The organism is Campylobacter sp. IFREMER_LSEM_CL1846, from assembly GCF_025772105.1.
GTDB lineage: Bacteria > Campylobacterota > Campylobacteria > Campylobacterales > Campylobacteraceae > Campylobacter_D > Campylobacter_D lari_D.
The window spans coordinates 1-57076 of sequence record NZ_JAKMRM010000005.1 but is presented as its reverse complement, the minus strand read 5'-3'; the positions used below and the strand labels follow the sequence as shown (position 1 = coordinate 57076).

Genomic DNA, 57076 nt, shown 5'->3' with positions numbered 1-57076 from the left:
ATCATGAGGTAGATCAAGGACAAATGAGACAAAAAGAACAAGAATGGATTGAATATTTTAAACTACCAAAAAGCCTGATAGTAAGAGTGCAAGAGGAGTAAATATTTAAAAAATTTTTAGCTTATGTGTGAGTTATATACCTATAATGAAAATACATTTATACTAAATATTTTAGGAAAAATTTGATATTTGTTTATCTAATTTGACAAAGAGTAGTACTAATTTTGATTTTGTCCAAACAAAGTAAAAGCAATATTTAAGGTGATAAAATCAATACGGAGCCTATGATAAAGCTCCTTATTCTACCGGAGCAATTGAAATTTTTATAAGTTTTGATAAGGGTTAAAGCCTTTTTAGAAGAAAATTTAAAACTTGCTTATTTGATCTTAAACAATTTTAATCGTCAAATTTTTGTCTTAAAATAGTCCCATTATCATCAATATAAAGTTTCATTTGATTATTAAGTTCTATTTTGTAATATGAAATTTTTCTTTCTATTTCAATAATCGCTGCATTTGGATAGGTATTTTTAATGGTATTTTGTATTGCTAAAGGCAAAATAGCATAATTTAAAGATCTGAAATTTTCAGCTTCTTTAAATTCTCCATTGAGTGAAAACTCAATTTCACTTCCATCACTTAAATAAATTTCGTAAGAATATCCATCTTGTTCTACTAGACCAATCTCTGCATTAAAGTAATCTTTAATAAATTGTTTGATATTTACCGGCAAAGAATCAGGTGCTATGACTATACCAGCATTAAGAGTATTTAAACTAATCAAAAAAGCTAAAGCTAGTTTTTTCATTTTTAACCTTATTGTATTTTTGACGATATTGTATCTTATTAATGTGAATTTTATGTGTAAGCTAGAATTTAAATAGCTTTTTGTTATAATTATCAAAAATACAAAGTAGGGCAATGGTAGCTTCATTTTTAATCGCTTTTAATGTTATTGTATTTATTTTTGTAAATTATCTTTATTTTGGTTCTTTAAATTTAGATACTATTTTGGGTTTAAATTTATTTTTTTTTCAAGGATTTTACTGGCAAATTTTAAGCTCAATATTTATGCATGGAAATTGGCCTCATTTGATTTTAAATATGATAGTGCTTTTTCAATTTGGTTCTATGCTTGAAAAATACTTAAAAAGTTTTAAATTTGCTCTGCTTTATTTAATCGGTGGAATTCTTTGCTCTTTGCTTAGTGCTTTTTATGTGTATTTAAGTTTTGATGGTAGTTTTGTAAATGTAGTGGGTGCAAGTGGTGCTATATGCGTTTTAATGGGATATTATGCATATTTGGATAAAACCGCCACCAAAGGACTTATCGTGGCTATATTGTTAATGAGTTTCGTACCTATTTTTATGGGTGTTAATATAGCTTGGTATGCACATATTTTTGGCTTTATATGTGGATATGCTTTGGGTAAATTTAAGGTTATAAGATGAAATATATCTATTTTATTCGTCATGCTAAAGCTCAAAAAGAAAATTACGATCAAGATTTACAACGAGAACTTAGTTCTAGTGGAAAAGATGATTTAAAAACTATGATTTATAGGATTAAGGATTTAGAATTTAAAGCCCAAAGCATTATCTCAAGTCCTGCTAAGCGCTGTATAAAAACAGCACAAAAACTCTGTAAAAGCTTTTCTTTAAAAGAAAAAGATATCAAGATAGAAAAAAGCTTTTATGATGGTAATTTAAAGGATGTGTTAAATTTTATAAAAGAATCAAAAGAGAGTAGGGTAGTGCTAATTATGCACAATCCTTTATTGCAAGAACTTTGTGAGTATCTAGCTCATATAGACTTAGAAAACTTTCCAACTTCTGCTATTTTATGTATGCAATTTGATATAAAAGAATTTAAAGATATAAAAGAACACAGCGGGGAAGTTGTGTTTTTTGATTATCCTAAAAGTCAAGAAAATAACTAATCTACATTTTTAAACTTCAAATTTATTTAAGCAAAAATATAAACTAAAATTTAGTTGAAATGAAAAATATACATCTTTAGTCTTTTATAGCTGCATAAAATAACTTATAATATTTTTCAAAAAATTATACTTATTTTTTTATGGATAAATTATTTTCATCCAAAAAATAAAATGCTTTAAAATACTATATTATAGGTATTTTTAAATATATTTTATTTATGTATAAACAGATAAATATAAAAGTTTGAAAATTATAGTTTTCAATACAAAATATATATAATTTCAATATTTTACTATTTATCATATAATTTTACATATATATTAAGTTTAAATTAAAATATTTTTATAGACTAAAAAAGTTAAAATGATGAGTAAAAAAAGAAATTAATACAAAAGTTTAACTTGTGTGGAGTTTTTGATTTTATTTGGATTTTTGAATTAATCTTGAAAGTTGTTTGCTAAAAGTTTAGCACTATTTTCATTTTTGCTAAGTTTTTTCATATTTTCTCTAAATTCGTAAAGTCTTTTTTCTTGTGCAAAGTCGTTATTTAAAGTATTATCTTGTTTTGAAATATTGTTTTGTTTTACTTGCTTTTGCGCGGTTTTTTTCTTAAAAAACATATCATCACCCTATTTTGTTTTTATAATTATAGCTTGATATTTTTTAAGTAAGATTTTTTTATAATTTTTATATTAATTTTAAAAGGAAAAAAATTGAAAACCATAGGTTTAATAGGCGGAATGAGTTATGAAAGCACACTTAGTTATTATGAAATAATCAATAAATTTACAAATGAAAAATTAGGAAAATTACATAGTGCCAAGATAGTTTTAACTAGCGTTGATTTTGAAGAAATAGAAGAATGTCAACGAAAGAATGATTGGCAAAAAGCAAGTGAAATTTTAACCCAACATGCCCTACTTTTGCAAAAAAGTGGAGTTGATTTTATATTAATTTGCACTAATACTATGCATAAATGTTATGAAAATATACAAAAAAACATTCAAATTCCTATCTTACATATAGCCAAAGCTATGCTTTTAGAACTTCAAGAGCAAAATATCGATAAAGTATTGTTATTGGGGACAAAATACACTATGCAAGAAGATTTTTATAAACAACTTTTAATTAACTCAAAGATTGAAGTTTTTATTCCCAAAAATGATGATATTTTAAAGCTTAATGACATTATTTTTAATGAACTTTGCAAAGGTATTATAAATGAAAAATCAAAAAGATATTTATGTGATTTGATTGCTCAATTTCCGGAGGTTCAAGGAGTGATTTTGGGTTGTACTGAACTTGGTTTGATTATAAAAGAAAGCTCTAAAAAGCTATTTGATAGTGCATATATTCATGCAAAAATGGCTACTTTGAAAGCTTTGGAGAATGAGTGATGAAATATCCTCTAGATTGTGAAGAAAATTTTGAAAAGTCATTTTTATTTTGGCTTTGTAGATATGTGAAATTTAAACTAAATTCTTTATCAAATAAAGAATTAAAAGACCCCCAAGCTTTAGCTGTAGTAAATTTAGCTTTAAGTAAGGGTGTTAAAAATATACAAGAGCTTGATGCTTATGTAAAAAAAGCAAGAAATGCAGGACTTAGCGGTGTAAATACATATTTTAATCCTTTGAAAAAACTTTATGAGTATTTGTTATTTTATAAGCTTTATTCACTAAAACAAATCGATGAAGAGCTTTTAGTAGAAATTTTAGCAAGTATTAGTGCTTCTTTGTCTGATGCGAGTAAGAAAAACTACCGCATAGCTGTGATTAATTTTTTTGCATTTTTAGATAAACAAAATGAAGAAGATCAAAAGGCACACATTTTTGATATTAATCTTAAAAATTGGGCAGGTGTAAGTGGTTCTAAGGGAGTTAAGCTACCTGAGTATATGAGTGAAGATGAAGTGAGTAAATTTTTAGATGCTATTGACAATACAGATTTTAAAAGTAATACCATACGCAATCGCTTGATTATTAAAATCATCATTTTTACAGGAATTAGGGTTAGTGAAGCTATTAATATAAAATTAAAAGATATTAGTGAAGAAAATGATCTTTATATTATACGCATTAGAGCTAAAGGTAATAAATACCGCGTTGTGATGATTAAAAAAGAGCTTATAGAACATCTTTTAAAAGATGTAAAGGTAAATTATCTTTCTTATGATGGACTTTTATTTGTCAATCGCAATGGCAAAGCCCTAACCCAAGCTTATGTTTCGCGTATAGTAGAACAAATTTTATTTAAAGCAGGAATTCGCAAGCAAAAAAATGGAGCCCATATGCTAAGACATACCTTTGCTACCCTGCTTTATAAAAAACAAAAAGATTTAGTTTTAGTCCAAGAAGCACTAGGGCATGCGAGTTTAAATACTTCAAGAATTTATACGCACTTTGATAATGAAAAGCTAAAATTAGCTGCAGAGGTAGCCAAAAAACTTCACGATAGAACCTAGATAGTTTTATCTAGTATTTTTTAATCACTTATTCTTAGTGTTTTTTGGCATTTAAAAACACACTAAGAATGATCAAAGCAAAAGCAAAAAGATCAATCACGCTATAAATAGTTCCTAAAAATAAAAAACTCATAAAAGCAGCAGCCACAGGTTCTATACAAGCTATCATACTAGCTTTAAAAGCTCCTATTAATTCAACTCCTTTTAAATATAAACAAAAAGCCCCTATTGTGCCTATAAATACAATCCCACTCATAGCCAAAAAGGAATTTAAAGAAAAATCATGTTTTGGGATATTTCCTTGTAACAATACAAAAAGCAAAAAAGAAGCAAATAAACTAGCTAAACCCATGATTAAAAATAAGCCATATTTTGCTATGATAAGCCTAGCACTCAAAGAATAAAACGCTACTCCAAGAGCTCCAAAAAAAGCCCAAATAACACCTCTTATATCAAGTTTTAATGTATTAATATCCCCATTTGTTATAAGTAAAAATAAGGCAAAAAGTATTAAAAACAAAGCGATTAGCTCTATTTTTTTAGGAAAAATTTTATTTTTAAAACACATAAAAAGCATTATGATTAATGGTGCGTTGTATTGTATCATTGTGGCAGTTCCTGCATCGGTATAATAAATAGCTTTAAAATAACCATATTGAGTTATCAATAAACCAAAGATAGAAAAAATTAAAAGAGAGCTAAGTTCTTGTTTTTGCTTTAGTAGTTTTAGTTTGAAATTTTTTACACCCAAAATTATTAAAATAACGCCGGTAAAAAGCAAACGATAAAAACTTACCCATTCAGCAGAATAATGATTTTTAAACAAATACTCAGCCAAAACCCCACTTATGGCCCAAAATATCCCACCAAGTATGACTAGAAAAACTCCAAAAAACACCTTTAATCTTATTAATTTATATAATATTTGTAGTAAAATATTATTATATCATTATGTATATATTTTAAGGAAAATTAATGACTTATTTAGAGATTGATGGTGTTGAAAAGTTAAATGGAGAAGTGATAATAAGTGGTGCAAAAAATGCAGCACTTCCTTTGATAGCTTCAAGTATTTTAGCTAAAAATGAAGTGCAAATTTCAAATTTACCAAATGTAGCAGATATTTGTACCCTACTTTCTTTGCTTGAAAATTTAGGGGCAAATTATACTTTTAAAGACAATTTTGCAAAAATAAATACAAAACACCTAAATAAAACCATAGCAAAATACGACATCGTGCGTAAAATGCGTGCCTCTATACTTACCTTAGGGCCTTTACTAGCTAGATTTGGAAATTGTGAAGTTTCTTTACCGGGAGGTTGTGCTATAGGCCAACGCCCTATTGATTTACACCTTTTAGCTTTAGAAAAAATGGGAGCTAATATTGAGATTAAACAAGGCTATGTAGTAGCTAGTGGAGGGCTTAGGGGTGCTGATGTGATGTTTGATAAAATCACTGTTACAGGCAGTGAAAATATCATTATGGCAGCAGCCCTAGCTCATGGTAAAACTAGACTTTTAAATGTTGCTAAAGAGCCTGAAGTAGTGCAACTTTGTGAGGTTTTAGCTAGAGCCGGGCTTGATATACAAGGCATAGGATCTTCTGAACTTGAAATTTATGGCACAAGTGGAGAACTTTTAGAATTTAAACCTTTTGAAATTATTCCTGATCGTATTGAAGCAGGAACTTATCTGTGTGCAGGAGCTATCACTAACTCAAAAATCACTCTAAAAAAAGTCAATGCAAGCCATCTTAGTGCAGTTTTGGCAAAGCTAGAGCAAATGGGTTTTAGCTTTGATATTAATGAAGATAGTATTGGTATAAATCCTGCTAAAGAAATCAAACCGGTTGAAATTTTAACTAGCGAATATCCAGGTTTTCCAACGGATATGCAAGCACAATTTATGGCTTTAGCTTTAAAAGCAAATGGTACAAGTATTATTGATGAGAGATTATTTGAAAATCGTTTTATGCATGTAAGTGAGCTTTTAAGAATGGGAGCTGATATAAGATTAAACGGGCATATTGCTACTATAAATGGCACTAAAGAGCTTTTGGGGACTGATGTTATGGCTACTGATTTGCGTGCGTCTTCTGCTTTGATTTTAGCGGCTTTAGCAGCTAAAGGAACTAGTAAAATTCATAGAATTTATCATCTTGATAGAGGATATGAAAATTTAGAAGAAAAATTTAAAAAACTAGGTGCAAGTATAAGAAGGCTTGAAGAATGAGAGATATTTTTGCAACTTTAAATTTTTTAAAAGAACAAATCAAAGCAAAAAATGAATTTCAAAAAGTAAATTTGACGCAAGCTTTGGGGTGTATTTTATATGAAGATGTTTTTGTGAAAAAAAACCTACCCGCTTTTGATAATTCTGCCCTAGATGGTTATGCACTAAATTATGCACATAAGAATGAATTGCTAAAAATAAAAGGAAGCATTTTAGCAGGCGATAAAAATGATTATATTTTAGAAAAAAATGAATGCTATAAAATTATGACAGGAGCTAAAATTCCTCAAAATGCAAATACTATTTTAATGTTTGAAGAAGCTTTGCTTGAAGATGAAAAGCTCAATGCCAAAAACGCTAAAGAAAACAATGCCATCCGTTTTAAAGGCGAGGAAGCAAAGCTTGGAGAGCTTTTGTTTAAAAAGGGACAAAAAATCACTTCAGGTATGATAGCTATGCTTGCTGCTCAAGGAATTTATGAGTTAAATGTCGTTAAAAAATTGCGTGTTGGGATTTTTTCAAGTGGAGATGAGCTTGTAGAACCTTGGGAAAATGCTGATGAATACAGCATATATAATGCAAATGCTTTTGGAATTTATGCTATTTTGCAAGATTATGCTGATGTTGAGTATTTAGGACTTATAAAAGATGATTTAAATGCATATAAAAAGCTTTTAGAAAATAAAGAATTTGATATGCTTATAAGCAGTGGTGGAGCTAGCGTGGGTGAGGCTGATTTTATCAAACAAGCTTTGCTTGAGTGTGATTTTAACCCTATTTTTGAAAAAGTAAATGCTAAACTTTGCAAGCATGTAAAACTTTTTAGCAAAAGCGATACGCTTTTTCTAGCCCTACCAGGAAATCCTTTAGCCTCTTTAGTTTCAACGCATATTTTTGCAAAAAATATACTCAATTTACTTTATGGTAAAGAACTTTTGGAAATTGATAAAGCAAGATTGACTAAAGATTTAAATTTCAAAGGTCAAAGAAATGATTTTGCTTTTGGAAAATTAGTCGATGGGTATTTTAAACCAAGTGAAGCTAAATTTGGCTCAGGTATGCTAAAACCTTTATGTGAAAACACGCATATTTTAATCACGCAAATTGATGATACAAAATTAGTAAAAGATCAAGAAGTTAAAGTTTTAAAAATTTAATAGGGTATTGCACTACCCTATTTTGAATGATTAACTTCTTGCTTTATCTAAAGTTTTAAAAAGATTGTTTAAGATATTTTCTTCATTTTTTTGGTATTTGCTTTGGCGTAATTTCTCCCAAGCATATACGCTATAATCTTTAGAAATTGAACCTATATTTAAATCTGTATTACTAAAAGCATTGTTGCTATCTTTTTTATACTCTTTTTCCTCTTTGTCTTTAAGTGCATTAAGTGTAGCTTGAAATTCATCTGAAGATGTGTTTTTTTCTTTGATTTTTGTCATATTGTTTAAGGCTAGCGGACTATTTTTATCATTTACTTGCATGAGTTGCTCCTTTTAAAATTTAATAATCACAAGCAAAAAACATTCCTTAATTTTAAAAACTTGACAATAAAATAAAGTTTTGATAAAATCACACTCTACTTTCAAAATGCGGGAATAGCTCAGGGGTAGAGCACAACCTTGCCAAGGTTGGGGTCGCGAGTTCGAATCTCGTTTCCCGCTCCACTTCTTTTAACTAAAATCAAACTTTTTTGATGTATTATATAATTAATATATTTTATATAAGAGGTTGCTGTATTGTTTTTTAAACAAATCATTCTAGTTTTATTTTTCTATACTTTAAGTTTTGCTTCGAATTTTGATGAAGTAAAATTAGCTTTGATTAAAGAATTTAAAATAAATTATCCGCAGTTAGAAATCATTTCTTTGGATCTTAACACTCAATCAAGTTTGCCTGCTGATTTTAATCAATATATTTTTTTAAAGCTAGGTAATCATAATTTTGATAGAGCCGATGGTTTTATAAAGGCTGAATTTAAAACTCCAGAGCAGTTTAAAAAAAATATATTTTTTAAGTATTTTTTAAAGGCAAAATTAGAAGTTTTGCAAACTACGCGTCCTATTTCGCGTAATGAAAATTTAAGTCCTGCTAGTTTTAAAATTTTAAAAATTCCTTTTGATAAAGCCCCTCAAGGTGTATTAAAAAAAGATGAAATCACAAATTTAATAGCCAAAAGCAATATAAGAGAAAATATGATTTTAAAATATAATATGTTTAAAACCAAAACCCTTATACAAAGAAATGATTCTGTTTATGGTATCATCAAAGATGGGGATTTAAGTATGATGATAGAATTAAAAGCCTTGCAAAGTGGGAATTTAAACCAAAGAATTCGCCTTAAAAATAAAGATGGAAAAGTCGTGCATGGTAAAGTTATTAGTAAAAATTATGTGGAGCTAAAATGAGAAAAATTTTAGTAGGTATTAGTGGAGCTAGTTCTTGCGAGCTTGGCTTTTTATTATTAAAACATTTAAAAGAAAAAGGACAAATTTATGCTATCGTGAGTAAAAATGCAAAAATAAGCTTTATAAAAGAAAATTCCCTTTTGCAAAATATAGACTTTTTGCAACACATAAAAGATAAATTTGAGCTTGAACATGTAAATTTTTTAGATAATGAAGACATTAGTCAATGCGTAGCAAGCGGATCTTTTGGCATAGAAACGACTTTTATCACACCTTGCTCGATTAATACTTTAGCAAAAGTTGCTTGCGGTATAAATGATACTTTACTTACAAGAGCTGCAGGAGTGGCTTTAAAAGAACGCAAAAAGCTCATACTTGGAGTAAGAGAAATGCCCTATTCTACTTTAAATTTAGAACAAATGGCTAAACTTTCTAGTTATGGAGTTATCATCGCTCCTCCTGTAATGGCAAGTTATGCTAAGATTGATAATTTAGAAAAATTATATGAATTTATCATAGGAAAATGGCTTGATTTAGCAAATATCGAGCATAATTTATACCAAAGGTGGCAATGATGGCTAGTTGTGTGTATCCAGGAACATTTGATCCTATCACTAATGGACATTTAGATGTTATCATTAGAGCTAGCAAGATGTTTGAAGAGGTGGTAGTTGCTATAGCTAAAAGTGAAAGCAAAAAGCCTATGTTTGGCTTGGAACATAGAGAAAAAATGGTAAAAATTGCTACAAAAGACTTAAAAAATGTTAAAATTACAACTTTTGATAACTTACTAGTAGATCTTGCTAAAAATTTGCAAATAAATATCATTATAAGAGGCTTAAGAGCGGTGAGTGATTTTGAGTATGAATTACAACTTGGCTATGCAAATCACATGCTTTGGGAAGATTTTGAAACTATATATCTTATGCCAAATTTAAAAAATTCTTTTATTTCAAGCTCCATAGTAAGATCAATTTGTGCCCATAATGGTGATGTGAGCAAGCTTGTGCCAAAAGAAATTATACCTTTATTAAAGGAGAGAGATTGTATATAGCTTTTGAAGGGGTTGATTGTGTGGGTAAAAGCACACAGATAGAACTTTTAAAAAAATATTTTCATAATGCATTTTTTACTAAAGAACCAGGTGGAAGTGAGCTTGGAGTGCATTTGAGAAAAATTTTATTAGAAAGCAAAATACATTTTTCTAAAAAGGCTGAGCTTTTGCTTTTTTTAGCAGATAGAGCAAATTTAATCGACATGCATTTAGCACAAAATAAAAACAAACTTATCATTTCAGATCGTAGTTTTATTTCTAATATGGCTTATGCAAGATGTGATTTTGATCAAAATATTTTATTTGAGTTAAATTCTTTCGCCACAGGTGGACTTTTTCCACAAAAGGTTGTGTTTTTGCATGGCTCTAAAGAGCTTATCGCACAAAGACTTTCTAAAAAAGATCTAGATAGTATTGAAAAAAGAGGGGTTGAATATTTTTTAAATATACAAAATGCCCTAGAAGAAACTTTAGAGTTTTTAAAAATTAAGATAGATATAAAAATTTTAAAATTAGATGCTTCTTTGAGTATTGAAATTTTACATGAAAAGATTAAGGAATTTATAGATGATTAATGCTTTAAAAGGAATGAAAGATTTACAAGATGATCAAGCTACTCTTTATGAAAAAGTGGTAAAAACTTGTGAAGAAGTAGCTAAAAACTATGGTTTTACTTTTATTAATTGTCCGCATTTAGAACTTACTAAGCTTTTTAAAAGAAGTGTTGGAGAAAGCTCTGATATAGTTGGCAAAGAAATGTATGAATTTGTTGATAAAGCAGGCAATGAAGTGTGTTTAAGGCCTGAAGGGACAGCTGGGGTGGTAAGATCATACATAGAAGCTAAAATGGACAAGGCTCAAAGTGTTAAAAGATGGTTTTACCATGGCTCTATGTTTCGCTATGAAAGGCCACAAAAAGGAAGATTGCGTGAATTTCATCAATTTGGAGTAGAAAGCTTTGGTGTAGCAAGTGTATATGAGGATGCGAGTATTATTTTAATGCTAAATGAAATTTTTAAACGCTTAGAAATTCATACAAGCTTGAAAATTAATTCTTTAGGCTGTAAAGAATGTATGGGTGTATATAAAGAAAAACTCATAGCTTTTTTAAATTCTAAAGAAGGTTTTTGCGAAGATTGCTTAAGAAGAAAAGACTTAAATCCTATTAGAGTGCTTGATTGCAAAAATGATCATTGTCAAAGTTTAATCGAAAATGCACCAAAACTAAGTGAAAATTTATGCTCATGTTGTAAGAAAGATTATGAAAAATTGCAAAAACTTTTAAAAGAAAATGATGTTGAATTTGAATGTGATGAAAAATTAGTGCGTGGGCTTGATTATTATTCTAAAAGTGCATTTGAGTTTGTTAGCGATGAAATCGGTGCAAAAGCTGCCGTAGCAGGTGGTGGAAGATATGATAGATTGATTGAATATTTAGATGGTAAAAGTGGCTATGGTGTGGGTTTTGCTATGGGTATAGAAAGGATTATGGCTATTTTAGAGCAAAAACAAAGCGTAAAACCAAGAGAAGGAATTTATCTTTGTGCTATGGATGAAGCTTATATAGATACTATTTTTAAATTAGCAAATACTTTAAGAAAAAAACATAAGGTATATTTAAGCTATGAAGCAAAAAAACTTGCAAAGCATTTAAACCAAGCAGATAATGCTAATGCTGAAATCTTTTTGTGTATAGGCGAAGATGAAATGCAAAAAGAAGAGATTTTTTATAAAAATTTAGATAGTAAAGAAAATAAAAATATAAAATTAGCAAATTTGGAGAATGAGTTATGATTGATTATGGTATTAATATTTGGGGTGCAAATAATTTTATCATTGAAAATGGCAAAGTATGTGTAAATCATGGTAAAAAACCTGCCATTATAGATATAGTAAATACTTTGCGCGATGATGGTTATAAGGGGCCATTGTTGCTTCGTTTTCCTCATTTAATCCATAAGCAAATTGAGCAAATTTATAATAAATTTGCTAAAGCAAAAAAAGAATTTAACTATAAAGGTTCTTTTAACGCTGTATATCCTTTAAAAGTCAATCAATATCCAGGTTTTGTAAAAAATTTAGTTAATCTAGGTAAAGAATACAACTATGGCTTAGAGGCAGGAAGTAAGGCCGAGCTTTTACTAGCTATGGCTTATAATAATGAAAGTGCTCCTATAACAGTTAATGGCTTTAAAGATAAAGAACTCATAAATATGGGCTTTATAGCGTGTGAAATGGGTCATAATATCACTTTAACTATGGAAGGACTTAATGAGCTTGAAGCGATGATTGAAATTGCTAAAAATCGTTTTAAGCCAAAGCCAAATATAGGTTTAAGAGTGCGTTTGCATTCAGCTGGAATAGGAATTTGGGCAAAAAGTGGTGGTATAAATTCAAAATTTGGTTTAACATCCACTGAGCTTATTGAAGCGGTAAATCTTTTAAAAGCTAATAAACTTTTAGAGCAATTTACTATGATACATTTTCATTTAGGCTCACAAATTACTGAAATTCATCCTTTGAAAAAAGCTCTAAATGAAGCGGGTAATATCTACACCGAGCTTAGAAAAATGGGGGCAAAAAATTTAAAAGCTATTAATCTTGGTGGAGGTTTAGCGGTAGAATACTCTCAGTTTAAAAACGAAACAAGCAGAAATTACACCTTAAGTGAGTATGCAAACGATGTTGTGTTTATTTTAAAAGGTATTGCAGAACAAAAAAAAGATTTAGAACCTGATATTTTTATAGAAAGTGGGCGTTTTGTAGCAGCTAATCATGCTGTTTTAGTAGCGCCTGTTTTAGAGCTTTTTTCTCAAGAATACACAGAAAGCAAGCTTTTATTAAAAGATAAAAACCCAAAACTTATTGATGAACTTTATGATTTGTATAAAAACATTAAAGCTTCTAATGCGCTTGAGTATTTACATGATAGCATTGATCATATGGAGAGTATTTTAACCTTGTTTGATTTGGGTTATGTGGATTTGCAAGATCGCTCTAATAGTGAAATTTTAGTACATTTGATTATGAGAAAAGCTATTTCTTTGGTGGGTGATCAAGCTGATTTATCGAGTTTGCAAAATGAAGTGCAAGAAAAATATTTAGTGAATTTTTCAGTATTTCAGTCTTTACCTGATTTTTGGGGTTTAGAGCAAAATTTCCCTATCATGCCACTTGATAGACTCAATAAAAAGCCAACTAGAAGTGCAAGTATATGGGATATAACTTGTGATAGCGATGGGGAAATTTCTTATTCCAAAGATAATCCTTTGTTTTTACATGATATTGATGTAGAAGCTGAAGATTATTTTTTAGGATTTTTCCTAGTGGGAGCTTATCAAGAAGTGCTTGGTATGAAGCATAATCTTTTTACACATCCAACCGAAGCTTGTATAAGTATTAATGAAAAGGGTTTTGAAGTAGAAAGCGTGCTAGAGGCTCAATCTATTTTAGATACCTTAGAAGATCTTGATTATGATGTGCATGCAATTATGGACAATATTAATGAAAAAATTTATGCTTCAAAACTTGTAAATGAAAATCAAAAAAAACATATTTTGGGTGAAATTTATTTATTCTTAAATGATAATGGATATTTAAAAAGCATAGGTTCTAAATGAGTATTTTTAAACTAATCAAAGAAGATTTTTCTATGCCAAAACAAAAAGATCCTGCATATAGATCTTGGGTGGAATTAGTTTTTAACTATCCTGGTGTTTGGGCTGTGGTAAATTATCGTTTTGCACATTTTTTTTATATCAAAAATTATAAACGCATAGCAAGAATGATTAGTGGAATTTCTCAGTTTTTAACAGGAGTTGATTTGCATCCTGGAGCTACGCTAGGTAGAAGGATATTCATAGATCATGCAATAGGTGTGGTAGTAGGTGAAACAGCTATAATTGGTAATGATGTGATTATCTATCAAGGAGTAACCTTAGGTGGTACAAGTTTAGATAAAAATACCAAAAGACATCCTACTATAGAAGATGGTGTGATCATAGGCTCTGGGGCTAAAATTTTAGGTAATATTACCATAGGTAAAAATGCAAAAATAGGTTCAAATGCAGTTGTATTAAAAGATGTTGGGGCAAATTTAACAGCTATTGGTATACCTGCTTATATTAAAGAATTTCAAATAAGCCAAAAAGAGAGAATTCAAAAACTAGAGGAAAGAATTAAATTTTTAGAAGAAAAACTAAATAAAGAGGACAAATGATAGCAATTACAGGTGGAGGCACAGGAGGACATTTAGCTATAGCTAGATGTTTATTGCAAAGTGCAAGAAAACGAGGCATAGAATGCATTTACATAGGAAGTGAAAATGGCCAAGATAGACTTTGGTTTGAAAATGAAAATGGTTTTTATAAAAAATATTTTCTAAGCTCTCAAGGCGTTGTTAATAAAAAAGGCTTAGCTAAAGTTCAATCATTTTTACATATTTTAGAACTTGCAAGAAAAACAAAACAAATTTTAAAAGAACATAATATTAAAGCAGTTTTTAGTGTGGGTGGATATAGCAGTGCCCCAGGCGCTTTTGGTGCTTTAATGGCAAATATCCCACTTTTAATCCATGAGCAAAATTCAAAAATAGGAAGTTTAAATTCACTTTTAAAGCCTTTTTCTAAAGCTTTTTTTACTGCTTTTGATGATCAAATTAACAAAGCAAATACTTTCTTTTGTCCTTATCCTATTAGCGAGATTTTTTCTCAAAAAGCAAGAGTGAGAAAAGAATTAAAAAATATTATTTTTCTTGGCGGCTCTCAAGGGGCTAAATTTATTAATGACCTTGCTTTAGAAAATGCTTTATACTTTAAAGAAAAAGACATAAATATCATTCATCAATGTGGTAAGAATGATTATGAAAGATGTAAAAAAGCTTATGAGGATTTAAATGTCAAAGTAGAGCTTTTTGACTTTGATAAAAACATTATAGATAAAATTTCTAAAGCAGATTTAGCTATATCAAGATCAGGTGCAAGTAGTCTTTTTGAGCTTAGTGCAAATTTACTTCCTTGTATTTTTATTCCTTATCCATATGCGGCTAAAAATCATCAATATTTTAATGCTTTGTATTTAAAAGAGCGTAATTTATGTGAAATTTTAACCCAAGAAGAAAAACATCAATTTTTAAATTTAGTAGAAAATTTCTCATTAGAAGAAAAATCTTTAGCCTTGCAAGGATTAAAAAGCGAAAATGGCGCAGATTTTATGATAGAAAAAGCAAAACAAATGGGGTTTATTTAAATAAAATACTCCCCAAACGCACCATATTTGAACCACATTTTATAGCTAGTTCAAAATCCCCACTCATACCCATGGAGCAAATTTTTGCCCCGTGTTTTTGTAAAATTTCATAGATTTTAAAAGTTTGCTCAAAGCTTTCTTGAACTTTTTCCTCATCCATAGAGCCTATACACATAATGCCTGTAAGGTTTAAATTTTTACACTCTTCTTGTATTTGTAAATACTCTTCTATGGCCTTATTTTGCTCTATGCCACTTTTAGAACTTTCATTGGCAGTATTAATTTCTAATAAAGTATCTAATTTATAATCAAGTCTTTTATCTACAGCTTTGGCGATTTTTAAGCCATTGCAAGATTGCCAAAGTAATGGGTTTTGTTTGATTAAAAGATTGATTTTGTTACTTTGAAGATTGCCTATAAAATGCCATTTGATTTCTAAACCTTGAAGTTTTTCTTTTTTTAAAGCTAAAACTTGGACTTGATTTTCTCCAAACTCTACAACACCTTGCTTAAAAAGCTCTCGAATTTGTTCATCTTGAACATACTTGCTAGCTGCTACTAAACGCACATTTTGTTTTATGGTTTTTTCAAAAATACTTTCTAAATTCATCTTTTCCTACATCAATTCATATAATTTTTTACGCTCACTTGAGCTTCCTATACCAAGTTGCATACGATATTTAGTGATAGTCCTACGCCCTAGTTGCACACTTGGGAATTCTTTTTGAGTGAGTTCAAGAATTTTCAAATCACTCAAAGGTTTTTTAGGATTTTCTTTTTTAATTAAATTACTAAGAAAATCTTTGATTGTAGCATTAGAAGTTTCACCATCATCAACTGCGGTGGTAAAGAAAGATTTTAAAGGTATTAAACCTCTATCACAACTTAAGTATTTGTTTGCAATTGCTCTTGAAATAGTAGAAGCATTTCTTTCAAGATCTTGTGCTAAATCTTTAAGCTGCATAGGTTTGATGTCCCCACCCATGAAAAAATCATATTGATATTCTATAATCATAAGCCCTAGTTTATAAAGGGTAGCTTTACGCATAGCTAGTGCATCGATTAAATTTTTTGCATCTTTTAAATAAGCACTTAAAAACTCATGATCTAAACCATCTGCTTCAAAAGCAATTTCAGGATAATAATCATCATTAATTTTAATTTTAATTTCACCATTTTCTTGATAAATAAATATATCAGGAATAATTTCCATGCTCTCTTCAAAATACTCCAAAAAAGGTGGAATGGAGATTTTTTTAATTATCGCTATAGCCTTTTTATACAAAGGATCTTTGATAAAATCTTTTGCATTTTCTAAATTTAAAATTAACATTTTGCAAAACTCATAAAGCTCATCATCTAAGTCAAAATGCTCTAATGCAAAAATAAAAGCTTCTTGATTGTCTTTTGCACCTACTCCAATAGGCTCAAGATACTTAAATCTTTGTCTGATTTTTTCTACTTCTAAAGGATCAAATTCACCTAAAATTTCTTCATCATATTCAAAATAACCTTCATGATTTAAACATTCTATGATTTTTTCAGCAATGGTTTGGGATTTTTTAGTGGGAAAAAATGGTGGTATGATTTGCTCGCTTAAAAGTTCATATACATTTTTTACTTCCAAGCTTTTTGCATCAATCATTTGCGTAGTGGTATTTTTACTAAAATACTCTTGATAATACTTGTTTTGATTGTTTGTAATGCTTGAGTTTTCTTTGATCTCTATAAAAGGATTTTCTTTAGCAAATTCATCTAAACTTTCTTTTAGATCTTCAATATTAGCTTGCAATATAGGAAGCCAAGATCTTAAGGTTTGTGATAGTTTTGCTTTTTGTGTTATAGAGGTTTTTTGTTTAAGCATTATTCAAGTCTAAACTCACTTCCAAGATAATATTTTTTAACATCTTCATTGTGCGCAATTTCATTAGCATTACCACTAGCTAGCAACCTTCCACTTCTAATCACATAAGCTCTATCGCAAATTGCTAAAGTTTCTCTTACATTATGATCAGTGATTAAAACACCTATATTCATAGCTTTTAAATCATTAATCAAGCTTTGAATTTCACTCACTGCGATAGGATCAACCCCAGCAAATGGTTCATCTAAAAGTAAAAATTTAGGATCACACATAAGTGATCTTGCGATTTCACAACGCCTTCTTTCACCCCCGCTTAAGCTCATACCTTTTCTGTGCCTAATAGGCTCTATGCTAAGTAATTCTAGCATTTGTTCTATCTTTTGTTCTAATAAATTTTTATCCTTATATATTACTTGGGCGGCTAAAAGTAAATTTTCTTCTACGCTTAAGTCTTTAAAAACACTACTTTCTTGAGGTAAATACCCAATGCCAAGCTTTGCTCTTTTATTAAGCGGTTCTTTTGTGATATCTTGTGAGTCTAAAAACACCTGTCCACTTGTTGGTAAAATAAGCCCACATATCATATAAAAACTCGTAGTTTTTCCTGCTCCATTAGGCCCTAAAAGTCCTACAACTTCTCCACTTTGCACTTCTAGCGAAACATCGTGTATGATTTTAGTTTTTTTAATGATTTTTTCTAAATTTCTAGCTTCTAGCTTACTCATGTATTATATACTTTCTTTTATTTTCATAAGGAATGATTTGTAAAATTATATTAAAAATTTGATATTTATCTAAATATTTTTTTAATTTTTCATCACCCCACTCTACCAAATGCAAACCATCTTCAAAAAAATTTTCAATCAAGCCATTTTTTAAAAGCCCATCAAAACCTTCTTGATAAATATCATAATGATACATTTTACCTTGTTGAAAATCATACTCTTGCATGATAGAAAATGTAGGAGAATTAAGCGTTTTTTCTACTCCAAGAAATTGAGCATAATTTTGTACTAAAGTAGTTTTACCGCTTGCTAAATCCCCTTGAAGTAAAATAACTCCATTTTTAGGTAAAATTTCACAAAGCTTATAAAGCTCATTTTGGCTTAAAATCATTTCTTTCATTGGATTTTTACCACATATTTTTCTTGCATAGCTTTTGGTATGCTTTTGGTTGTTGGTATATCTAAGACTTTATAGGTATTGGTATATTCTATAAATTTAATGCTTATTTCATCGCCAATTTTTACTTCTTTACTAGCTTTAACTACTTGATTATTTATACTTACTACACCACTTTTACACATATCTTCTGAAATAGCACGACGCTTAGTAATATTAACTACATTTAAAAATTTATCTATTCTCATAAAAATATTTTATCAAAAAATACAAGAAAATGTTATAAAATGTCTAAATATTTTACATTATATTAAGCTAAATTCGTTAAATTTTACAATCATTTTTTTACAAAGAGGAAAGACAATGAAAAAAGATATTAAAAAAGTAGTTTTAGCATATTCTGGCGGACTTGATACAAGTATAATTTTAAAATGGCTACAAGATGAGTATAAATGTGAAGTAGTAACTTTCACAGCAGATATTGGACAAGGCGAAGAGCTTGAACCTGCTAGAAAAAAAGCGCTTTCTTTGGGTGTAAAAGAAGAAAATATTTTTATTCAAGATTTAAAAGATGGATTTGTAAAAGATTATGTGTTTCCTATGTTTAGAGCAAATGCTATTTATGAAGGAGAATATTTACTAGGTACAAGTATAGCAAGACCTTTAATAACAAAAGCTTTAGTAGAAATAGCAAATAAAACAAAAGCAGATGCTATTAGTCATGGGGCAACCGGTAAAGGGAATGATCAAGTGCGTTTTGAATTAGGTGCTTTGGCGCTAAATCCAAATTTAGCCATCATTGCTCCTTGGAGAGAATGGGATTTAAATAGCCGTGAAAAACTTTTAGCTTATGCGCAAAAACATGGTATTGATATAGCTAAAAAGCCAGGTAAGTCACCTTATTCTATGGATGCAAATTTATTGCATATTTCTTATGAGGGTTTAGTACTTGAAGATCCTGCTGCTAAACCTGAAGCGGATATGTGGCGTTGGGTGAAAGATTTAAAAGAAACTCCAAATGAAAGCGAAGTGATAGATCTTGAGTTTAGTAAAGGCGATTTATGTGCTATTAATGGAGAAAAAATGTCTCCTGCGCAGCTTTTAGCAAAACTTAACGAGCTTGGTGCAAAACATGGTATAGGTCGTCTTGATATTGTCGAAAATCGCTATGTGGGTATGAAAAGTAGAGGTTGTTATGAAACCCCAGGTGGAAGCATACTTTTAAAAGCACACCGTGCTATAGAAAGTATCACTCTTGATAGAGAAGCAGCACATTTAAAAGATGAATTAATGCCAAAATATGCAAGTTTAATTTATAATGGCTATTGGTTCTCGCCTGAAAGATTAATGCTTCAAGCCTTAATTGATGAGTCGCAAAAATATGTAAATGGTAAAGTTAAACTTGAATTATATAAAGGTAATGTAATGGTAATAGGCAGAGAAAGTGCGAATGATAGCTTATTTAGCGAGGCTTATTGTACTTTTGAAGAAGATGCTGTGTATGATCAAAAAGATGCAGCAGGCTTTATAAGATTAAATGCTTTGAGATTTATCATCGCAGGTAAAAATGGAAGAAAATTTTAAAAAGGAAAACAATGAAAGTATTATTAATTAAAGATGTAAAAAGCTTAGGAAAAGCAGGAGAAGTTAAAGAAGTAAAAGATGGATATGGACAAAATTTTTTAATTGCCAAAGGTTTTGCCAAAGCTGCTACGCATGAAGTTTTAAAACAATATGAAGCAGAGCAAAAGAAAAAGGCTGAAAATTTAAGATTTGAACTTGCAAATTTGGAAAAATTAAAAGAGGAATTATCTAAAATCACTATTTGTATAGCTAAGCCTGTAGGAGCTAATGGAAGCTTGTTTGGTGGGGTTACTAAAGATGAAATCGCACATGCATTAAAAGATCAAAAAGGTATAGAGCTTGATAAAAAAAGCTTAGAATGTGATACTATAAAAGAGCTTGGTGTGCATGAAATTTCAGCAAAATTAGGCCATGCAATTCACGCTGTATTTAAGCTAGAAGTTAAAGGAGAATAATGTTTCACGCAACTACAATTTTAGCTTATAAAGGTAAAAATAAATCTGTAATTGGTGGAGATGGACAAGTAAGTTTTGGAAACACTGTTTTAAAAAACAATGCAGTTAAAATTAGAAAATTAAACAATGGAGAAGTATTAGCAGGTTTTGCAGGAAGCACCGCTGATGCTTTTAATCTTTTTGATATGTTTGAAAAACTACTTTCTAGTTCTAAGGGTGATTTATTAAAAGCTGCAATAGATTTTTCAAAAGAATGGCGTAAGGATAAATACCTAAGAAAACTTGAAGCAATGATGTTGGTATTAGATAGAGATCATATATTTTTACTTTCAGGAACTGGAGATGTAGTTGAGCCTGAAGATGGTGCTATAGCCGCTATTGGTAGTGGGGGTAATTATGCACTTTCTGCTGCAAGAGCTTTAGCCAAACATTCAAATTTAGATGAAGAAGAATTAGTCAAAGAAAGCTTGCAAATAGCTGGTGAAATTTGCATTTATACTAATACAAATATTAAAACTTATGTAATTGAGGATGATAAATGAATTTAACTCCAAAAGAGATTGTAAAATTTTTAGATGATTATGTAATTGGACAAAAAAATGCCAAAAAAATCATAGCAATTGCTTTAAGAAATCGTTATAGAAGAATGCAGCTTAGCCCTGAACTTCAAGATGATATCATGCCAAAAAATATTTTAATGATAGGATCAACTGGGGTTGGTAAAACAGAGATTGCAAGACGCCTTGCTAAGATGATGGGACTTCCTTTTGTAAAAGTTGAAGCAAGTAAATATACTGAAGTTGGTTTTGTTGGGCGTGATGTAGAAAGCATGGTTAGAGATTTAGCTAATGCTGCTTTAAATTTAGTAAAAAACGAAGAAAAAGAAAAAAATAAAGACAAAATTAATGAATTTATAGAAAATAAAATTTTAGAAAAACTTTTACCACCTTTACCAAAGGGTGTTAGTGAAGAAAAACAAGAAGAGTATCAAAATTCTTTAGAAAAAATGCGCGTGAAATTAAAAGCTGGTGATTTAGATGATAGCACAATAGAAGTTGAAATTTCACAAAGCGTGTTTGATACTAATCCAAATTTACCACCTGAAATGGGTGCTATGCAAGATATAGTAAAAGTTATTGGCGTGGGTAATAAAAAAGTTAAAAAAGAAATGAAAGTAAAAGATGCAAGAATAGCTTTAGCTCAAGAAGCAAGTGAAAAAATTCTTGATATGGAAAGTATTAAAGGCGAGGCTTTAAGAAGAGCTGAAAATGAAGGGATTATTTTTATTGATGAGATAGATAAAGTAGCAGTTTCAAGCTCAAATTCAAACCGCCAAGATCCAAGCAAAGAAGGAGTGCAAAGGGATTTGCTTCCTATAGTTGAAGGTAGTACTATACAAACTAAATTTGGACCTTTAAAAACTGATCATATTTTATTTATCGCAGCAGGTGCTTTTCATTTAAGCAAGCCAAGTGATTTAATCCCTGAACTTCAAGGGCGTTTTCCTTTAAGGGTTGAGCTTGATTCGCTAGATGAGGATGCTTTATATGCTATTTTAACAAGACCTAAAAATTCATTACTAACACAATACATTGAGCTTTTAAAAACCGAAAATGTAGAGCTTGTTTTTGAAGATGAGGCTATTAGAGAAATAGCAAAAATAGCAAGCAAGGCTAACGAAGAAATGCAAGATATTGGTGCAAGACGCTTACACACGGTGGTGGAAAAACTTTTGGAAGATATTAGTTTTGAAGCAGATGAATATGCTGGAAAAGTTTATAAAATAGATGATTTTAAAGTGCAAGTTAAACTTGGAGATATCATAGAAAATAAAGATTTAGCTAGGTATATCTTGTGAAAAGTGGCTTTATAAGCATAGTGGGTAGAACTAATGCGGGAAAAAGTTCTATCCTTAATTCTTTATTAGAAGAAAAAGTGGCTATGGTTTCTCATAAGCAAAATGCCACAAGAAGAAAGATTAATGCAATTATAATGCATGAGAATCATCAGCTTATTTTTATAGATACACCAGGCTTGCATGCAAGCTCTAAAGCTATGAATCAGCTTATGATTGATTTGGCGATTAAAAGCATTGCAGATTGTGATGTGATTTTATTTGTAGCTAGTATTTATGATGATATTAAAGATTATGAAAATTTTTTAAGTTTAAATCCTAAAGTGCCGCATATTGTATTAATCAATAAGGTTGATTTGGTAAAAAAAGAAGTCTTACTTAAAAAATTAAGCGAGTATTCTCAGTTTAACTCACATTTTAGCGCCATTATCCCCTATTCTGCTAAGCAAAAATTTTATAAAAAAATTCTCTTAGATGAGATGATTAAGTATTTGCCTGAACATCCGTATTATTTTGATCCTGAGTTTATTACTACCACAAATGAAAAGGATATCTATAGAGATTTTATTTTAGAAGCCATATATGAAAATTTAAGTGATGAAATTCCTTATAGCACTGAAGTAAAAATAGAAAAAATCAAAGAGCTTGAGCAAATTTATTATATTAACGCTATCATCATTACAGATAGTAATTCTCATAAAGGAATGATACTAGGTAAAGATGGAGCTACAATTAAGCGTATAGGTAAAGAAGCTAGGATGAAGATAGAAAAATTAGCGCAAAAAAAGGTAATGTTAAAATTGTTCGTTCAATTAGAAAAAAATTGGCATAAAAACGAGCAAAATCTCAAAAAAATCCTTTATGATGAGTAAAAAAATCATCAAAAAAGATTTTCTTACTTATGAAAAACTTTTATATGTAAAACTTGCAAATCCTATTAGTGAAGATGAAATCTTAAAAAAGAGCTTTGAGGAACTTGGTCTTAAAGATGATTTTTCATATGAGCTAAAGTATTTTCAAGATAAATCTTTTACTCATGTATTTTTGTGTAAATATGAAGATATTTTAGATGTTGATTATGTAATCCCAGAACCCCTGCTCTTTGAAGTGTATTTTAGGAATGATACAAATAGTGAAAATCTTGCATTATTATTTAAGAAAAAATACATAGTTTTAGTGGAGTATTTGGGATGTGAATTTCAAAATTGCAAAGTTATGCCATTAAATACTTATAGTAAAATATATGATGAAAAATTAAAAAATACATATAAAAACATCATAAGTATAGACGATACTCAAAATCTTAGCAGTTTTGATAAATTTAATAGTAATACTTTCTATCAAAAATTATTAAAAAAATATGATCGAGTTAAAATTAATTTTGCTAATAAAGCAAAAATAAATCATTTAAAATCTTTTAGTTTTAAAATTTTATTAGCTTTTACATGCGGGATTTTACTAGCCTTAGTTTATCCTTTGTATTTATATACGCAAAAATCATTTTATGAAAAAGAAAAAATAAAATATGAAAATTTAATCAAAAATCAAGATGATATCTTAGAGCAAGCAAAAATAAATCAAAAACAAAATCAAGAAGTTGAAAAATTACAAGAAAAAAATGAACAAAAAGTTGATTTGTTACAAAAATTTTATGCAAATACGCTCTGCTATAAGGATTTTTATAATTTTTTAAAAGTCTTAAATTCTCATCAAAGTTATATAGAAGCTTTATATATAAAAAATAATGATTTTATCATAAAGCTTAATAAAGATTATGATTTTTATGATGATTTTAAAAAATATCATTTTGTGCTAAAAAATAAAGAAATTAACGATGAAAAAATTACTCTTGTTTTTGAAAAATCTTTATGAAAATTTAGAAAATATCTTTACGAGATTATCTAAACGCGAATTTATATTGACTTTGATAATGGCTTTTGTATTTGGTTTTTTTATAATCTATATGAGTATTTTTGAGTATTTCGAAAAACAAATGAAATTATCAAAAGATGAGTTATTTATTTTACAAGCAAAATATGAGCAAAAACAAGAATTGATTTTTGATTTTAAAGATGAAAAATTGCAATCTTTTGATAATGAAATATCCTTAGAAGAAAGTAAAGATTATCAAAGTGTTTTAAAAAATATAGAAAAAAATCTCACTAAAGTAAGGTTTTTACAAATCCAAAGTCATGAAAGTCAAGATCGGTATTTTACTTATTATGATTTAAGATTGAGTTTTAATGGTGATTTTTATTTTTTAATGCAATTTTTGCAAGAACTAGATCCTTATATAAAAGTCAAAAATTTAGAGCTTGTAAAATATGAAAATGAATTAAAAATTACATTAAATCTTATTTTTACTCTAGTATAAAAATGATTTTTTTGATAAAATTTATCTAAACATGGCAAGCGATCGCTTCTTTTGAAGAGGAAAGTCCGAGCTGCAATAAGACAAGGATTCCATCTAATGGATGGCTAGGGTAACCTAAGGGAAAGTGCAACAGAAAGAAAACTACCATATTATATGGAAAAGGTGAAACGGTAGAGTAAGAGCCTACCAGTAGCTTTGGTAACAAAGCTAGCTATGTAAACCCAATCCGCAGCAAGAAGGGGTGGTTTTAGTCTTATAATATAACCCTTCGCTTGAACTTGTTTGCAAAAACAAGTCTAGATAAATGATCGCTCTTGACAGAACTCGGCTTATCGCCATGTTTTATTTCATATAAGCAGATGCTTTTTTAAGTTTTTGTAAATTTTTTGCTACTTCATCTTGCTTTTTTTTCATAAAAGCTATTGCCTCATTGGTAAGAGCTAAAGCCTCATTGGGACAATCTTTAAAGTCAGGTTTTTCTATGAGTTTAACTATTTTTTCCACATCTTCAGTATATACAGCTAGTTTAAACTCATCTATCCATTTTTTTTCACTCATTTTTGATGAACTTCTCTCCAAGCCTCTAACAAGCCTTTGACTACATTGATAACTTCATCTACTCTTGCTTCACTATTTTCTATATTTGCTAAAGAAAGAAGTTGTAATTCTCTAGTGTATAGGCCACTTAAGTAGTGTGCTATTTCTCCGCCTTTTTCATAATCAAGGCAATTTAACAATTCTATAAAAATAGCACTAGCTCTTTTTACATAATACACTCTTTCTTCTATATTTCCATTTTGAATAGCTATTTTTATCCTACTTGCAAAGCGTAAAATCCCACTATATAACATCTCTATAAGTTTTTCTTGGGATTCTACACCAGTTTGATTTTGTGAATACGCATTATATACTGCACTATTTAGCATTTAAATCCTCTCTATTTTTAAGAATTTTGATTATTTGCTGCATTAATCATATTTGTAATAACACTTGCTTGGTTATTTAATTTTGCAATTATACCATCATATGCAGCCCATCTTGACCACATTGTGTCATATCTGCTTTCTATGGATTTTTTAGTATTTTCTATAGTTTCGTTTAGATTTTTTGATTCTTTAGTTAAAGAGTCTTTATAACCCCCAAAAGAACCATCAGAACTCATCATCTCACCCATAGTGTTTTTTAATACCCCAAAGGTTCCAGTTTCTTCTTTATAAACTGAATATATAGTTTTTGGACTTAAGCCAAATTTTTTCAAAAATTCTTTATCGCCTTGAATTTCTAGGTTACTTCCTGATGTTCCTTTGATTCTAAATTGAATTTGCTGATTCTCGTTACCTTGATTAATGATTTCAAAACTAGCTTCTAAACCTTCTAAACCAAAACTATTTATATGATCAACTAAATTTTTAGCTTTTTCTATATCATCCGCACCAGTTAGTTTAAAAGGATCTCCATTGGCAGTTTTACTTAAATCTATAGTTTCATCATTATAAGTAATGGTAAAACCACCTTCTTTGAATTCTATATCATTTTCATCAAACTTACTTACTCTATCTCCTGTTAGATCAATGTCTTCAAAGCCATTGTGTCCTACGAAAAATTTCTCAGCCATTTCAGGATCTTCGTTAAATTTAGCATTAAATTTTCCAGAGTCAAAGGTTAAAACCCCATCATTTAAAGTCAAACCATAATCAGCTAGAGATAAACTTACTTTTGAAGAAACTTTAACACCATCTGAAGTATCACTATCTCCAACTGTGATTGTTCCATCTACTGTGATAGTTTGAAGCAAAATATTGTTAATTTGTGATTTTATATTATAAATCGAGCTTACACCTACGAAATTTCCTTTTGTCCCTGCATCAGGATCGTATTTTGTCGCTGCATTAAGATTGATCATCAAATCATTATAAGCAGTAGCTAAACTTTCTAAAGATTGTGCTATAGCTTCAGTATCTTGAGTAACATTGAAACTAATTTCACCCTTTTGTTTAAGCTCTAGGGTAATATCAGGTCCTATATCTGTGATGGTATTAGTTGATCTAATCATCTTAACGCCATCTACACTAAAGATAGCATCCATACCTTTTTGGATATGGTTTTCATTGTCTTTGGAAACATTGTAGCCTTGTGGTGTGCTATAATCTAAATCAATTCCAAATTTTTTACTTAGTAAATTTTTGGCATTTGGATCTCTAGCATAATTTGCTTGATCTATATTGCCATCAGCATCAGTTGCATAACCACCATCAAAAAGACTTAATTCACCACCATTGGTAGCTCTAAAAGTAAAAGATTTTCCATCTTCTCCAAAGCTTAATTCCACTTTTCCATTAGTTTGTTTTTTTAAATCTTCTGCTAAGCTCTTATAAGTAGTATTCTCGTCTATATCAATAGTAAATCTATCATATCTTTCACCATTTTTTATAACAAAAGTTAAAGAAGTGCTTTCTCCTTTGGATAAAAGTTTCTCTTCTTGATTTATCGCACTATTAAACGATCCACTTATTTTATCTTTATCCTTATCTCCAGCACCTTGAGGTCTAAAACCATACAAACCACCCGCACTAATGCTATTTTTATCAAGCTCCCAACCCATAGCTTTTAAGAGTTCATCATTACCTGAAAAAGAGATATTGTTTTTAGTTCCTGTTTCAGTGCTTTGCACTACTAAACGATAAGGATTGTCTCTATCTCCGGTATTTACTAGCTTAGCTTCTATTTTACCACCTGTGGCGGAATTGATTTTTTCAGCAAGTTGAGCTACGGTTGTACTTTTATCGATCTCTATTTTATAGTCTTTTCCATCTTGGGTGATAGTAAAAGAAGCTTTGCCATTTTCATCACCTTTTATGCCTAAACTGCCCATGACAGTAGAGGTTTTGTCTTTAAAACCATTGCTTTGATAAACATCTTTTTGAGCAAGTTGATCGACTATGACTTTCATATTTGAAAGATTAGATAAAGAGCCTACAACTAAGCTAGCAGCCGCACTATCGCCACTCACACTAGGAGAAACTTTCTTTTTGTTAAATTGAGAAGTATCGCCAAGACTATTTACAGCAGTTTGAAAAGCAAGTAGTTTAGCTTCAAGCTCTGCTAAGTCTTTTTGTCTTGAAGTGTTAGTTTCAAGTTGCGTGTTATAAAGCTTTAAGTGAGCATTCATTTCTGCTTCTTTAAGCTTATTAAGCGTATCGCTTGTTAAAACTCCTGAACCTATACCTAAACTTCCTAAACTACCTACTGCCATGATTAACTCTCCTTATCAAAAATGGTGCCAATAACACCTTTAAAATGTTCTATTAATTTCATAACTTCTTCACTAGGAATTTTGCGTATTAACCTACCTGTGTCTTTTTCGGTGACATTTACATACATTTCGTTTATTTTATCATTATACGCAAAACGCACATTTGTTTCCAATGTTTCCATTTGTCTATTAAGTTTTTCTGTTGCGTTTTTTAATTTTTCATTTAAATTCTCATCTTGATCATTTAAATCAACTTGTTGCTTATTCTCTTGAGATGGCTTTTCAACACTTTTTGTGTTAAAATGAGTTATATTTGTATCCCTTTGAATATTGCTAATGTCCATTTTAAACTCCTTTTTAAAAGACTCTAAAACACACTATCGACACAATTTTAAAAAACTTAATATTTAAATTAAAAATATATATATTTAATAAGCAAAAAGTGTTCTCAAAAAGTTTAAAATTAAAAAATTTCAAACTTTTTGAAGAATTTTTCATCATTTACAAGTAATTTTTTTGCAATAAGTCTGTCTATAACTTCTTTGGAGCAATTTGTCATTAAAGGCCATTCTTTATGATAATCTTCTAATGATCCTTTATTTGTCGCATCAATTGCAACACAATCTTTTTTGATAAATATATCTCTTTTTGCATCGATATTATTTACCACACGCCAAATTAACATATAAGGATTTTCCAAAATAGCATCTGAATCTAAAAAAACTAAAATTCTAAAATGTTTTTTATAAATTTGTAGTTTTTCAAAAATTTGAGCAATTTTTTCTTTTTTATCAATTAAGATCACACAAATTGGAGCAAAGGTTTGGGTGTAAAATTGTTTTAATTTTAAAATATTTTGATCTTTTTCTTTAAAAAGTGAAAACAAAGCTTCATCGCTTAGAATTTCAAGTTCAACTTTTTTCTCATCACCACACGCATCAAGTCCTGCTTTACCACCGTAACAATAAGTGCTTGAAGCATGATCGAGTTGATCGCAAATTCCTTCACTAATAAGTAATTTTTCTTCATTAAAACGATTAAGTATATAAGGTATGAGCTTGTCATAATCTTGCAAGCAAGGTGCATTTTCATCGACAAAAATAGCATGTTTTACAAAACTCATTTGCCCTACTCCCCAAAAAGTATGCATTACTTGTTTTGCATGAGCTGGATATTTTGCTTCTATTTTGGCTAAGATTAAATTATGAAAAACTCCATTTTCAGGCATGTTATAATCTATCAAATCAGGTGCGTTAGTTTGAAGTAAAGGTAGAAAAACTCTTTCTGTGCCAAGCCCCATGTATTTATCTTCTAAAGGCGGTTTTCCTACAACAGTAGCTTGATAAATCGCATTTTTTTTAGCAAAGATTTTTTCTACTTTTAAGACAGGACAAAGTTCAATAGGAGTATAAAAGCCTGTATGATCTCCAAAAGGTCCCTCGGGTGCAAATTCATTTGGATTTACAAAACCTTCAATCACAAAATCACTATCATAAGGCACATAGAGGTGATTGCTTTTGCATTTTGCCAAAATAGCAGGTTTTTTCTTGATAAAACCATAAAGTAAAAGTTCAAAAATACCTTTTGGTAAAGGCGCTTGAGCACACCAAATATATAAAGGATCTCCACCTATGGCTATACTTACTGGCATTTTTTGATTTGCTTTTTTATACTCATGGAAAAAGTGGCTCGCGTCTTTGTGAATTTGCCAATGCATAAGCAAGGTTTTTTCATCAACTACTTGCAAGCGATACATTCCAAGATTATTTTGTTTTCCATCTATGCTTTGAGTATAAACTTGCCCCATAGTGATAAAAGGTGCAGCGTCTTTTTCCCAAGTTTTTAAAATAGGTATTTCATATAAAGAATTTAAGCTTTTGTAGTTAAATTCTCCATCTTTTTTGATGCGTTTTGGTGGGATATTTTTTAAATCAAGCAAGGTTTTGAAAAAATTTAATTTCGCACCAAAGCTTTGCGGTATGTGCATTTTAAGTAAAGAGCTAATTTCTTTAGCTACATCTTCATAATCTTTTCCAAATGCTAAATTTAAAGCTTTTTTGCTGCAAAAAGTATTTAATAATACAGGATAATCGTATTTTTTGCCATTTTTTACTGCATTAGTAAAAAGCAAGGCTTTAGAGTCTTCTTTTTTAACTTCTATATAAGCTAAATGTGCCATTTCAAGTTCTACATCTACTGGCTCATGGATGGTTTTTAATAAATTATTTTTTTCTAAAAGCTCTACGAATTTTTGCATTTATATCATACTCTCTGCTTCTTTTAAAATTTCTTTTGCACCTTTTGCTATCATTTCTTTGGCTAAAAGCTCGCCTGCATTTGAGTAATTTTGCTTATCAATCACTCTTTTTTCTTTTAAAATTTTACTTGCATCGGGTAAGCCCACTATGGCGCGAATTTCTATTTTTTCATCAATGATTTTTGCATTAATTCCTATAGGTACTTGACAACCACCTTCTAGGGTTTTTATAAAATCTCTTTCTATATAAGTTTCTACAAAGGCATTTTTATCGTTTAAGCATTCAAGGTATTTTAAAATTTGTTTATCATCAATGCTTTCTATACCTAAAGCTCCTTGAGAAGCTGCAGGTATTATCTCATCAAGTTCAAAAGCCCTAATGTATTTTATTTCTTTATCTAAACCCAAGCGTTTAATGCCAGCTAGAGCTAAAATAATAGCATCAAATTCCTTAGCTTTAAGTTTTTCTAAGCGTGAGTTGATATTACCTCTTAAAGAAATGATATTTAAATCAGGTCTTAACGCTAAAAGCTGCATTCTTCTTCTAAGACTTGTAGTGCCTACTTTTGCACCTTTTGGAAGAGCATTTAAGCTTTCATAATACTCACTTAAAAAAGCATCATTTACCACTTCTCTTTTTGAAATAGCAGCTAAAACTAAGCCATCAGGAAAGAAGCTTGGCACATCTTTTAAGCTATGCACAGCTAAGTGTGAATCACCTCTTAACATACTTTCTTCAAGTTCTTTTGTAAAAAGTCCTTTTCCACCTATTTTAGCTAAAGGAGAATCAAGTAAAACATCACCTTTAGTTTTAAAACTCTCTAAAGAAATTTCTAAATCAGAATGTGTTTGTAATAATTTATTTTTTATATACTCACTTTGCCATAATGCAAGTTGGCTTTTTCTTGTTGCGATGATTAATTGCATTTTTTATGCTCCTGTATGATTTCTACATCTATGATTTCTTCTTCGTTGTTTGTTTGATGATATTTTCTTTTTTGTTTTGTAAATAATTTTAATATCATCATAAAAAATAAGAGTAAAATTCCCAAAAATGTGCTTAAAATTCCTGGTATTAAAAGTAAAATTCCAACTATAGTTAAGGAAAATAATTTAATCATACCAAATAAATTAGTATTGGCATTTTGCATAGTGATGAGATTTGTCCAAGTCTTTGCTAAAAACATTGCTCCTAAAAACATACTTGCAAAAACTATCATAAAAAAATTTAAAAAACCAAAAAAGACTATAAATAAAATACTAGCAATCAATTCTAAAATCAAAAAAGCACTTAAATTTGTTTTTGCTATCATAAAATTTTCTCTAAGTGTGAAATTACTTCTTGGGTTTTTAAAACTTGTTTTTCTAGGGTATTTCTATGGATTAACTCTACTTCATCGCTTTCTAAGCCCTTACCTATAACTAAAGCATAAGGAAAGCCCATTAATTCAAAATCATTAATCTTTACACCAAAACGCTCATTTCTATCATCAAACAAAATTTCTTTATCTTTAAAATGAGTATAAATTTGCTCGGCAAATTCCATAGCTTTTGTATCTTTTATATTAGAAACGATAATATCTAAAACAAAAGGAGCTAAAGTTTTATTCCAAATGCAACCTTTTTCATCATGGCTTGCTTCTATAGCAACAGCTACTAAACGGCTCACTCCCATACCATAACAACCCATAGTGAAAAATTGAGCTTTACCATTTTCATCTAAATAGCTTGCATTCATTGCTTTTGAGTATTTATTTCCAAGTTTAAAAATATGCCCTACTTCAATACCTTTGCTTTGCTTAAGCTTGTGCTGACATTTTGGACAAAGATCATGCTCTTTAACTGCGGTAAGATCTTTAAAGCGTTCTTTATTTAAATTTACAACATTGATTCCGACTAAATGATAATCTTTTTTATTTGCTCCAATAATCATATTTGTTTCATTTTCAAGCTCACGATCAATATAAAAATCAACTCCATTTAATCCTACAAAGCCGATAAATCCTGGTACCAAACCTGCTTTTTCTAATTCTTCTTCACTTACATCGGCCAATTCTAATGCATTTGCTGCATTTAGTGCTTTAACTTCTTGCAGTTCATCATCGCCGCGTATAAAAAATACTACAATTTTTTCTTCATTTTCATAAATAGCTTTTTTAGCAATAGCTTTAACAGTATAGTAAGGATTAATTTTAAAAAATTCTGCTAATTCTTCCATAGTTTTTACATTTGGAGTGTGAAATTGTGTAGCAAAATCAGCTTCTGGTCTTTCATCTTCGCAACTTTTTTTAGCTCTTTTTGCTGCTTCGATATTTGCAGCATAATCACAATGCTCACATAATAATATATCATCTTCGCCATTTTTAGCCAAAACCATAAATTCTTTTGATCCACTTCCGCCAATAGCCCCACTATCAGCTTCAACAGCTCTAAAATCAAGCCCTAATCTTGTAAGAATTTTACTATAAGTTTCATGCATAAGATTAAATTCTTTATCTAAATCAGCTTCATTGCTATGAAAACTATAGCCATCTTTCATTAAAAATTCTCTACATCTTAAAAGCCCAAATCTAGGTCTAGCTTCATCTCTAAATTTAAGTCCTATTTGATATAAATGCAAAGGAAGTTGCTTGTAAGAATTTACTTTATTTCTAACCAAAGCTACTATGGCTTCTTCATGAGTTGGTCCTAAGACAAAATCATTTTCTTTTCTATCTTTAAAGCGTAAAAGCTCTTTACCAAAAACATTAAATCTCCCACTTTCTTTCCAAAGTTCAGCTGGGGTATTAAAGCTTAAATTTACTTCTAAAGCTCCCGCTTTATCCATTTCTTCTTTGATGATATTTTTAATCTTATCTAAAACTCTTTTTCCTAAAGGTAAAAAATTATACAAACCACTTCCAATTTGTTCTACAAAAGCACCCTTAACTAAAAATATATGACTTGGCAGGGTAGCATCTTTTGGATTTTCTTTTGTGCTTATGGCATAAAATTTACTAAATTTCATGATTATTCTCCAAATTAAATTCACATTTATAGAAGTTTAAACCTTCCATGCTTTCATTTTTTAAATCAAACACATAACGCATGGCATTTACAACAGAGTCATTTTGCATAGTTCCACTTAGTTTTTTTAAATTTACACTAGGATGATGTAAAAATGCATTCATCACCTGTCTTATAAGCTTTCTTGCTTCTTCATGATTTGAGTGTTTTAAATATCCTTTATCTATGGCCTTTTGTAATTGTTCTTTAGCGATTTCATCAGCTTGCAAGCGTAATTGCTTAACCAAAGGTAAGGTTGCTAGTTTGCTTAGGTGTTGAAAAAACTCATTTGTCATAGTGCCTACTATAGAATAAGCAATCTGGGCTTGATGTTCTCTTAGTGTTAAATTTTTTCTTACAACTTCTTCTAAATCATCAACAGCATAAACTATATTTTTTTCATTTGCTTTTACATCAATATCCCTAGGCACTGCTATATCAAAAAAATATCTTTTATAATCTTTTTCTTCTAATATGTCATTAGTTATAATAGCATGTGGAGCATTTGTGGCGCTAAAAAATATCTCATATTTATTTAATGCTTCTTTTAAATTTGCGATACTTTCGCAATTTGCATTTTCACCTAAATCTTCACAAAGTTTTTGGGCATTTTGTATATCTCGATTTAAAATCAATACTTTAGCTTTAGCATTTAATAAATGTTTACAGGCTAACTCGCTCATTTCCCCTGCACCCACTACAACTGCAGTTTTATTTTCTAAATTTATAAGCTCTTTGGCTTTTGCTACTGCTACTGAAGCAACTGAAATAGGATTTTTGGAAATTTCAGTTTGATTTCTAATATTTGCTGCACATTTAAAAGCATAATGGACTGCTCTAGTTAAATGCACACCACATCTTTGTTCTTGTAGAGCAAATTTATAAGCATCTTTTAATTGTCCAGCAATTTGTGTTTCTCCAATAACTAAACTATCAAGTGAGCTTGCCACAGAAAATAAATGATGGATAGCCCCACTATCTTCATAAAAATCAGCTTTTGTGCTTAAATTTTCTTTATTAACCCCACAAAGCAAACTAAGTGTTTTTAAAATATGTTCATTGATACTTTCAATTTCTCCGATAAAAAGAAAAATTTCAACTCTATTGCAAGTGCTAAGCACTAAACTTTCTAGAATTTTATTATTAGTATGGATTAATCTTAATAGTTCTCTTTTTTTATCTTCATTGGAAAAGGAAAGTTTTTCTCTAGTAGCAATATCTGTATTTTTGTGCGTAAAACTGATACAATAATAATGCATTAAAATTCCCTTTCTATCATACTTTTAATAATATCTTCTAAATCTTTTATATTGTATTTTTCTATGGCTTTTAAGGCATTATTTGCATAGGTGTTTAATTCTTGACCAATTTGATTAAAAATTTCATGCTCTTGCATTTTATTTTTAATCCAAGTAAGTTCATCTATATTTAAATCTTTCTTGTAATAAGACTTAAGTATTTCTTGATCTTGTGGATTTAATTTTTCATATAAATACATATAAGCAAGAGTGGTTTTACCTTCTTTAAAATCATTCATGGCGGGTTTGCCTAAGGTTTGTTCATCGCCTTTGATATCTAAAATATCATCTACGATTTGAAAAGCCAAGCCCAAGTTTTTACCATATTCTGCAAAATCATCTTCATTTAAATTAGCAAGTATAGCCCCACATCTTGCACTAGCTTCGATTAAAACGGCTGTTTTGTTATATATCATTTGCAAATAAGCGTTTTTATCGGTATTGAAAGTTTCGCTTAAATTTACATCCATTAATTCGCCAACGGAAAGCTTTACAACAGCATTGGAGATGATTTTTGCTAATTTTAAATCTATTAAAGAAAGTTCATAGAAGGCTTTTGAGTATAAAATATCTCCAAGCATGATAGCATTTTTGGCTCCAAATTGTTCATTGATAGATTTTACACCTCTTCTTAATTTTGCTTCATCAATCACATCATCATGCAATAAGCTTGCAGCATGGATTAATTCTATAATGGCACAAATTTTATAACTAATATCGTTTTTACTAGCTATTTTTAAAAGTAATTTTGAGCGTAATTTTTTACCGCCTTGAAGTTTTGAACTCATTATTAAAATAGGCTTGTAATTTAATTCAGATAAAAATTCATGCATATATTGATCTATCTTTTGCACCATGCTTTCCTTAATTTTCTTATAATTATATTTTATTAAATTTTACTTTAGTTTTGATTAAGAGTGACTTTTCTAGGATCTAAAAATTCCACTTCTAATCTTTTATCTCTATCTTCTATGTAGATAGTGAAAATAGCCTCACCTTTTTTAAAATCACTAAATTCAAGTATTAATCTTGCTCTATCTATGTGTGGATTTTTATAATCAGGCACTAAAGTTTGATCTACCCAATTTAAATTTCTTCTTAAAGACATCACAAATTGCCTAGGGTATTTTTTATACCTTGAATGAACGATGATATTAGTTTGATCAAATAAAGTCCATGAAAAGTCAAAATAATAAATCTCATCAGGATAATCAATTTCTTTTATTTTTACACTTGCTTTTTCATCTTTACTTAAGGTAAATTTATAAGTATAATCAAAAAATACTTCAGCTTTTAAAAAATTAAACATCAAAAATAAAGACAAAAATAAACGCAAAATCAACCCTCATGCCCTAAAATTTCAGCACTTAAGCCTATATAAAAATCATTTTTTCTCTCATCTATTAAGAGTGAATTTTCCATTTGAAATTGCGCTACATCATTTTCATTTAAATTATTTTTTTCTAAAAGCTCTATCATAGCGATATGATCGGCTAATAATTTTTCTAAAACATTTTCTAATGCACCTAAATTTGCATATTTTATTGTTTCGATAAATTTTTCTTTAGGGCTTTTTGCAAACATTTCATCAAAAATATCCATTTTTAACCTTTTATGTAAGTTTGAATTTTTTCTATTAAAGTAGTTTTATCGTTAGCTTCATCTAAGTCTTTAATTTCTTTTTGCCAAGAAATATGTATATAATCCATCTTAGCATTTTTAGCACAAAGTCTATCTTTTAAGCTATCGCCTATGAAAATACTTTTTTCATATTTTGCTTCATCTGCGATTAATCTTAGCATCATAGGATCAGGCTTAGCTTCTATACCATAACTAACACCTAATATTTTATCAAAATATAAAAGAATGTTTTGTTTTTTTAAAATAGGTACCAAGCTTTCTTGAGGTGCATTTGTGGCTATAGCTAAATAGCAATCATTTTTTTTACAAAATTCCAAAACCTCAAGCACACCATCAAAAAGCACCACGCTTTGATCATAATGCTTAATAAAATACTTCTCATAACCTTCTTTAAAGCTAGTATGTGAGTAAGTATCAACCCCGTAAAAAATCTTAGCATAATTTTGTCCAGGAGTATTGATAGTATCTAAAATAAACTCTCTTTTTAAAGGTTCTAAATTTAAATCCGCTCTTATTTCATTTACCGCACATATTATAGCATTAGCACTATCTATAAGCGTGCCATCCATATCAAAAATTACATTTATCAATATTCATCCTTAAATTTAATTTTATATTTGTCTTTTTTATAACTTTGATTATTTTTTAGCTTATATAAGGCATTGGCTTTTGAAGCTAAGGTTTTTTGGTCTAAACTTTCATCTAAACACTCATTTACAAAAATCTCCAAAGCCTTAGTATAAGTAGAATCTAAAAACACCGCTTGAATTTTCTCAAAGATTTTAGCATTTTTTTGCATTCTTTCCCTAAAAAGAGTTAAATCAAAATCTTCTCTTTTTAAAGCACTCACAGCAGAATTAGTAAATTTTTCTAAAGCTCTTACATATTTTACCCTTAAAGCTTTTTCATCATTTTTCATTCTGCTGCACTTGTATTGATTCTACATTGTAATGCTTCTTGTACTAAATTTCTTGCTATTGAAGCTTCAGCATCTACAATGTGTAAATGTTTATCAGTATGTGGGAAAATGATCTTAGCACCTGTACCACTTGTTTTTAAAACCGTTTGTATGGGTTTGTTAAAGCTAGAAAGCACTTGATAGAGCATATCAAGCTTAGCTTCATTACTTATAGTTATAATAGCAACTGAGCATTCTTCTATATTTGCTACTTTTAATGTTTCTACTTGGGCTACATTTGCAAAAAAGATATTTTCATTTCTACTGCGGCCAAGTTCAACTAAATTTAAATCACTTTCTAAAACCAAATATGGAATACCTGTTTTTTTGATCTTTTGTACCACTTCTTGACCTAATCTTGTATAACCAAAAATGATAAAATGATCTTTCATTTTTTGATCACATAAATAAAATTTAGCCATATCATTTTGCTCACCTTCAGCTGCGTTGGCTATTTTTCTAAGATTATTTAAAATAAAAGGCGTTGCAACCATAGTGACGATAGAAACTATAATAAAAATTTGTGCTGTTTTTTCATCTATAAGTGAATTTACTTGCATTAGCGAAAATACTGCTAGCGCAAATTCTCCAATTTGAGAAATACTCAAAGCAGTTTTTAACGCTACTCTTTTTCTTGTATAAAGGATTAAAAGACCATAGATTACTACAAATTTTATCAATAAAACCAAGCTTACAAAAACAAAAATCAAAAACCAATTTTCAAAAACTATATGAAAATCAATTTGCAAACCAACACTGATAAAGAAAAATCCTAAAAGCAAATCTCTAAAAGGAACCAAATCTGCTTCTATTTTATGTTTATATTTAGTTTCAGCTATCAAAGCTCCAGCTATGAATGCTCCAAGTGAGTATGAAAAGCCAAAAGAATGAGCCAAAAAACTTGCTCCTATTACAGTAAAAAGTATGGTAGCGATGAAAATTTCATTTGCGTTAGTTTTAATGATGAATTTTAAAACATAAGTAAAAAGGTATTTGCCTATAAAATAAAGCAAAACAAGTAAAATCACAGCACTGACTAAAGTTGTAAGTAAAAGTTTTGAAATATCAGCATTTTGAGAACTAAATATATCAATCATTAATAGCAGTGGTATCACAGCAATATCTTGAAAAAGTAAAATTCCTAAAGCTTTTCTGCCGTATTCTTCGTTGATATCGCCATTATCATTAAGTATTTTTAAAACTATAGCAGTGGAAGATAAGGCTAGAGCAAAACCTGCTATCATTGCGATATGGCTTGCTATACCTAAAATATAAGTTACAAGTAAAGTACAAACCAAACCACAAGTTAGCATTTGCAAACTTCCATTTAAAAATACTTCTTTTTTCATTGCCAAAAGATGTTTAAATGAAAATTCAAGCCCTATGGTAAACATTAAAAAAACTATGCCAAATTCAGCTACATGTATAACAAATTCATTAGTGCTAAAACCATAAAATTCACGCACAAATAAACCTGTAGCTATATAACCTATAATAGTTGGAATACCAAATTTTTTAAGTATAACATTAAGTATGACAGCAACTGCTACTGCAGTTAAAAATAAAGTTATAAAAGCATCCACTCACCAACCTTTTGTAATGTTTTTATTATTTTATTTTTTCTAAAAAAATTAAATCAAAATTACTTCTATGTTTAACTACTGCTCTTGATTTTGAAGGATTATCTCTTCTATCAAGTTCTAATCTTAACTCTTCAATAGTGTTTTCAAACTCATCAATTTTTGTTTTTAGTTTTAAAATCACATCAACACCAGCTAAATTAACCCCAAGATCTCTTGTTAAGCGTAAAATCATTTTGATTCTATCTATATCTTTTTGAGAATAAAGCCTCATTTTACCATCGGTTCTACTTGGCTCAACTAAACCTTCTTTTTCATATTGTCTTAGAGTTTGTGGATGTATACTTAAAACTTTTGCAACAACACTTATAAGATACACCGGTTCATCATAACTATGCTCCATTACTTACTCCTTTCAAGGTAATTTTTCTTCTAAAATTTTTACAAATTCAGGATCAAGGCTATTAATATCAGGTATTTTTACATTTAAAATTAAATACATATCCCCATAAAGATCTGTTTTTCTATTTTGCACTCCATAGCCTTTAAGTCTAATTTTTTGATTGTTTTTAGAATTTGGCGGTATGGTGATTTTAACTTCTTTTCTTGGGGTATGCACACTGATTTTATCTCCAAAAAGCGCTGTTTTTAAGCTAATTTCAACCTTTTTGTACAAATCATCATCTTCTCTTTCGTATTCATCACTTTTTTCAAGTTCAACTTTTAAAATCAAATCCCCTCTTTGCCCTTGAAAGCTTTTTCCTTTACCTCGTATGCGTAGCTTTTCGCCATCTTTTATGCCATGTGGAATTTTGATTTTAACTTGCTCGTTATTTATATTTACCAAATGCTCACCACCTAAAATTCCTTTTTCAAAAGGAATTTTAACACTTGCTTGCAAGTCTAAATCTTCTTCAAATCCTCCAAATCCCCCAAAGCCACTTCTAAAATTATTACTAGAACTAAAACCGCCACTAAATCCTCCAAAGCCTCCACCAAAAATATTTTTTAAAATATCATTGATGTCAGCTCCACCTGCATTTCTTGAAAAATCATGAAAACTTTGCCCGCCAAACATAGAATCGCCATATCTATCATATTGAGCTCTTTTTTTCTCATCACTTAAAATTTCATAAGCGGCGTTAATTTCTTTAAATTTTTCCTCAGCGCCATTTTCTTTGTTGATATCGGGATGATATTGTCTTGCTAATTTTCTATAAGCTTTTTTTATCTCATCTGCACTAGCGTTTTGCGAAACTCCTAGTGTTTCATATAAACTTTTACTCATTTTTATTATTCCTTAATTTTTTATAAGATTATATCAAAAACTTTAGTCTTAGTCAATCAACTTTTATAAGTTTTAAAACTAAAGGTTTTATTTACAATTGTGTAAAAATAAAATTTTATACTTGCATTAAATGATTTTACAAAGGATAAAACATGAAAAAAACTATGATTCTTTCTTTGGCATTGGCAACTAGTCTTTTTAGTGCTAGTATTGATTTTAAACAAGCAGATGATAATGTAAAAAGAACTTTACCAACTGATAATCAAAATACTATACTTTCTTATCATGATTCCATACAAAAAGTTAAAAATTCAGTTGTAAATATCTCAACTTCTAAAACTGTTCAAAGTAGTTCATTTGGAATTGATGATTTTTTCAATGACCCTTATTTTAGACAATTTTTTGGTTTTGATTTCCCACAAGCTCCAAAAAATAAAAAAAATAAAGAAGTTGTAAGCTCATTAGGTTCTGGTGTAATTATTTCAAGCGATGGTTATATTATAACAAATAATCATGTTATAGAAGATGCTGAAAAAATCACTGTAAATTTACCTGATTCTAGCACTGAATATAAAGCTAAATTAATCGGTGCTGATCCTAAAACAGATTTAGCAGTGATAAAAATAGAAGCAAAAAACTTACCCGCAGTAGTTTTTGCTGATTCAGATAAATTACTAGAAGGTGATGTAGTGTTTGCTTTGGGTAATCCTTTTGGTGTTGGAAGTAGTGTTACAAGTGGGATTATTTCGGCCTTAAATAAAAACAATATAGGTCTAAATCAATATGAAAATTTCATCCAAACTGATGCTTCTATTAATCCTGGAAATTCAGGCGGAGCTTTGGTAGATAGTAGAGGAGCTTTAGTTGGGATAAATTCAGCCATACTTTCAAGAAGTGGTGGAAATAATGGCATAGGTTTTGCAATCCCTTCTAATATGGCAAAATCTATTGCACAAAAACTTATTGAGCATGGAAAAATTGAAAGAGGATATTTAGGTGTAGTCATAGGAGCTTTAACTCAAGATATTAAAAAAGCCTATACTAATCAAGAAGGTGCTTTAATTACTGAAGTACAAAAAGATTCAGCAGCTTATAATGCAGGGTTAAAAAGAGGAGATTTGATTATAAAAGTAGATAAAACTGTGATTAAAAGCCCTATGGATTTAAAAAACTACATAGGAAGTATTGATCCAAAACAAGCAGTAGAAGTAACTTATGAAAGAGATAATAAAGTCAAAACAGCTAAATTTATGTTAAAAACAGATGAAAAGTCGCTACAATATGAAAAAGGTTATATTGATGGTCTAAAATTAGTGGAACTTGACTCTAAGAATAGACAGCAATACCGCATACCTGAAAGTATTAGTGGTATTTTAATTACCGAAGTTACTCCAAAATCAAAAGCTGAAAAAATAGGTTTTGAGCAAGGTGATATTATCATAGGTGTTGATCAGTATGAAATTTCAAATTTTAAAGAATTATCTAAGGCTTTAGAATTAAATAAAGGTAAAGAGTATGTTAAAATTTGGATTAATAGAGGCGGATTTGTAAGAGCTTTACTTTTTTAAGAAAGGAAAAAAATGACAAATATTTTAATGATAGAAGATGATTTAGAATTAGCAGAGATTATAGCTGAATATTTAGAGCAATTTGATATGAAAGTAGATATTGCTCATGAGCCTTATATAGGTCTTTCAAGACTTGCTTTAAATCCTTATGATTTAATCATTTTGGATTTAAGCTTACCTGGACTTGATGGACTTGAAGTATGCGAGGAAATTCGTAAAAAATATGATACACCTATTATCATTTCAAGTGCAAGGCATGATATTAGCGATAAGGTTGCAGCACTTGATTTGGGTGCAGATGATTATTTACCAAAACCATATAATCCTCAAGAACTTCAAGCAAGAATTAAAAGTCATTTAAGAAGAATTTCAAACACAAAAACTGCTCAAGCTCAAGTTAAAAAAGATCTTGTATATGATAAATATAAACATACTATCACTATGAAAGATCAAGAAATTAACTTTACTAATGCTGAATTTGATATTTTGAGTTATTTAATTAAAAAAGAAGGTGGAGTGGTAAGCCGCGAAGAGCTTGTGTATAATTGTAGCTCTATTAGTGAAGATTCTAGTAATAAAAGTATAGATGTAATCATTAGTAGAATCAGACAAAAAATCGGAGATGATCCTAAAACTCCAAAATACATTCATTCAATCAGAGGTATAGGATATAAATTAACTCAATGAATAAATCATCAATTTTTTATACTATAACCTTTGTTTTTTTGCTTGCAAGCGTTAGTGTAATTTTAGCTTTTTTATGGCTTATAAAATATGATCAACAAAATTACACTAATGAGCTTAATGCAAAATATTCTTTTATAGCTAATGCAAGATTATTATATTTTAATCATGTGATTAGTGAAAGAGAATTTTATGAGCAAACAAAAAATTACAAAATGATAGAATTAACAACTCCATCAGCCATAAGACAAATCATCTATAAAGCTGAAACTATAGCACGGGCTCAAACTAGCACAGGTGTAGTTGAAATCATTACTTTAGAAGATAATGTGTATTTAAAAATCATCTTTGATGGTAAGCTTTATTTATATAAAGATTTAGAATATCAAGGTTATCGTTATTTTGTGATCAAGCTTATTGCTAGTATAGTAGTAATGGTTTTATTGATTTTATATATTTTTATCATTAAAAAATTAAAACCACTTAGAGCTTTAAAAAGACAAATTGATAAATTTGGCGAAAATAAACTCAATGAAATTCAAAATGTTAGCAAGGGGAATGATGAAATTTCTCAAGTAGCAACAGCCTTTTATGAGTCTATTTTAAGAATTCAAAAACTAAACACTTCAAGGCAGTTTTTCTTAAGAAATATTATGCATGAGCTAAAAACCCCCATTACTAAAGGTTTAATTACTTTAGAAATGCTTGAAGATAGCAAATATAAAGAAAGATTAGTGGGTGCTTTTAATCGTTTAGAGATTTTGATTAATGAATTTGCAGCCATTGAGCAAATTACTTCGGGTGCTGGTTTGATTAATTTAAAAAAATACAATATCTTAGATCTTTTAGATGAAGCTAAAGATATAGCTATGAGTGATGATGAAAAGGTAAAAATTAGTATAAAAGAAAGTTTTAGTGTCAATGTAGATTTTAAACTTTTTACCACTGCAATGAAAAATATGATAGATAATGCGACAAAATACTCTGATGAAAATTGCGTTACTATAGAAATAACTAAAGATTATCTTTGCTTTAAAAACAAAGGAAAAGCCTTAGATAAAGACTTGAAATACTATACTCAAGCCTTTACGCAAGGTAAAAAAAATAAAGATAGTTTTGGACTTGGATTATACATTGTTAAGACTATTTTAGATTCTCATAAACTCACGCTTTATTATGAATATAAAGATGGTGTTAATCATTTTTATTTTAATGATATACAAAATATAATTTTAAACTAGGAAATTCATGCCCTTATCGCGTTTAAATGAAGAACAATATAAAGCCGCTAGTGCTCCTTTTGGACACAATCTAATTATAGCAAGTGCAGGCACGGGTAAAACTTCAACTATAGTTGCAAGAATAGCTTTTTTACTTCAAAATGGTATAAAGCCTGAAAAAATTATGCTTCTAACCTTTACAAACAAAGCTAGTAAAGAGATGATTGAAAGACTTGGTAGGTATTTTGATAAAAGCATTACTTCAAAAATCACAGCAGGAACCTTTCATAGTACTGCTTATTCTCTACTTAAAGAGTTAAATCACGATATTATTTTAAAACCTGCGAGTGAGCTTAAAATTCTTTTGCGTTCTATTTTTGAAAAACGCACTTTTCATCATTTAAGCGATACTAAACCTTATATGCCAAGCTATTTGTATGATGTGTATTCTTTATTTCAAAATACTAATGCAAACTTAGATGAATTTTATAATTGGTTTTGTCAAAATTATGATGAACAAGCTGTTTATGCTGAAATTTATGAAGATATTTTAAAAGAATACGAAGAAGAAAAAATGCGTTTTAACTATGTGGATTTTAATGATTTATTGATCAAATTAAAACATATTTTAGCTTCACATCATTTTGAATTTGATGAGATTTTAGTAGATGAATATCAAGATACTAACACCTTGCAAGGCTCGTTAATTGATGCTTTTAAAAGTAAAAGTTTGTTTTGTGTGGGTGATTATGATCAAAGTATTTATGCTTTTAATGGGGCTGATATTTCTATTATAGGAAGTTTTAAAGATAGATTTGTCGATGCAAATATTTTTACTTTAAATAAAAACTATCGTTCTAGTAAAAATATACTTGCGTTAGCTAATAAGGTTATTTTAAACAATGAAAGATTATATCCTAAAGAATTAATTGTAACTAGAGAAGGAGATTTTAAAGCGCCAAGTTTGCTAACTTTTAATGAATTATTTGATCAATACTCTACCATAGCAAAAATAATCTTACAAAGCGGGGTTAATCTTGATGAAATTGCTGTGATTTTTAGAAACAATTCTAGTGCAGATGGAGTAGAAGTAGCCTTAAGAGAACTTGGCATAGCAAGCAAAAGAAAAGGTGGAGGAAGTTTTTTTGAAAGCTTGGAAGTTAAAAACTTTTGCTCTATGCTTGCAATCGTGCTTAATCCAAAAGATATCATGGCTTTTATACATTTACTTGAATACACCAAAGGAGTTGGTGGGGTTTTGGCAAAAGATATTTTTGATGCTTTATTAAAATTAGGAAATTCTAGTTTAATTAAAGGCTTTTTAAATCCTGATAGTAGTGTGAATTTAAAAAAATACAAAAAACAAAGTTACCAACTAGGACTTTTTGATGATATTGAGGAGCTAGCCTCGCCTTCAAGATTTAACTTAGAAAGTGAATTTAACACCCACCCTATTTTAAGCTTACCCAAAATCAACGAGTTTTGTGCAAAAAATCTTGAAAAAATTTATCTTTTTATTAAAAAAGCAAGTGAGTGTAAAATCTCGACCCAACTTGTAGATTTGATTTTAGAAAATGATTATTTTAAAGAAATTTGTGATATTTTGGCAACTAAAAGAGCGACTAATAAAAATTCCAATGTTGATTTAAATAAAAAAAATGAAATTTTAGAAAAAATCAACGCGAAAATGTTTGTATTAAAAGAACTTGCTAAAAATTATAGCGATAATTATAAATACTATAACTTTCTTACTCTTGGTGCTAGTGAAATGAGTAGTGGTAGTGGGGTTAATCTTTTAAGCATACATGCTAGTAAGGGGCTTGAGTTTGAACTTGTATTTGTAATTGATCTTGCACAAGGAAGATTTCCTAACCAAAAACTCATGAGCATGGGTGGAAGTTTGGAAGAAGAAAGAAGACTTTTTTATGTAGCTGTAACTAGAGCCAAAGATACTTTATACTTAAGCTATGCAAAATATGATAAGATTAAAAAAAGCAATTATCAACCCTCGTGTTTTCTAATCGAAGCAGGTATGTGCAAAGAAGAATAAAAATAAGACTTTATTAATCTTTTTATATTATGATTAATAAAAATCATTCAAGGAGAAAAAATGAATAGTGTATTATTCAAAGGAAATAAAGTAAATTTAAAAGGAAACAACATCCAAGTTGGTGACATGGCTCCAAATATCACTTTAAAAGCCAAAGATCTTTCAGGTGTTGAAATTGCTCCAAAAGGTAAAACTCAAATTATTATCAGCGTTCCAAGCCTTGATACCCCAGTATGTGCAACCGAAGCTAGAGAATTTAATAAAAAAGCAGCAGCAAGCGGTGTAGAAGTAATCGTAGTTAGCATGGACTTACCATTTGCTATGGGTCGTTTTTGCTCAACTGAAGGTATAAATAATTTAACTGTTGCGAGTGATTTTGTTTCTAAAGAATTTGGTGAAAAATATGGTGTTTTAATGGCTGATGGTCCGCTTGAGGGAATTTTAGCTAGAGCAGTGTTTGTAATTAAAGATGGCGTAGTTGCTTATAAAGAATTAGTAAATGAAGTAACAGAACTTCCTAATATGCAAGCTTTAGAAAATTTCTTTAGTCAAAGTTGTGGATGTGGTGGTTGTGGTTGCCACTAAATTTTAAAAGCCTGCAAAAGGCTTTTAAATCTAACTGCAAAAATACTTAAAAACAATATTAGCAATTAACCTTTTCTAATTTTGGAGCAATAACAAATCTACAATAAGCTTGACTAGGATTATTTTTAAAATATTTTTGATGATAGTTTTCAGCCTTATAAAATTTTTCTAGTTTTAAAACTTGTGTAACTATGTCTTTGGTGTAATATTTTTGTGCTTTTTGTAAAAAATTGCTAATAATTTTTAACTCCTCATTAGTTTGATAAAAAATAACTGATCTATACTGCGTTCCTTCATCGGCTCCTTGTTTATCTAAGCTTGTTGGATCGTGCATTTTGAGAAAAATTTCTAAGATTTTTTCTAATGAAATTTGTTTTTCATCATAAATTATCTTAGCTACTTCTATATTCCCATCACCATTTACCACGCTTTCATAACTTGGATTTGGCTTACCACCGCTATAACCTACTTCTGTATAAACTACGCCTTTGATTTCATCAAACACAGCTTGAGTACACCAAAAACAACCCGCACCTAAGATGATTTCTTTATTTGTCATTATTTTCTAAATCCTCGTTTTCTTTTAAAACAAGTTGCATAAGATAAAGTTCTTCTCCATCTATGATTTTTAAATCTTTATCTTCGCATTTTGGGCACCAAAAGATATTATTTTCAAGTACTCCACTAAAATGGCACTTTTGACACTCAACTACTACTTCTTGAATATGCATAATAAATTTAGCATTCTTACACAAGGGACTATTTTCTTTAAAAGTTTCAAAGCTTCTTTGCAAAAGTGGAGGTTCAACCCCACTTAAACGCCCTATTTTAACATGCACTTCTTCAATAACTTTTTCTTGAGCATATTCTTCACAAAGTTCTAGTAATGATTCTGTAATACTTAACTCATGCATTAGCAAATTCTTGGTAAAAGCTCGCCTTTTGGAGCTTCTAAAATGCGTTTCGCTCCATAAGCATTTTCTAAAACCACTCTTGCTTTTTTATTAGCTGTGATTTCACCTATAATAGCTGCATTAGTATTAAATTGTTTTAAAATTTCTAATGCTTTTTGTTCATCTTTTTTATCTACACAAATAATAAAAGTTCCTTCATTTGCAAGCTCATAAGGCTCATACCCAAAAAGCTCACAAACCCCTAAAACTTCATCGCAAACTGGGATTTTTTCTTCAAATATTAAAAGCTCTAAATTACTTAATTTAGTCCATTCATTTAAAACTGCACTAAGCCCACCACGCGTAGCATCACGCATTGCTTTTATGGAAATATTTGCATTTAAAAGTGTTAAAACTTCATCTTTTAAGCTTTTACAATCACTTTGGATATTTGCCTCTAAATTATTTCTTTCAATCAAAACCGCACAACCATGAGCTCCAATATCCCTTGAAACTAAGATACTACAACCACTTTTTAAGTTTTTGGTATTGATTTTTTGTATATTTTTACCTATACATGAAGTATTAATGTATATTTCATCGCCTTTATTTTTAGGAACAACTTTAGTATCCCCGCAAACTAGCTTTACTCCCGCTTTATCGCATTCTTCTTTTATAGATTTTAGTATAATTTTTAACTTTTCTAGCTCAAAACCCTCTTCTAAAATTAAAGCTAATGATAAATATAGTGGTTTTGCTCCCACCATTAATACATCATTTACGCTACCACAAACTGCTAATTTTCCTATATTTATATCTTTTAAAAAGATAGGATTTAATACAAAAGAATCAGTACTAAAAGCCAAATCATCTAAAATAGCAGCGTCATTTGCTTCTTTTAAAACATCATTTTCAAAAATAGAAAAAATTTCACTTATCAAAGCATTCATTTCTTCGCCACCGCCACCATGGGCTAAAGTAATTTGCTTCATTTTATGCCTTATCTTGATAGTATTTATAATAAGCCGCGCAAGCTCCTTCACTAGAAACCATACAGCTACCTATGGGATTTTTTGGAGTGCAAGCTTTTGCAAACACCTTACAATCGTAAGGCTTAGCTAAGCCTCTTAAAATTTGACCACAAATACAAGCCTTGCTTTCGTTTTTACTTTGTACTTTACAATCAAACACTTTGCTAGCATCTAAGTGTGCAAATTCATCTTTTAGACAAAGCCCGCCATTTACAATCACTCCAAGACCTCTAAATTCAAAATCACAAGGTTTAAAGTATTTTTCCACTAAAGCCTTAGCTTTTAAATTTCCTTCTTTGCTAACTACTCTGTGATATTCATTATAAACTTCAAAAGTATTTGCATTCATTTGCTCTACTATATTTAACACACTAAGCATTATATCAACTGGCTCAAAACCACTCACTGCTATAGGAGTTTTGTATTTTTTAGCAATAGGTTCATAAATGTTTGATCCTGTGATAACGCTTACATGGGAAGGCCCTAAAAAGGCGTCAATTTTTACATTTTCATCTTGCATGATAGCTTCTACCGCGGGTGGAACCAACACATGATTAATATGAAAAAATAAATTTTTTAAATTTAAAGCTATACCTTTTTCTATAATCACCCCACTCATAGGTGTAGTTGTCTCAAAACCTATGGTAAAAAAGATTATATTTTTTTCAGGGTTTTTTAAAGCTATATCTATCACATCCAAAGGTGTATAAAGTGCTCTAATATCAGCCCCTTTAGCTCTAAGATCAATTAAGCTTTCATAACTTCCTGGCACTTTAAGCATGTCACCTAATACACAAAAGATAGTATTTGGCATACTTGCAAGCTTTAAAGCTACATCAATACGCTCTCTAGGCATAACACACACAGGACAGCCTGGGCCATGAACAAAATTAATTTCTTTTGGCAATAAATCAGGCAAACCAAATTTCATAATACTATGCGTATGTCCACCGCAAATTTCCATGATATTAATAGGCTTAGTAATTTTAGAAGCAATAAGTTCTTTTAAGGTTAAAATTCTTTCTTTATTTCTAAAATCATTAATTAAATCCATTTTTTAGCCCCATATCGCCTTCATTTTCATCGATTTGTCCATTTTGCATTTTCTCTGCTATATCAGCATAAATTTTTAAACTCTCTTGTGCAGCTTGAGTGTCGATTTTCTCCATAGCAAAACCCACATGTATAAGCACATAATCGCCTACTTTTAAAGGCTCGCTTATTAAATCCAAACTTACTCTTCTTTTAACCCCTAAAGTTTCTACTATGGCTGAATTTAGCTCATCAATTTCTAAAATTTTAGAAGGTATAGAAAGACACATTAGTTAAGCTCCTTTTTCATTTTTAGATAATTTATCCAAAGATCAAATCCTGTTTTTGTTTTACTATCTAAAATCATAATATCTATTTTAGGATTTAATCTTTTAGCTGCCATAGAAGCTGCTTTGAAATCAAAGTCAAAATGTTGAGCCAAATCGGCTTTAGTAATGACCAATAAATCAGCCTTTCTAAACATCACTGGATATTTTTCTACCTTATCACTACCTTCTGTTACTGAAAGTAAAACTACATTTAAATGCTCGCCCAAATCATAACTTGCAGGACATACTAAATTTCCCACATTTTCAACAAATACTATATCAAGTTCACTAAGTTTAAAATGATGTAAAGCTTCATGCACCATAAAAGCATCTAAATGACAAGTTTGTCCTGTAGTAATTTGATGAGCTAAGCCTCCTGCTTTAATAATGCGATTTGCATCATTATTAGTTTCTAAATCTCCTTCAACCACAGCTATTTTTAAATCATCTTTTAAAGTTTTTATAGTTTCTTCTAAAAGCGTTGTTTTACCGCTTCCTGGGGAACTCATTAAATTAATACAAAGAGTATTATACTCATTAAAATGCTCTCTATTATGAGCTGCTTGATGATCATTTTTTGATAAAATTTTACTAATAACATTAATAGTTTTTTCATCTTTTAAAACAGGATTTTCATGATGGTGATCATGATGATGTTCATGTCCATTAATAGAACAACCGCAATCTTTACACATAATCTTTCCTTTATATTTTTATTTTATTGTATATAAAAAAGTATTAAAAAAATATGAGTTTTATTAAGTTTTTAAAGATAAATAATGCACAAGTTGCCCAAGTGCGATAGAACTATCATTGCAAGGAAATTGCAAAGAAGTTTTATAAGCAAAATTTTTTCGATCTAAAATTTCAAGCAAGGTTTTGTTTTGAAATACCCCACCACATAAAAGCACTTCTTCTTTAAATTTTTTTGAATATTCTATAATTAAATTTGCAATGCCATTTAGCAAACCTGTGCTAATTTTAACTTTATCTTTATCTTCTAAAGCTTGCAAAAAAGCATTTTTAAAGCAAATTTCTTTTTCATTGATGTCAAATTTGTAACTATAATCAAGATTTTTATCATAATATTTTTCCATCAAAAGCCCAATTTGTGCTTCATAATCAAGCTTTTGTATATCAAAAGCAAAAGCGCCAAAAGCATCAATAATCCTACCAAGAGAACTCGTATATAAAGAGCTTTGAGCGTGAATTTTTTTAAGATTATTTAATTTTACTTGAGAAAATTTAGCTAAAAACTCGCTAGCTTTGCTTTCTAAATTAAAATCAAAAATCAAAGCTAAAGCTAAATTTGCGATATTTTTAATATCTGCATTAATTAGTTTGAAATTTTTAAAATGATTTAGCCTTTCATAGCTTTTTAAACTCGCTCTAAAAATCTCCCCACCCCAAATTTTTCCATCATCTCCATAACCTGTTCCATCAAAAACAAAGGCTAAAACATCATTTTTGTAAATTTTGTGTTCAAATAAACAAGCACACAAATGTGCATAGTGATGTTGCACGCGAAAATTTTTATAATCTTTAAATTCTTTTACATAGTTAAATTGTGGATGTTTATCACTTAAAATTTGATCAAAATTTAGTTTATAAGAGTTTTGAAAGAAAGTTAAAATTTTAAAAAATCTCTCTTGTATGTCTAAACTTTTCATATCGCCTATATAAGGAGAAATGAAAATTTGATTTTTAAAAAAACATGCAAATTCGTTTTTTAACTCACTTCCTAGAGCTAGAATATTTTCTTTTGTATTAAAAATACTTGCTGTATTGATATAAAGTGGGTTAAGACCCCTTGAAGTCCTTAAAAACATAATTTTTTCGCTAATAACTTGAGCAATGCTATCATCGCTTGAGTTGTGTATTGTTCTATCATAATCAAGATAAAAATCAAATACATCACTAAGTTGCTCTAAAAGTTTTGTTTCTTCATAAATAATGCTTTGTGAACTTAAATTAGCACTTGTTGCAATGATAGGTTTTTTAAAATGTTCAAAAAGCATTAAATGCGTTCCCATATAAGCTAACATAATGCCTATTTTATTGGTATCTGGTGCTAAGCTTTTATGGATATTTTTGCTATTTAAAATAACTATGGGTTTTAAATTTGAAGTTAAAAGTTTTGCTTCAGCTTCATTAATAAAAGCTAATTCTTGAGCCATTTTAAGATCTTTTACCATGATAGCAAAAGGCTTTTTAGGGCGATTTTTGCGTATTCTAAGTTCATTTATAGCATTTTTATTTGTGCTATCACAAATTAAATGAAACCCACCCATACCTTTAAAAGCTATGATTTTGCCTTCTTCTAAAAGCTTTGCAAGCAAGATAAAAGCTTTTTCATCTTTGGCTAAAATATTTTGATTTTTATCTTTCAAAAAAATAGTAATTTTACATTTTGGGCATGAGAGTGGTTGGGCATGAAAACGACGATTAGTAGGATCTTTATACTCGCTTTGACAAAAAGAACACATTTTAAACTCATCCATAGTCGTATTAACTCTATCATATGGGAGTTTTTTTATAATAGAAAATCTTGGTCCACAATTTGTACAAGTGATGAATGGATATTTAAATCGCGGATTTTTCTCATCGTAAAATTCATTATAGCAATCCTCACAAAGAGCAAAATCACTTAAAATCGGGCTAAATTTTTCACTATCTTGTGAAGTACTTATGATAAATTCATTATAAGTTTTTTGAAGTTTTTTATAAGAAAAGCTAAAATCATCTATCCTAGCTAAAGGTGGTAAATTAGCAAAAAGTTTTTCTTTAAAAATTTTTAAATCATCATTACCACACTCAAGGATTATAACAACACCTAAGCTATTATTATAAACTTCACCTTTTAAATTAAGCTCTTTAGCTATGTTAAAAACAAAAGGACGAAAGCCAACACCTTGCACTAGCCCTTTAATATGAATTTCATATCCAAAGTGGGACATCACTTAACTTAAAAAATGGTATGTGTTTAAATACATTTTTGCTAAGGCTTTTATGCTCAAACAAGCTCCCACTAAGCACGGCACAATCAACTTGCTCTTTAGCCTTTAAATCATCAAATAAATCTCTTAAAAAATACACCAAACTCTCAACAACACCTAAGGCTATGATTTGATTTTCTACTCCAGCAAGCTTAAAACTCATCACACTTCTTAAGGTCTTAGTGTAATCAAATTCTTTTTGCTCATTAAGCTTAAAGTCTATCCTAACACCTTTTGCCATTTTACTCTCATCAGCTAAGGCCAAAAGTGCTAATGCTGCTTTTTTCTCGTCTTCACTAAGCTCTAAAATCATCCCTACCATGCCAAAAAGATTAAAAAAATTATTAGCCATATTTAGTTCTTTTCGCACAAGAATAAATTCTTTTTCGTAATTAGCTAATAATCTCTTAGCAACATCATCTTGACTTATAGTTTCATAAAACTCATCAAAGCTTTTTGGTAAGCAAAGTTTTAAAAGATTTAGTTCTTTATCAAGTAAGATAATATCATCATTTCTTTTGCTAAGTTCTAAAAGCAAAGGCTTTTTGTCTTTAAAATCAGACAATATACAAGAAATTCTTGCGAAATTTTTATCCTCTTTTTGAAAAATCAAATTTTTAAACTCGGGTAAAATATAATCATAACCCCTACAAACTACTAGTTCATTTTCGATTAAAGCTACTTCAAAATCATCTTCAAAATGTTCTAGCTTTTTAAAATTTAAAAACTTAATTCCTTCTTTTTCAAGTTCAAAACATAAAGCAAACAAGAAAAGATTATCATATATTTTGATTTTAAAATATTCATGATTTAATTGATGATTTTGTCTAAAAATAGCATTAAATTTAAGCTTCATTAGAGGCTTTTCAACCCCTGCTAAGATTTTAAATTGCTCGTTATTGCAAGAAAAAAATGCATTGATATGTTTTGGGTCACAAGGTATTAAAAAATCATCCAATGCTTCATTAAAAATTTCAAAAGCATATATTCCTTTTGGACTTTTAAAATGCATTTTTTCTTTGTTTTTTAATTTTTCCAAGGCTTTTTTTAAATTATCGTAGAAATTTTCTTTAGTGATTTTTATAAAATCTTCTTCTATTTTAAATTCTTCTTCTACAAAAATACCCCATTCATTTTCTAAAAGCTCGCCATTAGTATAAGCATTTGCATTAAGTCTTGTTAAAAAACTTCTTTGAGTAAAAGCTTTTTCTTTTTTTATAGGTGTAAAATCTTCTTCTATAACTTTTAAGTCAAATTTGTTTAAAAAAACACTATGGCTGATATTTTCTAAATTAGAACAAAAGGCTTGAATTTCATCTTTTTCGCCTTTAATCTTAATGATAATTTTTTCATCTTTTTGCTCATAATCATACACATAATCTTTAGCATAATAAGCTAACAAATACTCAAAAATATCATTTTTAGATTTATAATCAAAAGTAATTTCTAAAAGCAAGTTTAAAACCTTAAAATTAAATTTTTAAAAATATAAATATAACAATTTTAATTCTAAGGAAAGCTTAAAAATATACTTAAAAAATAAGACTTTTTAAAAAAACTTCTCTTGCTTTATAATCAGGCATAAATTTATATAAAAAATCATAAAATTCTTTTTGATGATGTGGGTAGATTAAATGTGTAAGTTCATGTAAAATCACATATTCTATAGCTTTTATAGGTTTTTGCATAAGTTTTAAATTTAAGTTTATGTATGCTTTTTGATGATTACAAGAACCCCATCTTGAAATCATTTCTTTAATGCAAATTCTTTGCACTTTTCTCTTGTGGACAAATTGCCATTTTTTTATAAAATACTCAAAAATCACTCTAGCACTACGCCTTAAGAAAAGATCTAAGGACTTTTGATTTTTTGCAAAAATTTTATCTTTTTTTATAAGAACTTTTTTATGATTTTCGTTAAAAACTAGCTTGTATTTTTTACCTAAAAAATACAATTCATCACTTGCTAAAACTACTCTTTTTAAAGAAAGTTCTTTTTCTTTGGCTCTAATCCAACTTTCATTTTTTTCTAAAAATCTTAAAACATCTCTTTGCTCATAATATAGCGGTATACTAAGCTTGAAAGTTAAATCCCTATCTATCTTGAGTCTTAAGTATTTAAGTTTTTTCTTTTCAAAAACAAAACGAAATTCTTTAAATTCTAAAATTCCTTTTATACTAGTGCTTTGCCTTGCCATTTTTTACTTTTCCATCTATATGAATTTACTATACCGCGCAAAAACTCATCTGCACAAAAACCTATCCAAACTCCTAAAATTCCAAGTCCAGCATAAAAACAAAGCACATAGCCAACCGGTAAAGAAACTCCAAGCATAAATACCACTCCACTTAAAAACGGAAACCTCGCATCACCACTTGCTCTTAGCGAATTCACCATGACTATATTAAAAGTTCTTGAGATTTCTAAGAATATTGAAAGAGTAAAAAGTGGTATCATAAGTTCTTTTAAACTTTCTTCAAGCTTTACTACATCCATGGTAAAATCTTGCAAAACATAATTAAGTAAAGCTACAAAAGCACTTGCAACCACGCTAAAATACAAAGCTATCCAAGTATGTTTGTAGGCCACATTTAAGTATTTTGCACCGACTAATTTACCTATGATAATTTCATTTGCTACACTTATAGCTTGCCCTACTAGCATGATGAGCAAAGAAATTTGAAAATAAATCGTTTGAACGCTTAAATTTTCTTTACTCAAACTTGCTACAAAAGCAAAAGCTATGGTGTATTGTATAAACCATATCAAATGCTCTCCTGCTGCAAAACCACCGATGTTAAAAATCTTTTTAAGCACAGCTTTTTCAAGACTTATCATCTCTTTAATTTTAAGATGAATTTTAAGTTTAAAACTAAGTATTACTACAAGCATACCAAAGGCGACCAAACGCCCAAGTATATTACTAAGCCCTACTCCAAAAAGCTCTAGTTTGGTAAAATGTAATACATAAAAATTTCCTATAAATATCACAACATTCATCAATAAGGTAGTAAACATAACCCAATAAGCCATATTATACACCCTAATAATAGCAGCCAAAACTATACCCATAGCGTCAAAAAACAAGCAAATTCCAAGCATGTGCAAGTAAATTTCACTATTCTTTAAAAGCTCATTTGGAATTTGTAAAAGATAGAGTAAAAACTCTCCATGCCATAAAATTAAACTTCCGCACACAAAACCAAGCAAAGCATTTAAAAATAAACTTTGATGAATTGCCTTTCTTGCTAGAGTGTAATCTTTAGCCCCTAAAGCTTGAGCAATCACTACACTACAACCCACACTTAAAAAACTAAAAATAATGATAAATAAATCTGCTACTTGATTACCCGCACCCATAGCTCCAACCAAAAAGTTAGAATATTGCGAAACCATAACGGTGTTGATAATCAAAGAAAAATATCTTAAAAACATTTCAAGCAATATAGGCATACTAAGATGTTTAAGTGAAAGTTGTTTGCTTGCCATAAATACTCTTTTTGATAATAATCTTTTGAAAGTAAAAAGTAATTTTACTTAAAAATTACTTTTTACAAGCTTTATAATATTTCTAAAACAAATTTATCATTTTCATCTTTAAAGGTAAAAACTTTATTTTTACAAGGATAAGATATACTATCTTTTTTCATACTAAATGTTTTATCTTTTAATTTTTCAAGCATAATAGGTAATTCTTTATTAAATAATGCCTTATCAGGAATTCCACAGCCATGAGTTAAATTTTTAATAAATTTACCATCTATATCTTTTTCATCTATTAGATGAAAATCTACTTCATAATTTAAGGCTTTTAAAATTTCTATCATAGAAATTTTATGATCAGCTGGAGTTAAGTCATCTTTAGCACTATGATAACTTGTATAAATAATATTTTTATTCTTTTGAGCTTGTAAGATCAAATGATCTTTATTAAGTAAAGCTCTTATTAAATAATTTTCATCAGCAAAATAATAAGGTGAGTTTGGGTTTTTGCGTGTCCAATAAGTTTCCACATAACAATGAACTTTACTATTTAACTCATCTTCGTTTAAAATAGCATCACCTTTATTTAAATCCCTTCCTATGATATATCTTAATGGAGGCAATGCAGCACCTGAATTATCTATTACTCCATCTACATACCAAGGAGCTATTTTAGCACACATTAATGCCACTAAGCCACCGTATGACCCCCCCCCGTAAATTTTAGGTAAAGATTTAAATTGAGGATAATTTTTCATTATATCTTTTAAGGCATTGATATGATCAATAGCAGGCATAATGGCAAAATTATTATACTCATTGTTAGGTGGGATAAAAGTCACAGATAACTCAACCTTATAGTCTTGATTTAAAATTCCTTGTTCTTTTAATATACTCATTTTTTGATCAAGAATTTGATAATATTTTTCTATATTTTTTGTATTATCTAGCACTTCAAATTCTATTTCAAAATCCCTGAAAGCCTTTTCAAATGTTCTTATATCGTCTAATAAAAAAGTCATTTCAGCGCTATATTTATCCACATCAGAAACTCTTTGGCAAAAACAATGATAAAATACATTTACAGCTACTACATCAAATTTTTTAGCTATAAAATTTCTATAACTTTCTAGAAAATGTATATTTGCATTTGCTCCATATCCACCTATGATAAAAACAATAGCTTTCATTTGCTTACTATCATCATAAGTGATTCTATATTCTAATTTACTTTCTCTTTTTATATTTAATTCTACATCATCACAAGAGTCTATAAAATAAGTTT

At 29.4% G+C, this 57076-nt stretch carries 64 protein-coding genes, 1 tRNA gene and 1 other RNA gene (1 of these 66 cut by a window edge); 29 read left to right on the top strand and 37 right to left on the bottom strand.

What is annotated here, in order from left to right; all coding sequences use genetic code 11:
• On the top strand, nucleotides 1-101 hold the 3' portion of the coding sequence (gene ybeY / locus L8W40_RS03665) for an rRNA maturation RNase YbeY (RefSeq protein ID WP_263664690.1). The gene continues 310 nt to the left of window position 1, outside the view; the window shows 101 of its 411 coding nt (coding positions 311-411); its start codon lies beyond the left edge, outside the window; the stop codon is at nucleotides 99-101.
• 295 nt (nucleotides 102-396) lie between these two features.
• Here ybeY and L8W40_RS03660 read toward each other — a convergent pair whose 3' ends face one another.
• Nucleotides 397-807, bottom strand: a complete 411-nt coding sequence (locus tag L8W40_RS03660; RefSeq protein WP_133318918.1) for a PepSY-like domain-containing protein — start codon at nucleotides 805-807, stop codon at nucleotides 397-399.
• A 113-nt stretch (nucleotides 808-920) separates the two neighbouring features.
• Here L8W40_RS03660 and L8W40_RS03655 point away from each other — a divergent pair, with 113 nt between their 5' ends.
• Both L8W40_RS03655 and L8W40_RS03650 read left to right on the top strand, forming a co-directional pair.
• The gene (locus L8W40_RS03655; protein WP_133318917.1) at nucleotides 921-1451 is read left to right on the top strand and encodes a rhomboid family intramembrane serine protease; all 531 of its coding nucleotides are present in this window, start codon (nucleotides 921-923) and stop codon (nucleotides 1449-1451) included.
• Entirely contained in the window at nucleotides 1448-1939 is a 492-nt protein-coding gene (locus tag L8W40_RS03650) for a SixA phosphatase family protein (protein ID WP_133318916.1), read from the top strand. The genes L8W40_RS03655 and L8W40_RS03650 overlap by 4 nt, the downstream gene beginning before the upstream one ends.
• A 438-nt stretch (nucleotides 1940-2377) precedes the next feature.
• On the opposite strand, the gene L8W40_RS03645 is transcribed toward L8W40_RS03650, so the two are convergent.
• Nucleotides 2378-2560: a hypothetical protein gene (locus L8W40_RS03645; protein WP_263664689.1), complete on the bottom strand. Its 183-nt coding sequence runs from the start codon at nucleotides 2558-2560 to the stop codon at nucleotides 2378-2380.
• A gap of 93 nt (nucleotides 2561-2653) precedes the next feature.
• Here L8W40_RS03645 and L8W40_RS03640 point away from each other — a divergent pair, with 93 nt between their 5' ends.
• The gene (locus L8W40_RS03640; RefSeq protein ID WP_263664688.1) at nucleotides 2654-3337 is read left to right on the top strand and encodes an aspartate/glutamate racemase family protein; all 684 of its coding nucleotides are present in this window, start codon (nucleotides 2654-2656) and stop codon (nucleotides 3335-3337) included.
• A complete protein-coding gene (locus L8W40_RS03635) occupies nucleotides 3337-4404 on the top strand; it encodes a tyrosine-type recombinase/integrase (RefSeq protein WP_220566363.1) in 1068 nt (355 codons plus the stop codon). The genes L8W40_RS03640 and L8W40_RS03635 overlap by 1 nt, the downstream gene beginning before the upstream one ends.
• A gap of 34 nt (nucleotides 4405-4438) precedes the next feature.
• Here L8W40_RS03635 and L8W40_RS03630 read toward each other — a convergent pair whose 3' ends face one another.
• The gene (locus L8W40_RS03630; RefSeq protein ID WP_263664687.1) at nucleotides 4439-5302 is read right to left on the bottom strand and encodes a DMT family transporter; all 864 of its coding nucleotides are present in this window, start codon (nucleotides 5300-5302) and stop codon (nucleotides 4439-4441) included.
• Between the two features lie 77 nt (nucleotides 5303-5379).
• On the opposite strand from L8W40_RS03630, the gene murA reads away from it, so the two are divergent.
• Both murA and L8W40_RS03620 read left to right on the top strand, forming a co-directional pair.
• A complete protein-coding gene (gene murA / locus L8W40_RS03625) occupies nucleotides 5380-6636 on the top strand; it encodes a UDP-N-acetylglucosamine 1-carboxyvinyltransferase (RefSeq protein ID WP_263664686.1) in 1257 nt (418 codons plus the stop codon).
• Nucleotides 6633-7793 carry a molybdopterin molybdotransferase MoeA gene (locus L8W40_RS03620; protein WP_263659692.1) on the top strand — a complete coding sequence of 387 codons (1161 nt, stop codon included), beginning with the start codon at nucleotides 6633-6635 and terminating at the stop codon, nucleotides 7791-7793. The genes murA and L8W40_RS03620 overlap by 4 nt, the downstream gene beginning before the upstream one ends.
• A 30-nt stretch (nucleotides 7794-7823) precedes the next feature.
• Here the strand turns inward: L8W40_RS03620 and L8W40_RS03615 are convergent, their stop codons facing one another.
• Nucleotides 7824-8120, bottom strand: a complete 297-nt coding sequence (locus tag L8W40_RS03615) for an invasion antigen C (RefSeq protein WP_039668370.1) — start codon at nucleotides 8118-8120, stop codon at nucleotides 7824-7826.
• 108 nt (nucleotides 8121-8228) lie between these two features.
• Between L8W40_RS03615 and L8W40_RS03610 the strand changes: the two genes are divergently transcribed.
• The 9 genes from L8W40_RS03610 to L8W40_RS03570 all read left to right on the top strand — a co-directional run bounded on the left by L8W40_RS03610 (nucleotide 8229) and on the right by L8W40_RS03570 (nucleotide 15345).
• Nucleotides 8229-8303, top strand: a tRNA-Gly gene (locus tag L8W40_RS03610).
• 72 nt (nucleotides 8304-8375) lie between these two features.
• Nucleotides 8376-9044, top strand: coding sequence for a flagellar basal body P-ring formation chaperone FlgA (gene flgA, locus L8W40_RS03605; protein WP_133318910.1), 669 nt, complete (start codon nucleotides 8376-8378; stop codon nucleotides 9042-9044).
• Nucleotides 9041-9619, top strand: a complete 579-nt coding sequence (locus L8W40_RS03600; protein ID WP_263659693.1) for a UbiX family flavin prenyltransferase — start codon at nucleotides 9041-9043, stop codon at nucleotides 9617-9619. The genes flgA and L8W40_RS03600 overlap by 4 nt, the downstream gene beginning before the upstream one ends.
• On the top strand, nucleotides 9616-10098 hold the full coding sequence (gene coaD / locus L8W40_RS03595; protein ID WP_263659694.1) for a pantetheine-phosphate adenylyltransferase: 483 nt from the start codon (nucleotides 9616-9618) through the stop codon (nucleotides 10096-10098). Before L8W40_RS03600 ends, coaD begins: the two co-directional genes overlap by 4 nt.
• Nucleotides 10089-10673, top strand: coding sequence for a dTMP kinase (gene tmk / locus L8W40_RS03590; RefSeq protein ID WP_263664685.1), 585 nt, complete (start codon nucleotides 10089-10091; stop codon nucleotides 10671-10673). The genes coaD and tmk overlap by 10 nt, the downstream gene beginning before the upstream one ends.
• Entirely contained in the window at nucleotides 10666-11892 is a 1227-nt protein-coding gene (hisS, locus tag L8W40_RS03585) for a histidine--tRNA ligase (protein ID WP_263664684.1), read from the top strand. The genes tmk and hisS overlap by 8 nt, the downstream gene beginning before the upstream one ends.
• Entirely contained in the window at nucleotides 11889-13718 is a 1830-nt protein-coding gene (gene speA, locus L8W40_RS03580) for a biosynthetic arginine decarboxylase (protein ID WP_263664683.1), read from the top strand. Before hisS ends, speA begins: the two co-directional genes overlap by 4 nt.
• The gene (cysE, locus tag L8W40_RS03575; protein ID WP_133318905.1) at nucleotides 13715-14317 is read left to right on the top strand and encodes a serine O-acetyltransferase; all 603 of its coding nucleotides are present in this window, start codon (nucleotides 13715-13717) and stop codon (nucleotides 14315-14317) included. The genes speA and cysE overlap by 4 nt, the downstream gene beginning before the upstream one ends.
• Nucleotides 14314-15345, top strand: a complete 1032-nt coding sequence (locus L8W40_RS03570) for a UDP-N-acetylglucosamine--N-acetylmuramyl-(pentapeptide) pyrophosphoryl-undecaprenol N-acetylglucosamine transferase (RefSeq protein ID WP_263664682.1) — start codon at nucleotides 14314-14316, stop codon at nucleotides 15343-15345. The genes cysE and L8W40_RS03570 overlap by 4 nt, the downstream gene beginning before the upstream one ends.
• Here the strand turns inward: L8W40_RS03570 and L8W40_RS03565 are convergent.
• Genes L8W40_RS03565 through L8W40_RS03545 form a run of 5 tightly spaced genes read right to left on the bottom strand, consistent with a single transcriptional unit; the run spans nucleotide 15338 to nucleotide 18579 of the window.
• The gene (locus L8W40_RS03565; protein WP_263664681.1) at nucleotides 15338-15955 is read right to left on the bottom strand and encodes a YggS family pyridoxal phosphate-dependent enzyme; all 618 of its coding nucleotides are present in this window, start codon (nucleotides 15953-15955) and stop codon (nucleotides 15338-15340) included. The genes L8W40_RS03570 and L8W40_RS03565 overlap by 8 nt on opposite strands.
• Nucleotides 15956-15961: 6 nt before the next feature.
• Complete coding sequence (locus L8W40_RS03560; protein ID WP_133318902.1) at nucleotides 15962-17209, bottom strand: RNA polymerase factor sigma-54; 1248 nt, start codon at nucleotides 17207-17209, stop codon at nucleotides 15962-15964.
• Complete coding sequence (lptB, locus tag L8W40_RS03555) at nucleotides 17209-17934, bottom strand: LPS export ABC transporter ATP-binding protein (protein ID WP_039618272.1); 726 nt, start codon at nucleotides 17932-17934, stop codon at nucleotides 17209-17211. The genes L8W40_RS03560 and lptB overlap by 1 nt, the downstream gene beginning before the upstream one ends.
• Nucleotides 17927-18334, bottom strand: a complete 408-nt coding sequence (gene tsaE / locus L8W40_RS03550; protein WP_220566375.1) for a tRNA (adenosine(37)-N6)-threonylcarbamoyltransferase complex ATPase subunit type 1 TsaE — start codon at nucleotides 18332-18334, stop codon at nucleotides 17927-17929. The genes lptB and tsaE overlap by 8 nt, the downstream gene beginning before the upstream one ends.
• On the bottom strand, nucleotides 18331-18579 hold the full coding sequence (locus tag L8W40_RS03545; RefSeq protein WP_066007995.1) for an RNA-binding S4 domain-containing protein: 249 nt from the start codon (nucleotides 18577-18579) through the stop codon (nucleotides 18331-18333). The genes tsaE and L8W40_RS03545 overlap by 4 nt, the downstream gene beginning before the upstream one ends.
• Nucleotides 18580-18694: 115 nt before the next feature.
• Here L8W40_RS03545 and L8W40_RS03540 point away from each other — a divergent pair, with 115 nt between their 5' ends.
• The 8 genes from L8W40_RS03540 (at nucleotide 18695) to rnpB (ending at nucleotide 24947) form a co-directional block, all read left to right on the top strand.
• A complete protein-coding gene (locus tag L8W40_RS03540) occupies nucleotides 18695-19915 on the top strand; it encodes an argininosuccinate synthase (protein WP_263664680.1) in 1221 nt (406 codons plus the stop codon).
• 11 nt (nucleotides 19916-19926) lie between these two features.
• Nucleotides 19927-20370, top strand: a complete 444-nt coding sequence (gene rplI, locus L8W40_RS03535) for a 50S ribosomal protein L9 (RefSeq protein ID WP_039618280.1) — start codon at nucleotides 19927-19929, stop codon at nucleotides 20368-20370.
• Nucleotides 20370-20912 carry an ATP-dependent protease subunit HslV gene (hslV, locus tag L8W40_RS03530; RefSeq protein WP_263664679.1) on the top strand — a complete coding sequence of 181 codons (543 nt, stop codon included), beginning with the start codon at nucleotides 20370-20372 and terminating at the stop codon, nucleotides 20910-20912. Before rplI ends, hslV begins: the two co-directional genes overlap by 1 nt.
• Nucleotides 20909-22228, top strand: a complete 1320-nt coding sequence (gene hslU, locus L8W40_RS03525) for an ATP-dependent protease ATPase subunit HslU (RefSeq protein ID WP_133318898.1) — start codon at nucleotides 20909-20911, stop codon at nucleotides 22226-22228. The genes hslV and hslU overlap by 4 nt, the downstream gene beginning before the upstream one ends.
• Nucleotides 22225-23097 (top strand): GTPase Era, encoded by an 873-nt coding sequence (era, locus tag L8W40_RS03520; protein WP_263662445.1) that lies wholly within the window; start codon nucleotides 22225-22227, stop codon nucleotides 23095-23097. The genes hslU and era overlap by 4 nt, the downstream gene beginning before the upstream one ends.
• On the top strand, nucleotides 23087-24097 hold the full coding sequence (locus L8W40_RS03515; protein WP_263664678.1) for a hypothetical protein: 1011 nt from the start codon (nucleotides 23087-23089) through the stop codon (nucleotides 24095-24097). The genes era and L8W40_RS03515 overlap by 11 nt, the downstream gene beginning before the upstream one ends.
• Complete coding sequence (locus L8W40_RS03510; RefSeq protein WP_263662447.1) at nucleotides 24060-24599, top strand: hypothetical protein; 540 nt, start codon at nucleotides 24060-24062, stop codon at nucleotides 24597-24599. The genes L8W40_RS03515 and L8W40_RS03510 overlap by 38 nt, the downstream gene beginning before the upstream one ends.
• A gap of 26 nt (nucleotides 24600-24625) precedes the next feature.
• Nucleotides 24626-24947: RNase P RNA component class A (gene rnpB / locus L8W40_RS03505), an RNA gene on the top strand.
• Here the strand turns inward: rnpB and L8W40_RS03500 are convergent.
• The 17 genes from L8W40_RS03500 to L8W40_RS03420 form a co-directional block, all read right to left on the bottom strand.
• Nucleotides 24942-25157, bottom strand: a complete 216-nt coding sequence (locus L8W40_RS03500) for a hypothetical protein (protein ID WP_133318894.1) — start codon at nucleotides 25155-25157, stop codon at nucleotides 24942-24944. The genes rnpB and L8W40_RS03500 overlap by 6 nt on opposite strands.
• Nucleotides 25154-25525 (bottom strand): flagellar export chaperone FliS, encoded by a 372-nt coding sequence (gene fliS / locus L8W40_RS03495; protein WP_133318893.1) that lies wholly within the window; start codon nucleotides 25523-25525, stop codon nucleotides 25154-25156. Before fliS ends, L8W40_RS03500 begins: the two co-directional genes overlap by 4 nt.
• A 17-nt stretch (nucleotides 25526-25542) precedes the next feature.
• Nucleotides 25543-27852 (bottom strand): flagellar filament capping protein FliD, encoded by a 2310-nt coding sequence (fliD, locus tag L8W40_RS03490; protein WP_263664677.1) that lies wholly within the window; start codon nucleotides 27850-27852, stop codon nucleotides 25543-25545.
• Nucleotides 27853-27854: 2 nt separating this feature from the next.
• On the bottom strand, nucleotides 27855-28196 hold the full coding sequence (locus L8W40_RS03485) for a FlaG family protein (protein WP_133318891.1): 342 nt from the start codon (nucleotides 28194-28196) through the stop codon (nucleotides 27855-27857).
• A 119-nt stretch (nucleotides 28197-28315) separates the two neighbouring features.
• Nucleotides 28316-30109 (bottom strand): menaquinone biosynthesis decarboxylase, encoded by a 1794-nt coding sequence (locus tag L8W40_RS03480; RefSeq protein ID WP_263664676.1) that lies wholly within the window; start codon nucleotides 30107-30109, stop codon nucleotides 28316-28318.
• A complete protein-coding gene (hemC, locus tag L8W40_RS03475) occupies nucleotides 30110-31036 on the bottom strand; it encodes a hydroxymethylbilane synthase (protein WP_263664675.1) in 927 nt (308 codons plus the stop codon).
• Nucleotides 31027-31422, bottom strand: a complete 396-nt coding sequence (locus tag L8W40_RS03470; RefSeq protein ID WP_133318888.1) for an FxsA family protein — start codon at nucleotides 31420-31422, stop codon at nucleotides 31027-31029. Before L8W40_RS03470 ends, hemC begins: the two co-directional genes overlap by 10 nt.
• Nucleotides 31419-33119 carry a proline--tRNA ligase gene (locus tag L8W40_RS03465; RefSeq protein ID WP_263664712.1) on the bottom strand — a complete coding sequence of 567 codons (1701 nt, stop codon included), beginning with the start codon at nucleotides 33117-33119 and terminating at the stop codon, nucleotides 31419-31421. Before L8W40_RS03465 ends, L8W40_RS03470 begins: the two co-directional genes overlap by 4 nt.
• Nucleotides 33106-34413 carry a glutamyl-tRNA reductase gene (gene hemA, locus L8W40_RS03460; protein ID WP_263664674.1) on the bottom strand — a complete coding sequence of 436 codons (1308 nt, stop codon included), beginning with the start codon at nucleotides 34411-34413 and terminating at the stop codon, nucleotides 33106-33108. Before hemA ends, L8W40_RS03465 begins: the two co-directional genes overlap by 14 nt.
• On the bottom strand, nucleotides 34413-35306 hold the full coding sequence (locus tag L8W40_RS03455; protein WP_263664673.1) for a polyprenyl synthetase family protein: 894 nt from the start codon (nucleotides 35304-35306) through the stop codon (nucleotides 34413-34415). Before L8W40_RS03455 ends, hemA begins: the two co-directional genes overlap by 1 nt.
• Before the next feature lie 47 nt (nucleotides 35307-35353).
• Nucleotides 35354-35761, bottom strand: coding sequence for an exporting protein (locus L8W40_RS03450; protein ID WP_133318977.1), 408 nt, complete (start codon nucleotides 35759-35761; stop codon nucleotides 35354-35356).
• Between the two features lie 29 nt (nucleotides 35762-35790).
• Nucleotides 35791-36054 carry a DUF2018 family protein gene (locus tag L8W40_RS03445; protein ID WP_258107334.1) on the bottom strand — a complete coding sequence of 88 codons (264 nt, stop codon included), beginning with the start codon at nucleotides 36052-36054 and terminating at the stop codon, nucleotides 35791-35793.
• 2 nt (nucleotides 36055-36056) lie between these two features.
• On the bottom strand, nucleotides 36057-36683 hold the full coding sequence (locus L8W40_RS03440) for an HAD family hydrolase (protein WP_133318884.1): 627 nt from the start codon (nucleotides 36681-36683) through the stop codon (nucleotides 36057-36059).
• Complete coding sequence (locus tag L8W40_RS03435) at nucleotides 36680-37012, bottom strand: hypothetical protein (protein WP_133318883.1); 333 nt, start codon at nucleotides 37010-37012, stop codon at nucleotides 36680-36682. The genes L8W40_RS03440 and L8W40_RS03435 overlap by 4 nt, the downstream gene beginning before the upstream one ends.
• Nucleotides 37009-38634: a cation:proton antiporter gene (locus tag L8W40_RS03430; protein WP_133318882.1), complete on the bottom strand. Its 1626-nt coding sequence runs from the start codon at nucleotides 38632-38634 to the stop codon at nucleotides 37009-37011. Before L8W40_RS03430 ends, L8W40_RS03435 begins: the two co-directional genes overlap by 4 nt.
• Before the next feature lie 25 nt (nucleotides 38635-38659).
• Nucleotides 38660-39034: a heat shock protein transcriptional repressor HspR gene (locus L8W40_RS03425; RefSeq protein ID WP_039668403.1), complete on the bottom strand. Its 375-nt coding sequence runs from the start codon at nucleotides 39032-39034 to the stop codon at nucleotides 38660-38662.
• Nucleotides 39035-39046: 12 nt separating this feature from the next.
• Complete coding sequence (locus tag L8W40_RS03420) at nucleotides 39047-39919, bottom strand: J domain-containing protein (protein ID WP_263664672.1); 873 nt, start codon at nucleotides 39917-39919, stop codon at nucleotides 39047-39049.
• A gap of 152 nt (nucleotides 39920-40071) precedes the next feature.
• Here L8W40_RS03420 and L8W40_RS03415 point away from each other — a divergent pair, with 152 nt between their 5' ends.
• The 5 genes from L8W40_RS03415 to tpx are packed head-to-tail and all read left to right on the top strand — an operon-like array spanning nucleotide 40072 to nucleotide 46026.
• Complete coding sequence (locus L8W40_RS03415) at nucleotides 40072-41487, top strand: DegQ family serine endoprotease (RefSeq protein WP_133318880.1); 1416 nt, start codon at nucleotides 40072-40074, stop codon at nucleotides 41485-41487.
• A gap of 12 nt (nucleotides 41488-41499) precedes the next feature.
• Nucleotides 41500-42174, top strand: a complete 675-nt coding sequence (locus tag L8W40_RS03410) for a response regulator transcription factor (protein ID WP_039668406.1) — start codon at nucleotides 41500-41502, stop codon at nucleotides 42172-42174.
• A complete protein-coding gene (locus L8W40_RS03405; protein WP_133318879.1) occupies nucleotides 42171-43412 on the top strand; it encodes an ArsS family sensor histidine kinase in 1242 nt (413 codons plus the stop codon). Before L8W40_RS03410 ends, L8W40_RS03405 begins: the two co-directional genes overlap by 4 nt.
• A gap of 7 nt (nucleotides 43413-43419) precedes the next feature.
• A complete protein-coding gene (locus tag L8W40_RS03400; protein WP_263664671.1) occupies nucleotides 43420-45441 on the top strand; it encodes an ATP-dependent helicase in 2022 nt (673 codons plus the stop codon).
• 60 nt (nucleotides 45442-45501) lie between these two features.
• On the top strand, nucleotides 45502-46026 hold the full coding sequence (tpx, locus tag L8W40_RS03395) for a thiol peroxidase (RefSeq protein WP_263664670.1): 525 nt from the start codon (nucleotides 45502-45504) through the stop codon (nucleotides 46024-46026).
• A 58-nt stretch (nucleotides 46027-46084) separates the two neighbouring features.
• Here tpx and msrA read toward each other — a convergent pair whose 3' ends face one another.
• The 11 genes from msrA to L8W40_RS03340 all read right to left on the bottom strand — a co-directional run.
• On the bottom strand, nucleotides 46085-46585 hold the full coding sequence (gene msrA / locus L8W40_RS03390; protein ID WP_263664669.1) for a peptide-methionine (S)-S-oxide reductase MsrA: 501 nt from the start codon (nucleotides 46583-46585) through the stop codon (nucleotides 46085-46087).
• Nucleotides 46575-46940, bottom strand: coding sequence for a hydrogenase maturation nickel metallochaperone HypA (locus L8W40_RS03385; RefSeq protein ID WP_263664668.1), 366 nt, complete (start codon nucleotides 46938-46940; stop codon nucleotides 46575-46577). Before L8W40_RS03385 ends, msrA begins: the two co-directional genes overlap by 11 nt.
• Entirely contained in the window at nucleotides 46940-47911 is a 972-nt protein-coding gene (gene hypE / locus L8W40_RS03380) for a hydrogenase expression/formation protein HypE (protein ID WP_263659856.1), read from the bottom strand. Before hypE ends, L8W40_RS03385 begins: the two co-directional genes overlap by 1 nt.
• A 1-nt stretch (nucleotide 47912) precedes the next feature.
• Nucleotides 47913-49004 (bottom strand): hydrogenase formation protein HypD, encoded by a 1092-nt coding sequence (gene hypD, locus L8W40_RS03375; RefSeq protein ID WP_133318873.1) that lies wholly within the window; start codon nucleotides 49002-49004, stop codon nucleotides 47913-47915.
• Nucleotides 48991-49272, bottom strand: coding sequence for a HypC/HybG/HupF family hydrogenase formation chaperone (locus tag L8W40_RS03370; RefSeq protein ID WP_012661500.1), 282 nt, complete (start codon nucleotides 49270-49272; stop codon nucleotides 48991-48993). The genes hypD and L8W40_RS03370 overlap by 14 nt, the downstream gene beginning before the upstream one ends.
• A complete protein-coding gene (hypB, locus tag L8W40_RS03365; RefSeq protein ID WP_261530076.1) occupies nucleotides 49272-50006 on the bottom strand; it encodes a hydrogenase nickel incorporation protein HypB in 735 nt (244 codons plus the stop codon). The genes L8W40_RS03370 and hypB overlap by 1 nt, the downstream gene beginning before the upstream one ends.
• A gap of 63 nt (nucleotides 50007-50069) precedes the next feature.
• Nucleotides 50070-52268, bottom strand: a complete 2199-nt coding sequence (gene hypF, locus L8W40_RS03360; RefSeq protein WP_263664667.1) for a carbamoyltransferase HypF — start codon at nucleotides 52266-52268, stop codon at nucleotides 50070-50072.
• The gene (locus tag L8W40_RS03355) at nucleotides 52249-53763 is read right to left on the bottom strand and encodes a hypothetical protein (protein WP_263664666.1); all 1515 of its coding nucleotides are present in this window, start codon (nucleotides 53761-53763) and stop codon (nucleotides 52249-52251) included. Before L8W40_RS03355 ends, hypF begins: the two co-directional genes overlap by 20 nt.
• Nucleotides 53764-53839: 76 nt before the next feature.
• Nucleotides 53840-54505 (bottom strand): M48 family metallopeptidase, encoded by a 666-nt coding sequence (locus L8W40_RS03350; RefSeq protein WP_263664665.1) that lies wholly within the window; start codon nucleotides 54503-54505, stop codon nucleotides 53840-53842.
• A complete protein-coding gene (locus tag L8W40_RS03345; protein WP_263664664.1) occupies nucleotides 54481-55797 on the bottom strand; it encodes an MATE family efflux transporter in 1317 nt (438 codons plus the stop codon). Before L8W40_RS03345 ends, L8W40_RS03350 begins: the two co-directional genes overlap by 25 nt.
• A gap of 71 nt (nucleotides 55798-55868) precedes the next feature.
• A partial coding sequence (locus L8W40_RS03340; RefSeq protein ID WP_263664663.1) for a DUF2920 family protein occupies nucleotides 55869-57076 on the bottom strand: 1208 nt, incomplete at its 5' end.

Excerpts from the sequence above, each read along its gene's own strand:
- L8W40_RS03660 (WP_133318918.1), bottom strand. The coding sequence starts at position 807 with ATGAAAAAACTAGCTTTAGCTTTTTTGATTAGTTTAAATACTCTTAAT.
- L8W40_RS03655 (WP_133318917.1), top strand. The coding sequence starts at position 921 with ATGGTAGCTTCATTTTTAATCGCTTTTAATGTTATTGTATTTATTTTT.
- L8W40_RS03650 (WP_133318916.1), top strand. The coding sequence starts at position 1,448 with ATGAAATATATCTATTTTATTCGTCATGCTAAAGCTCAAAAAGAAAAT.
- L8W40_RS03645 (WP_263664689.1), bottom strand. The coding sequence starts at position 2,560 with ATGTTTTTTAAGAAAAAAACCGCGCAAAAGCAAGTAAAACAAAACAAT.
- L8W40_RS03635 (WP_220566363.1), top strand. The coding sequence starts at position 3,337 with ATGAAATATCCTCTAGATTGTGAAGAAAATTTTGAAAAGTCATTTTTA.
- murA (WP_263664686.1), top strand. The coding sequence starts at position 5,380 with ATGACTTATTTAGAGATTGATGGTGTTGAAAAGTTAAATGGAGAAGTG.
- L8W40_RS03620 (WP_263659692.1), top strand. The coding sequence starts at position 6,633 with ATGAGAGATATTTTTGCAACTTTAAATTTTTTAAAAGAACAAATCAAA.
- L8W40_RS03615 (WP_039668370.1), bottom strand. The coding sequence starts at position 8,120 with ATGCAAGTAAATGATAAAAATAGTCCGCTAGCCTTAAACAATATGACA.
- L8W40_RS03600 (WP_263659693.1), top strand. The coding sequence starts at position 9,041 with ATGAGAAAAATTTTAGTAGGTATTAGTGGAGCTAGTTCTTGCGAGCTT.
- coaD (WP_263659694.1), top strand. The coding sequence starts at position 9,616 with ATGATGGCTAGTTGTGTGTATCCAGGAACATTTGATCCTATCACTAAT.
- hisS (WP_263664684.1), top strand. The coding sequence starts at position 10,666 with ATGATTAATGCTTTAAAAGGAATGAAAGATTTACAAGATGATCAAGCT.
- speA (WP_263664683.1), top strand. The coding sequence starts at position 11,889 with ATGATTGATTATGGTATTAATATTTGGGGTGCAAATAATTTTATCATT.
- cysE (WP_133318905.1), top strand. The coding sequence starts at position 13,715 with ATGAGTATTTTTAAACTAATCAAAGAAGATTTTTCTATGCCAAAACAA.
- L8W40_RS03570 (WP_263664682.1), top strand. The coding sequence starts at position 14,314 with ATGATAGCAATTACAGGTGGAGGCACAGGAGGACATTTAGCTATAGCT.
- L8W40_RS03565 (WP_263664681.1), bottom strand. The coding sequence starts at position 15,955 with ATGAATTTAGAAAGTATTTTTGAAAAAACCATAAAACAAAATGTGCGT.
- L8W40_RS03560 (WP_133318902.1), bottom strand. The coding sequence starts at position 17,209 with ATGCTTAAACAAAAAACCTCTATAACACAAAAAGCAAAACTATCACAA.
- lptB (WP_039618272.1), bottom strand. The coding sequence starts at position 17,934 with ATGAGTAAGCTAGAAGCTAGAAATTTAGAAAAAATCATTAAAAAAACT.
- tsaE (WP_220566375.1), bottom strand. The coding sequence starts at position 18,334 with ATGAAAGAAATGATTTTAAGCCAAAATGAGCTTTATAAGCTTTGTGAA.
- L8W40_RS03545 (WP_066007995.1), bottom strand. The coding sequence starts at position 18,579 with ATGAGAATAGATAAATTTTTAAATGTAGTTAATATTACTAAGCGTCGT.
- L8W40_RS03540 (WP_263664680.1), top strand. The coding sequence starts at position 18,695 with ATGAAAAAAGATATTAAAAAAGTAGTTTTAGCATATTCTGGCGGACTT.
- rplI (WP_039618280.1), top strand. The coding sequence starts at position 19,927 with ATGAAAGTATTATTAATTAAAGATGTAAAAAGCTTAGGAAAAGCAGGA.
- hslV (WP_263664679.1), top strand. The coding sequence starts at position 20,370 with ATGTTTCACGCAACTACAATTTTAGCTTATAAAGGTAAAAATAAATCT.
- hslU (WP_133318898.1), top strand. The coding sequence starts at position 20,909 with ATGAATTTAACTCCAAAAGAGATTGTAAAATTTTTAGATGATTATGTA.
- L8W40_RS03515 (WP_263664678.1), top strand. The coding sequence starts at position 23,087 with ATGATGAGTAAAAAAATCATCAAAAAAGATTTTCTTACTTATGAAAAA.
- L8W40_RS03510 (WP_263662447.1), top strand. The coding sequence starts at position 24,060 with ATGAAAAAATTACTCTTGTTTTTGAAAAATCTTTATGAAAATTTAGAA.
- L8W40_RS03500 (WP_133318894.1), bottom strand. The coding sequence starts at position 25,157 with ATGAGTGAAAAAAAATGGATAGATGAGTTTAAACTAGCTGTATATACT.
- fliS (WP_133318893.1), bottom strand. The coding sequence starts at position 25,525 with ATGCTAAATAGTGCAGTATATAATGCGTATTCACAAAATCAAACTGGT.
- fliD (WP_263664677.1), bottom strand. The coding sequence starts at position 27,852 with ATGGCAGTAGGTAGTTTAGGAAGTTTAGGTATAGGTTCAGGAGTTTTA.
- L8W40_RS03485 (WP_133318891.1), bottom strand. The coding sequence starts at position 28,196 with ATGGACATTAGCAATATTCAAAGGGATACAAATATAACTCATTTTAAC.
- L8W40_RS03480 (WP_263664676.1), bottom strand. The coding sequence starts at position 30,109 with ATGCAAAAATTCGTAGAGCTTTTAGAAAAAAATAATTTATTAAAAACC.
- hemC (WP_263664675.1), bottom strand. The coding sequence starts at position 31,036 with ATGCAATTAATCATCGCAACAAGAAAAAGCCAACTTGCATTATGGCAA.
- L8W40_RS03470 (WP_133318888.1), bottom strand. The coding sequence starts at position 31,422 with ATGATAGCAAAAACAAATTTAAGTGCTTTTTTGATTTTAGAATTGATT.
- hemA (WP_263664674.1), bottom strand. The coding sequence starts at position 34,413 with ATGCATTATTATTGTATCAGTTTTACGCACAAAAATACAGATATTGCT.
- L8W40_RS03450 (WP_133318977.1), bottom strand. The coding sequence starts at position 35,761 with ATGTTTAATTTTTTAAAAGCTGAAGTATTTTTTGATTATACTTATAAA.
- L8W40_RS03445 (WP_258107334.1), bottom strand. The coding sequence starts at position 36,054 with ATGGATATTTTTGATGAAATGTTTGCAAAAAGCCCTAAAGAAAAATTT.
- L8W40_RS03435 (WP_133318883.1), bottom strand. The coding sequence starts at position 37,012 with ATGAAAAATGATGAAAAAGCTTTAAGGGTAAAATATGTAAGAGCTTTA.
- L8W40_RS03425 (WP_039668403.1), bottom strand. The coding sequence starts at position 39,034 with ATGGAGCATAGTTATGATGAACCGGTGTATCTTATAAGTGTTGTTGCA.
- L8W40_RS03420 (WP_263664672.1), bottom strand. The coding sequence starts at position 39,919 with ATGAGTAAAAGTTTATATGAAACACTAGGAGTTTCGCAAAACGCTAGT.
- L8W40_RS03415 (WP_133318880.1), top strand. The coding sequence starts at position 40,072 with ATGAAAAAAACTATGATTCTTTCTTTGGCATTGGCAACTAGTCTTTTT.
- L8W40_RS03410 (WP_039668406.1), top strand. The coding sequence starts at position 41,500 with ATGACAAATATTTTAATGATAGAAGATGATTTAGAATTAGCAGAGATT.
- L8W40_RS03405 (WP_133318879.1), top strand. The coding sequence starts at position 42,171 with ATGAATAAATCATCAATTTTTTATACTATAACCTTTGTTTTTTTGCTT.
- L8W40_RS03400 (WP_263664671.1), top strand. The coding sequence starts at position 43,420 with ATGCCCTTATCGCGTTTAAATGAAGAACAATATAAAGCCGCTAGTGCT.
- tpx (WP_263664670.1), top strand. The coding sequence starts at position 45,502 with ATGAATAGTGTATTATTCAAAGGAAATAAAGTAAATTTAAAAGGAAAC.
- msrA (WP_263664669.1), bottom strand. The coding sequence starts at position 46,585 with ATGACAAATAAAGAAATCATCTTAGGTGCGGGTTGTTTTTGGTGTACT.
- L8W40_RS03385 (WP_263664668.1), bottom strand. The coding sequence starts at position 46,940 with ATGCATGAGTTAAGTATTACAGAATCATTACTAGAACTTTGTGAAGAA.
- hypE (WP_263659856.1), bottom strand. The coding sequence starts at position 47,911 with ATGAAGCAAATTACTTTAGCCCATGGTGGCGGTGGCGAAGAAATGAAT.
- hypD (WP_133318873.1), bottom strand. The coding sequence starts at position 49,004 with ATGGATTTAATTAATGATTTTAGAAATAAAGAAAGAATTTTAACCTTA.
- L8W40_RS03370 (WP_012661500.1), bottom strand. The coding sequence starts at position 49,272 with ATGTGTCTTTCTATACCTTCTAAAATTTTAGAAATTGATGAGCTAAAT.
- hypB (WP_261530076.1), bottom strand. The coding sequence starts at position 50,006 with ATGTGTAAAGATTGCGGTTGTTCTATTAATGGACATGAACATCATCAT.
- hypF (WP_263664667.1), bottom strand. The coding sequence starts at position 52,268 with ATGTCCCACTTTGGATATGAAATTCATATTAAAGGGCTAGTGCAAGGT.
- L8W40_RS03350 (WP_263664665.1), bottom strand. The coding sequence starts at position 54,505 with ATGGCAAGGCAAAGCACTAGTATAAAAGGAATTTTAGAATTTAAAGAA.
- L8W40_RS03345 (WP_263664664.1), bottom strand. The coding sequence starts at position 55,797 with ATGGCAAGCAAACAACTTTCACTTAAACATCTTAGTATGCCTATATTG.